Raw genomic sequence first — 50932 nt, forward strand, 5'->3', positions numbered from 1 at the left:
TGTGAGCAGTGCGGCGACGAGTTCGAAGTGCATCAGAACCGCGCCGACGAGCGTCGATTCTGTTCGCGTGAGTGCGATTTCGAGTTCCATCGCGTCGAGATCGAGTGTGGTCACTGTGAGGACACTTTCGTAGTCACGCGCAGCGAGGCCGATAGCCGGCTGTACTGCTCGGAAGAGTGCCACGCCGCCGCTGTCACCAACACCGACGTCGAGGGAACGTGTCGGCATTGTGGTGAGACCTTCGTCGGTCGCGAAGATCAGCAGTGGTGTTCACAGAATTGCTACGTTGAGGACGCTCGCGAACGGGTAACGCTCACCTGCGAGACTTGTGGTGTCGAATACGAGAAGCCACCCAACAAAGCGGAGCGATCTCGCTACTGCAGTTGGGAGTGTAAGACTCGCGGCCAGCGAAATTATATCGTTAAGGACTGCGAGTACTGCGGCGAGCAGTTCCAGACCGCCAGTTACAACGATAACCGGTTCTGTTCCGCCGACTGTTGGACTGCCCACATGGCGGCCGAGGCTGACGCCGTCGCCAGACGTGAGTGCAAAGGTTGTGGTGTCAAGTTCCAGCCACCGCGGTCCCATCGCGATCAGGAGTTCTGCACCTCGGACTGCTGGCACGAGTACATGCGCAGGGACGAGAGTCGTCCGGGCTCGGTCAGCGCACTGTTGGTGGAGCTCTACGACGAACGAGATCTCAATCACCAGCAGACGTACAAGCGCGTCAACGTCGCGCTGCAGCATGGTGACTACGACGTCCGGTATCTGACCAAAGACGACGTCCGCGAGCGACTCAGAGACCTCGGCGTCTGGCACGAACAGTCCCTGCACTACTACAGTGCTCTCGAAGCCGCGGAGTCAGAGCAAGATGGTCGCGATGAGGAAGAGGACGGCGCCGGCGACGATAGCTGGCGCGAATACTACTCGACCGAGGAGGTGCCGTCTGATGACTGATGGCTCCGTGTTTGGCGGTGACTGCCGGGAGCTCGAGAGATTACACGTGACTGGTCCACAAACCCTTATAACCCCGGCGACAGAAGCGTGGAAGCAAGTAGGACAGAAGCAACTCAGAACTCAACTGCGGAGTAACCCGCTCCGCGACGGGGAAAAGACTTGGCCGGTCGATCCCCGACGCGGAGCCCGTACAACTGGGTTGCTTCGCGGATGGCTTAAGCGTTTGGTCGTCAGCCCGGGCCTCGGGAGCGACCGCGCTATCACGAGCCACGGCGCCCTCGGGCGCCGCTGCAGGCGTGACACTACGAGAATGCAGGATACGCACCGTTCGACCGAGTCGCACAGGACGAGCCGACCAGCAACCCCGAGCATCCGACGCCGATTCAACGCTACCAGCTGTGGTAGCACCGACGATTCTGTTGAAGAAGAAAGGGTGCAGGAGTGTCCCCCCTCCAGCCAACGAACCTCCGGAATCACCGAAACCGCCGGACGTAGCGGGGATAAGGTGGGTGTGAAGACTTCTCTGTTTGCTAAGATGTCTTCAACAACCCCCTACTACCGCTACCACACTAGTGACACAACACACAACACACCACATGCAACTGCTACCAGCCATGTGGTAGCACTGCCAACTCCTGTTGAAAGCCGAGGTGGTCGCCGATGACGGATCGTGTCCAGCTCGGATGGCGCGTTCCCCGAAAATCCTGGGAACGGTTCGTCGAACATGTCGCCGAGAAACACGCCGACCAGTCGCTCTACCTCCGCGTCGAGGCCGAATCGGCCATGATGGAGTTCCTCGACGACGAGGGTCTCTTGACCGAAGCGCAGGATCTCCTTGAGGCCCATACGGACCTCTCTACGCTTTCTTCTTCAACGGACGCTGCTATCATCACCGACCGCTACCAGGGTGGGAACACGAAGCTCGTCACGCACCGCGTGCGTGCGGACCTCAAAGAGCGGTTCAAGAAGTTTGCCGACAAACACGATGCGGCGTCGTACGGCCGTCTCCTGGCCGCTGCGCTGGATACGTACGTCGACGGCGGCGCCGCTCGCCGCCTCCTAAACGACGTGGAGCGCCTCGTCGGCACTGCTACCACCACTGGTAGCACCGACGGTTCTGTTGAAAACGTCGCTTCAACGAGCGCGGATCCTGGTAGCACTGACGAATCTGTTGAAAACACTCTTTCAACGGAAACCAAGAGTGCTACCACGAGTGGTAGCAGGCCGGATCCGATGGTCGTCGCTGACGCCGCCGACGAGATCTGTGACGGCGACGGACCGGGCGATCTCCGGATGTTCCCCGAGGCCGCACTCGAGTCGGCTATCGCATCCGCTGCGGGATCTGACGACGAAGAAACCTACGACCGCTACCGCGACCCCGTCCTCGAGCAATTGAACGCCGGCGAGCATCCCCACACCGACGGCATGTACATCACCGAGTGGGCACGCGAAGAAGAGACGCTGTGGGCCGACCTCGACAAGGCAGAACGACTGATTCTTCTTCGACGGTGGGCCGTCAGAGAAGCGATCGACAACGGCGAACGCCAGAGCGGATTCACGTACACAGACGTCATCGAGCTCTTCGAGAAGTGGGCGAAGGCAGGCCCCTCGCACCAGTACGCCTACGATCTGATGGAGGCCGCAGCTGACGAACCGGGCTTTGAATACGGCAAGCACAGCGTGGGGACGCAGTCACCGAAACTGCTTCTCCGCGTGGACGTCTCGAAGGTAGACCAGTCGATACTGGACTGGATAGACGAGGAGACCGGCCTCGACCGTGACAAAATCGGCGTGGTCGCGGACGTCACCTCGTACAGTGCTGGTAGCAGCCCGCAACAGGAGGGTGCCGCGGATGACTGATCTGGGACTAACCAACACACCGACCGAATCAGCGGGGGTGTTGGTTAGTGGCGACTGACCATCGGTCCAACAGCGAGGGAGACGACGCCGGCGGCGACGCCGAAGGACGATACGACCGCGTCCTGTCGGTGGTCGAGCACAACTCCGGCGATCCGCAGTTACCCGGCTGTCTGCCGCGCGCGGTCTACAAGGTCCTCGTCGGTGACCCGATCGGGACTGGCGACTACAAGCGCGACGACGTCGACGACAGCATCCGCGCCGCCGTGAACGCCGGCGACCTGATCGTCTGGAGAGACCGCAACAGCCACACCCGACTCACCCGGACGCTCGACGATGATCTGCGCGAACTCATCGGCTACGAGAACGAACAGGAGCACTCGACGACAGAGTTGATCGAGCAAGCAGCGCGCCACATCGACGACAAGGAGGCCACAGATGAGTGACTCTTCACGAACCGACGCCGACCGCGTCGTCGAGCGCATCGGCGAGTCGTGCGAACACTGCAGCTGGACGCTGACGATTGAGGAGGTCATCCGTCGCGAGCAAGACCGCGTCGGCCGCAAGCCAACCCCCGAACGCATCCGGTCGAAACTCGGCAGTCTCGGCGAGGGGCACGCCTACTTCAACCGCGGCCATCGGGTCAAGCGACGCATCTCGCTCGAAGAGATCGAGGCCTACGTCGGCACGGAGGGACAGCGATGACGGAACGCTCACTCAGCCCCGGTGATGTCGTCATCGACCGCGAGCAGGCCGACCCCGACGAGGCCGTCGTCGTGAACACACCGCCGGTCGCGAGCAAAGACTGGCACGTCCAGGGGCACGACACGACAGTCGCGCGGGACAACCCCAACTACCCGGCCGACGAGACCGTCGCGATCGTCGTCTATCGCGACACGCTTCGACGCTGTCGGCCGAAGTACGCCGGCTACCAGCATCTCGAACTCGCGCAGCTGGATGCCGACGACGTCTCCTACTACGCGTTCCCGCAGTCCCGTCTCGAGCGCGTCGACACGATCGACCCGACGACCGTCGCTCTAGACGCCATCGACGCGGCGCCGTACCACTCGCGCAACTTCGACGTTGAGGCCAACCGGGCGTTCGTCGACGGCATACGACAGCGAGGCTACCCGCGCCCCATCCCAGTCGTTCGTGACGTCGACGACGGCTACGAGATCGTCAACGGCCACAAGCGCGTGTGGGCCAGTCACATCGCTGGCCTCGACCGCATCCGGGCGCACGTCATCCACATCGACGACTGGGACGCAGCCCAGCGGTTCGCCGCACACCACCTCGACGGCAGTTACAGTCTGGACGAGGGGCGGGTCGCACTCCGCCGGCTTCGCGAGCGCTGGGGTCCGCAGGTGAACGCATTGGACATCGACGACCGCTACCTCTCCGACCGACAGGAGCACTCGACACCAGCATGACCGAGTCCGCCGCGATCGACGACGTGTTGGAGGACCTCCCGCCGAGCGCGAAACTTGTGTACAAGGTCCTTGAAGAGGATGAGCCCCGGACTCAGCAGGAGATCCGGGACGAGTCGTGGCTGTGTGATCGGACTACCCGCTACGCCGTCGACCGCCTGGAGGCGGCCGGCCTGATCACGTCGCGGCCCAACCCCAGCGACGCTCGACAGGAGCTCTATCAGCGCACCGGCTAACCAACACAACCCGCATGACTTCGCCGGTGTTGGTTAGCTCGAAAGAACCGGTATTACTGCTGGTAGATAATCGTTCATCACTGCTGGCGCGCATACGTGCACACAGACTGAGCACTTCTGGTGTTCGCCAACAGACCGCCCGCGTGGGCCGTCTTTTTCCATAGATGAACGTATCAACAGACCGCTTCGACCTCGACCAGCAGGACCGTGACGGAATCGAGGCGTTCGAGGAGTACATCTGGTACAACAGTGAGGTGTGCAGCCACTGTTTCGCCCGGGTCCGAGACGTCGGCCCCGAGTACTCGAACGTTCTCCGGCGGACGAGTGGCACGGAACTGGACGTACCCGACCTCGAGATGACGACGAACGAGTGGTACGAGCGGACGGACCTCGGGTCCCAGGAGTACTGCCCGTGGGACAACACGCGCCGGTTCGGCACCTGCTTCTGTGAGAACTGCGGGAGCGACACGCAACCCGGCCACCACCAGCTGCCGTGGGAGAAGATGAAGGCGTTCGCCGTCAACCTCCACGCCTACATCCGCGACCACACGCCGCTGTCGCTGAGCAAACGTCGCTTCTGCACCGAACTGTCGAAACTGAAAGTCGGCCGTCGGGACACGCAGGGCAAGGAGTCCCAGATCTTCGCCGTGGCGTTCGCCCGTGCCCTGCAGACCACGCCGTCGACGAGCTCCGACGCTGCTGGCGGGAAGACAGCTGCGCTCACTGAGTGACGACACATGGCCACCGCCGACAACCCGCCCCGAGAGCCGTCGGCGTACCGACCGACCTTCCACTTCACGCAGCGCTTTCACGACCGCTACGAGGACGACCGGCCGCCCCGGCATCTGGACGACGAGATCGTTGCGACGTGTATCACTGACGGCGCTGTCACGAAGGCAGACCCCGGCACCGTCTGGTTCCGAGCGACGTTCGGCGGCGTCACCTACCGTCTCGTCGTCGACGTCGACGTCGGAGAAGTCGTGACGGGCTACCCGATCAGCATCAACACGGAGGCGGCACGAGACTCGGGGCGCTGGACGTCGGAGCAGATCGAGGACATCCGCGAGTTCATCGCGACGGATCCTCGTAGCGACGGCTCCCGATGACCCGCTGACTGCCACGTGGCAGCAGGCGAGGGATGGCTGTCTCGTTCTACATCTACCAAACCCCACCCCCAGCTCTTTCCATACCACCACACCCCGTTTCGGCACCAGCCGACAGCACGGTCACGCGTGACCGGGGACCTCACAAATGGCGTACAGACAACCTCATCGCTCGGTGCCTGCCGATGGCACGACGATCTCATGAATGTCCCATGAGTACGATAAACCCGCGGCCATGGTACTGTCCGGACGCGCTAGTCGACGACTACGTGGCCGCACTGCAGGAAGGCGGTGACTTCCGGATGCTCAAGGCCTTCAAAATCCTGCGTGCCACGGTCGTCAACCTCGGCACTGTCGCGATCACGCTGTACGCACTCAGTCTGGGGGCCGATCCGACGCTGGTCGGATCGCTTGGGCTGGCGTTGCTGATGCTCTACAACGGTATCGAGATCGGCGACTACGCGGCCCTCCTCCAGGCCCTCGCGGAAGTGAGCGCCCAGCAGTCTGACGACAACGACGACCCATGAACATGGACCAGGCCAAGCCCCCCAAACCGCCCTCGCTCGGCGAGGCCGTCGGGACGATCGTCATCGTCGGGGTCCTCCTCGTGTGGGGGCGCGCTCAGATCCTCGGGCAGTCACTCGATATGCTCTGGCAGGTCGCGATGCTCGCGATACTGCTGGCGAGCGGCTACGCCGTGTTCGGCCAGCGGGCCATGCAATCCGCCGTCGAGGACGCCCAGGAGATCACCGACAACGACTCCGACGACAGCAACGACGGCACAGACGAGAGTGAGTGATGCCCGGCCCCACCAACGAGAACCTCTACACGGACCGCGACCTCGACGAGGCACTGGACGCAGCTCGCGACCAGGCCGACGCGGCGCCGGACGAGGTGTTCTCCACGGGCTGGATAGAGGGCGTCGAGTTCTTCCACAGATACCTGCAGGAGCGCAACCGACTCGAACATGAGTGACCTACCTGACACCGACGAAGCCCCACGGCTGCGGGAGTTTCTCGAACTCCTCCCGACGTCGACGCCCGACGCCGCTTCCTCGATGGGCGTCCAACCGACGACGGTCGAGGGCTATCGCAACCGGCTAGAGAAACACCACGGCATCGTACTTGAGTACGATCAGGACGAGAACGTCTGGACGCGGGCCGGTGCCGACGTCGTCGACGAAGCTGCAGACGACGATGAGCGTGAGGAACTGTCGGAACGCGAGGCGTACATCTACCGCTCGCTCCCGTCGTCCATCGCCGCCCTCGCCGAAGACCTCGGCGTCGACGAACGCGTGGTCAGGGCACATCTGGACGTCATCGCCGAGAAGGGCTGGTCCCTCGATGGCGACGACGCCGGCAACTACCACGGTCCCGATCAGGACCACCTCCGGAGCAGCGAGCACAAGCAGACACGAACGCGGAAGGCCAACAAGTGGTGGCAGAAGCGCCACGACGAGCTCGTTCACGACTTCGCACAGCTGGAGTGGCCGACGTCGTCCCTCGACGCCTACGCTGGCAACGAGGACTGGGTCACGCACCTGACGGACCTCCACGCCGGCGACCGCATCCGTCGCGACGACGGCGAGGTCGTCTACGAGACCGACATGATCCCGGCGGTCATCGACCACATCACCGAGCGCTCCCTCTCGCTGGCGGACAAGCACGGCTCGTTCTACGACGCTGGCCACCTGCTCTGGGGTGGCGACTTCATCACCAACGAAGGCATCTACGAGGGGCAGTTCGAGCACCTCGACGCGTGGCTGGACGAGCAACACGACATCCTCGTCGCGCCACTCCTGCGGCAGATCAAGGCGTTCGCCGAGCGGTTCCCGACGCTGCAGGTCGTCTGTCAGGTCGGCAACCACGGCCAGCACCGGGCGTCGGGGACGTCCCGGCAGGCCAACGCCGACCTCATCCTCTACAAGCACATCCGCAACGCCGTCGCTGCTATCCGCGAGTACTCCGACGACGACACCCTCGAGAACGTGCAGTTTCTGATCGGCGAGGCGAAGGCGTACCGCAACTTCGACATGCGCGGCGGTGAGGTCCTCGGTCACCTGCGCCATGGCCAGGACCGTCGCCCCCAGGCCGAGACGTCGGCGCGGCAAAACGAGTGGCGTGGGACGCTGATGGACCACGATTTCGATATCGCGTACATGGGTCACCACCACATCTCCGGTCGCATCCCGTGGGATGGCCCGCCCGTTTTCTGTACTGGCAGTCCGAAACCCGCCGGCGAGTTCGTCGAACGACTAGGCGGCCGGCCGACGCGACGCTACCAGGACGTCGCGACGGCCCACGGCGTCTCCGACGAGGGCCTGACGTCGGCGTTCCCCATCGACACGCGAGACTTCGAGCCATGAGCAACTGCCCCAGCTGTGGTAAGGACGCCGTCCGTGTCTCTCCGCAGTCGGTCCCGAAGGCCGGACCACTGCAGTTGGACGGGGCGACGATCCATCGTCACGATGGCGCCGCGTACTACCACCTCTGACCATGACTGACGCCGATACACTCACCAAAGCCGCAGACGCTGCCCACCGACTCGTCGAGGCCGTCGACGAACCGTGGCTGCACCGGCACGCTGCTCGCGACGAGTCGCCACCGGAACTGCCGGGCCCGCGCGACTCCGTCGTCGCGACGACGCTCCAGCGGTTCGTCCCCGATCCCGAGATCTACATCCTGATCGAGGACCGCGAGGCAGAGCGCGAGTGGATCCTCTCCTCAGAGTTCGAACCCGTCCAACCATGACCCGCAGGAGCATCACCGTCGACGCAGAGACCAAAGCCCGTCACGAGGACCTCAAGCGTGAGGACGAGACGTGGGACGAGTTCGAGAACCGTCTGGCCGACGCGCTCGAAACGCTCGAATCGCAAGACGGCAGCGTGAATGCAGATTGTGGTCAGGTCCCCGACGACGTCCTGACCGAGGCCCACCTCTCGGACATCCAGACGCTGACCGAAACGGCCGTCGAGCAGGCGCTCGCCAACGCAACGCGCCGATGACATCAGATTGTGTTCATCCATGACCGACCACGACCTCTCGACAGTCCGCGTCCACGCTTCGGGGCCGACGGCGTCGGTCGAAGTTGACGTGCAGATTATGGACCACGACACGCTCGAGTCCTACCTGGACGGCAAACCCTGCCCGACACTGGATGAGGCGATCGACATGCTCGCCGACCACGTCGAGGGCTTCGACCGCGACGCACTGGGCGATCTACCGGTGCCGATCATCCAGGACCTGCTCGCCCACGTCACACCGGATCCACCGTGTGGGCCGCATCCCGACGACTTAGTCTCGCGCTGACTCATCGCCCCAGTGGCACACGTCACGCTACTGGGGAGCATCGCAACCCAAAACCCTACAACTCCAACCGATGTCTACCACCGCTGACGTCACGATCGCACCGAACGATAAGTATCGCCGCGTCATCGGCCTGTCCTTCGACCCCGAGATGGCTGACGACGTCGACCCCATCGAAGAGTGGACCGACGAGGAACGCGACGCCGCCGACGACTTCCAGGAGCTCGTCGACAATGCTCCCGAACCTGCTGAGTTCGGCGTCGACGAAGACGAGATGAAGACGCTGTCGTGGGACATGATCTCGCCGGCGTCGGACCCTGACCTGCTCGCGAAGATTGCGACGTACTTCGAGGGCATGGAGCCCGACGAGCCGGCCGACTTGCTGTCGGCGAAGTGCCGCCTGCTCGACGTCGACATCTACGTCGACGCACAGGTCGCAGCCCGCGAAGAGCTACGGGACAACTAAACTACATGCCCGACGTTGTCGTCGAACCAGATCCCACGGCCCAACGGCTCCGCGAGTACGTCCGTAACAACCCGGACATCCGCAAGGACGAGTACGATCACTACGACGACCCCATCGAGGGCGCGTGCTACGTGCTGGCCGAAGCGTACTTCCACGCCATGGGTGGCGACACGGACAGCGACCTCGACGTCTACCGGCTCGACTGGGGCGACGTCTACGACGACGCCGGCGGCGCCCACTGGTTCCTCCGTCGCGACGACACTATCGTCGATCTCTCGCTGCCGACGCCGGCGCACGGCGACGACGTCCCGTGGGATGTCGCCCAACATCGAGCGTTCATCACTGGCTACACACCCTCAAACAGGACTCAGCGCGTCCTCACAGCGCTGGAGCTTACGGACTAGAAACAAACAACCCCATGGACCAGACCGAAGACGACCTCGTTGGGCACCCCATCGACGACGTCCCAAAGCGCCAGCCGGGCGACGACTGCAACGCGAGGCGAACCGATGACGGCCGGTTTGTCGGCTACTGCAACCGGACGGCTGGCTGGGGGACCGACGGCGACGGCGGCCGCTGCTCAACTCACGGCGGCTCCGACGACTCCGGTGCTCCGGAGGGCAACGACAACGCCGAGGGTGACGGCGCTCCCGAGGACAACACGAACGCCGTCACGCACGCCCTGTACGTCGAACACAACCGCTTCTACCAGAAGGTCATCACCGACGGACTGCGCGACCTCTGTGACGATATCTTCGAGGGATACGTCCGGAAGTACCGCGAAGTCAACGGCGAGCCCGTCGCCGGTGAGAAGGCCCGCCTCTCAGAGATCGCCGTCAACCAGATCAAGATCATCCACTCGGACAACTGGGCGGTCGACAAACCCGATGATCTCGAGTCCGGTAACGCGTTCGTCGACAAAGAGACGCGCATCAAGACGACCGAACACGCGGCTCGCGAAGAGGACCGCTACACCGAGTCGGTCGTCGTGAAGACCCAGCAGCGACTCCGGAAGGAGGACCGGAAGTGGCTCAAGGAGATGGGGCTGCTCGGGCCGGACATCGACGTCGCCGTCGACGGCGAGGTTGACCACACCCACGAGCACGGCCTCGACGAAAGTACGCAAGAAGTCATCGAGGATCTCTCTGAGAACCTTCGCGCATGAACACACTCGGGTACCACATCCTCGCTCGGCTGACGGCGCCGGCGTCGACGTCGCCGGACCAGAAAGCGGAGTTCGGGCGCTACGAGAACCAGGCGCCCGACTACGCCCGATCGCAGTACATGCCCGACCTCGTCACCGACCACTTACCCGAGGTCGTCCGCCGTGAGTTCGCCCTCGACCCGCCGGCGACACCCGACGACGTCGACCGGATCACGCCCGACGACTACCGGGCGTTCTGGCTCGACCACGTCGAGCGCGAGCCGTGGGACATCTACACGATCGCCGAGGACATGGCGGCGCGGTTCGACATCAACCGCGGCTGGGCGTTCAAGACGGCGCGCCAACACCTCAACCAACTCGTCCTGCAGGCCCGGATGCGCGGCTATCGCGAGGAGCGCCTCGCCGGCCGACGCTTCCGCTGGGGTGGGCCCGAAGCGGACCACCCGGCCTGCCAGTGGATCCGGTCGCAGATCCCCGACGAGGGCGTGCCGTATCACGACCTCGTCGACCTGATGCAGACGGCCAAACACCGATTCGTCGAGGACCCGCCGTCGAGCGTCCACGTCGTCCACGACTGGTGCCGCCACGAGATACGGGAGGTGCAGTGACGATGCCGCTGTGTGCCCGATGCAAATCGGCGGCGCTACGAACAGTCAACGGCGAGTCACGTGGCGGCGAGCGCGACGAGTCGCTTGCACCTGGCCTTGACGCCGGCGAGACATGCGACGAATGCGGCCTGCAGGAGGACACGTAGATGTCGACCAGTACCGCCTCCAGTGACCCGACCGACAAGTGGACCCGCGTGCTCTCGGATCCGGCGGCGACGAAACAGTGGCTGCCGGCGTTCTCGATCGATCACCTCGGGACCGAGGGCATCCTCGCACCGCCCGAGCATCTGCTCGACTGGTACCAGTCCGTCCATGACGCCGTCACGGATGCGGAGACGCCGAAGAACCAGGCACTGTTCGCGCCACGCAACTACGGCAAGACCGTCAGCACTATCGAGGTCGTGCCGGCGTGGCTGGCGGTCAACTGGCCGGACGTCCGGATGGCCATCGTCTCGCACAAGAAAAAGCACGCCAACAAGCGGGCGAAGACGGCGGTCGCGGCCATCGAAGAGGCGTGCGAGCGCTACAACGTCCCAGTCTACGACGAGTCGAAGACGACGATCCAGCTCGAGGCCGGCCGGACCAACATCGAGCCGACGCTCGAACCCCTGTCCATCCGGACGTCGGACACGGGGTCGCACTTCGACGTCATCATCTACGACGACATCGCGACGCTGACCAACCAGACGACGGCACTCCGTGAGACGATCTCGGAGAACTTCGAGGAGTTCGTCGACAACGTCGCCGCCAAACGCGGTGCGACCTGCCTGCCGCACAAGAGCGTCAACATCGTTATCGGGACGCGCAAGACGCCGGAGGACGTCTACCGCGAGCAGATCCTCGCGACCAACACGCCCGAGTGGGACGGCCACATCGCCCGTGGCGTCTCCCAGCCGGGCTGGTCGGCGCGCGTCTGGCGAGCGACGCCGGACTGGCACGTCATCGAGAACGAGGAGTACGTCGTCCACGCGACCGACGGCAACGTCTACCCGACGCTCCGGGACGTCCCCGACGACGTCGACATCATCGACGACGGCATCCGGCCCGCTGACGACACGCAGTTCCGAACGCTATGGCCGGACTTCGAGCGGCCCGAGACGCTGCTCACGAAGGTCGTCTCGAAGGCTGGTGACACGGGGCTGTGGCAGGCCGAGAACCAGCAGAACCCCGAAGCCGCTGTCGGGCGCGTGCTGGATCTGGACTGGCTCCGCTTCGTCGACCCGATCCCGCGCGACGACTGGGACGCCTACGAGTGGTACGCGGGTCTGGACTTCGCGAACCCGGACAACCTCGCAGCGAGCGAGCGTGGGGAGTCGGACTACTGGGCGCTGGCGGTGTACGCCTACGACCGCGACCTCGACCAGGAGTACGCCATCGACGTCTGGCGCGATCGGGGCTACATGTGGGAGGAGGCGGCGACGGACTTCGTCGACGTCCACCTCGCAGACTACCCGGTCGGCGAGCTGCTTGTTGAGTCCAACTTCGAGGGCGACGAGATCGCCGAGGTCGTTGCCGACAACGTCGACGTCCACGTGACGCCGACGGCCTCGGACGGCGAGAAGGAGCAGCGTCTGCACCGGCTGGCCAACCGCTTCCAGCAGGGCAACATCAAGGTCGCGAGCGAGGAGAACGAGCGCTGGGAGTCGTTCATCCGCGAGGAGTGGCTGCCGTTCCCCGACGCCAGTCACGACGACCGCTTCGACGCGCTCGAAATCGCATCGCGTGGCCCGGACGGCTCGGTCGACCACGTCACGGACGACGAGTTCGAACATCTCGACTTTTAACACATGGCTGACAACACCCCACGCACGACGAAGCTCGGCGAGGATGAGGACGGAGAGTTGGTCGCGATCGACTGGCCAGACGGCAACGTCGACCAGTCACTCGCGGCCCAAATCGAGTCGACACCGCAGACGCAGGAGGGCCACTCCGGCGAACACGCCGGCGAGACGGGTCCTGTGCCACGGGCCGCCTCGCACTCTGGCGTGTTCGGTAGTGTCGACCTACGGAGCTTCTCGCTCAACTCGACGGAGCTGTCGACGACGATCAAGCGGTTCCGCGACGAGATGTACCGCAACCAGTTTCCGGCGCTGGTGCCGGCGTTCACCGACCGCTGTCTCGAGTGCGGGACCGAGTTCGACGAGGAGCGTGACACGTGTGCGGTCTGTGGCCACTCGGAGTTCGAGGGGCCGTCGCGTGAGCAAAAGCACTGGCTGGCGTCGTTCGTCGAGTCGGTCAACGCCGAGGGGCAGTCCCTCGCCGGCCTGATGAAGTACGAAGAGGACTTCCAGAGCTATCGCGGCGTCTCGACGATCCTCGTCCGTCTCAAGTACCAGCAAGTCACCGAGGACGTCGCCGTCGCCGACCGCACTATCCAGTCGACGACGCGCTGGGAGCCAACGGCGCTGAAAGAGCTCGTACACGCTAACCCAACGCGCATCTTGCCGGTCCTCGACGAACACAACCGCCACGGTGGCTGGTGGACGTGCCCCGCGCATCGCGACCAGTACTGGGAGGCCAAGGCGCTCACCTTCGAGGGCGACGCCAACCGCCCGACAGAGGTCTGCCCGCACTGCCAGTCCCAACTCGCAGAGGTCGGCTACGTCGAGACGGAACCGGGGTCGACGCGCGATATCCGCACGCTGTTTCTCACGCATGAGGTCATCGACTGGGCTCGACACTTCCCGATTCGCAACGGCCTCGACGGTCGGTCGCCGATACGACCTCTCGTCAAGCTGCAGGCCATTCTGCAGTGGTCGCGCAACTACGACCTGCAGTACCTCTCTCCGCAGAACGACCAGCAGTTGCCGGACAAGTTCCTCGTGGCCTACGGGAAGAACGTCACCTCAAGCTTGCGAGCCTCGCTCAAAGAGGAGGAGAGCAACAACCCCTGGGAGCAGGGACGCCTCATGTACGAAGGCAATCCGGACGACGTCGATATCGAGTTGCTGGACCTGTCGGCGTCGTCGGGACTGAACGGCCGCGAGCCGATGGTCGAGCGCCTCATGTCGCAGATCCGGGCGATGTTCGGGCTGACGGACGCCTTCGAAAACGAACTCTCCGACGCCGGCGGGCTCAACGCGGAGGGCACACAGGTCGAGATCACGAACTCGGCGGTCGCCGCCGCCCACCAGGACACGAAGGACAAGGCACTGGACAAGCTCTGCCGGATCATCGCGATGGTCCAGGGCCACTGCGACTGGGAGCTGGCCTACGTCGATCCCGAGAGCGAGGAGTCGGCACTCTCGCCGCTGGAGGTGCTGCAGGGCGTCGAACTGGCCCAGCAGACTGGTACGCGCGTCACCGTCGAGGACGGCCAACTCCATATCCCCGACCAGGAGATCGACCCGACGGAGATGGGCGCAGCGACACCCGACGACCCGGCGGCCGAGCCGCCACCCGAAGACGGACGCGAGCCAGCCGCCGGCAACCAGACCGCCGGCGCTGGCACACCCGACCGTACCGACGCCGCAACCACTCCCGATCCCGATTCGCAACCTGACCGATGACCATGTCACGCTCGAAACACACCGGCGCGCAGACGATCGACCCGACAACTACCGGTGCCATCACCGGCACGCAACTGGAGAAGCGCAAGCAGCGCCGCGTCACGCTTCGGACGACCGAGGCCGACGCGATCACCACCGACCCGACGATCACGCTCGAGGCGAGCGTCGACGGCGACACGTGGATAGCCGTCGACAGCGCGACTGGTACCGAGATCACGCTGACGAACCCGATCCCCGACGCCTACGTCCGGGCGAACGTCACGAGTGCCGCGGACGCCGGCACGCTCACGATGTGGATCGCCGCGCTGTAGGAACTCCTCCATGCCTATTCAAGTACTCAACCAGCCAGTCGGTGGTCAGCCGACCGCCAACGTCGGCGACACGGTCGACGCCAGCGGCCCGATCAAGGACCGCCGGCTGACTCGCGACGACGTCCCTGACGAGTGGGAGGAGCCGATCTTCGACGCCGAGAACTTCATCATCGAGGGTCCGGCATCGGTCGAGATCGTCGACCGAACGGGTCAGCAGGTCCAGATGGACGCCGTCTCGGACGCCCTCGAGCGCTACATGGAGTCCGAGCGCGAGCCAGGCATCATCTCCGACAAGCACGACGACGTCCCGATCGGCATCCCACTCTGGGAGTGGATCTCCGACGGCGGCACGATCTACGAAACAACCGTCACCGACAACGAGTTCGTTCTCGTCGCGAACATCGGCAACGAAACGACGATGAGCAAGCTGGCGCGGATGCGCTGCCTCAACGGCGACTACGGCGGGTACAGTGTGACAGTGTACTCCAACCAGGAGCACACGAAACCCGACGGGACACGCGTCACGGTCAACTGTGACCTGCACGCAGTCACGCTCGGCGACGAAGAACTCGTCGTCAACCCGGCGGCCGACTTCGACGTCGTGGACTTCAAACTTGGCAGCCAACTGGAGGCGGCGATTCATCGGCGGCTGCGCCGGCGTCAGAGTCTCGTCGGGCAGGTCGAACAGAAGCTCGCGACCGACGACGGCAGCGACGCTGAGTCTTCGTCGCTGTCGGACTGCGTGCTCGCGAAGCTACAGAACGACTAGGACTGATCCCCGATGACGGGACGGTAGGCCACCGTCCGAGAGGGACCATGGCCATGCATCCACACTATGGAGTTTTTCGGTTCGACCGACACGGTCGACCAGAAAGCCCGTGCGGTGCTGGACGACCTGTCTGAGGACCCCTCGCCGTTTGAGATCCTCCAGACAGCCGACCAGCAGGCGGGCGACGACGTCGACCCCGATACCGTAGTAACGACGATGCGCGATCTGGACGAGGAGGTCGACGCCAAACTCGGCGCCGTCGAAGGCTCCGATGTCGACCAGAAGGCGATGCGGGACGCGGCCAGCGCGGTCGCGGACCGGACGCCACTGCAGGAAAGCGACGCGCTGGACCTCCTCTCGGCGGCTGCTGACAGTGCTGAACAGGAGGACGCGTCGACGTTCCTCGAGGCGTTCAGCGATGTCGCCGGTGTCGACCAGAACGCGCTGACAGACAACCTCTCGACTGACATGACTGATCCAACCAACCCCGACAGTACCGACCCCGACGCCACGCCCGATGATGACGGCGGCGTCGACCAGAAGCAGGACGGCGACGGCGACTCGATGGACCCGATCGACCTCGTCGAAGAGATCGGCGGGTCCGACGCCGCCGACACCGTCAAGAACTACGCCGAGTCCGTCGGCAAGGACGTCCAGGAGGCCGCTGCCGAATGGGTCTCCGAGAACGTTCCCGGTGTGACCGTCGAAGGTCACGGCGACAGCGGCGGCAGTCCGGATGCCGGCTCGCCGACGCCGGACCAGCCGGACATGAACGGCGACGGCCACGACCGCGACCCCGAGCCCGACCAGATGCTCGACGACGTCAACATCAACGAGCGCGTCGCCGATGCCGTCACCAGCGACGAAGTGCTGGACGAGATGGCCGGCGCGGTCGCCCAGAAGCTCGCGACCGATGACGACCTCGCCGACGAACTGGTCGGCACGGTCGAGCAGAAGGGCGACTTCGCGACGACCGACCAGACGGTGGCGACGGCGCCCGAGAACAACTCGCAGACAGTCGGTGATGCGAGCCCGGTTACTGGAGGTGATGACGAATGAGTATGAGCCCGCACCCGATGCACGGATACGCCGGCGGGAGCAGTCCCGCCCGGTTCCTTGAGTCGAACATGGTCAGCGACGTCCCGATGGACTGGGACGAGGGGCTGCTGCAGAAGGCACAGTACGACTCTTCGACCGCTGCCCACGTGAACGCCATCTTCACGGCGACGCTGTACGCCCAGTACAACCAGGAACACTCGTGGTACAACGCCCTCTCGCAGGTCGACCGCTTCAACGCCTCGCTTGAGGGCCCGGTCACCGCGAAGGCCTTCCGCGCTGCGACGAACCCCGTCGACTTGCAGACCCACAGCGAGGGTGGCAACGTCTCTTCGGGGACCACCTTCGGCGTCGAGGAGGTCGAGTACGACCCCAAGCGATCCGAGACGGTCGCCGAGGTGTCGGACCTGCAGGAGATCTACGCCGCCATCGAGGACGCCGTCGGCTTCGAAGAGTTCTGGCAGCTCCAGCAGGAGCAGCTGGATCTCGCGATCGACCGGGACGGCATCGCCGACGGCGTCCTCCAGGGCGACACCGCCTACAGCAGCACGGACACGATCACGTCGCTCGACCGCGCCATCGCGGCCAGCGACGAGGAGGGCAACGCGACGGACCCGAACGGGAACGCCTACAACGACGGCGACCTCGACTACGGGAACATTGACCGGTCTGCGGACACGTGGGCAGACTCTTACGTCGACCACAACGGCGCGTCTGGCGCTCGCCAGCTCACCAACGACCTGATGACCTCGTTCCTCAACTCGATGAACGAGTTCGCCGACGTCGACGTCTACAACGACTGTGCGATCCTCACGGGGCACGACACGGCCGGCGTCCTGTCGGACCTCGCCGCGCAGCGGAACAACGTCCGCAACATGATCTCGATGTCGGAGAACGGGACCGAGGGCGTCGGCGACGCGTCGACGATCCGCGGCGTCTCCGGGACGGCCCGCCATCGCGACTACGACGGCATCCCGATCGTCGCCAACCAGCACGCCATCAAGCACGGCAACATCTCGTCGATCTTCGTCGTGCCGACGGACACGATCCGCGGGCAGCCGCGCCTCGCCGTCGAGCAGTTCGCTCAGCCCTACACCGAGACGGCCGGTCGCGGCCAGACGCAGGGCTACCTCGCCACCGGCGAGTACCGCGAACAGGCACTCATGCTGATGCACCACGAGGTCGTCAACCGCGACTTCGCCAGCTGTGGGAAGCTCCGCGACCTCGCTGAGTAACGCTTCATGACTGACACTACTACCATCACCACCACCGTCGCTATCGGCGGCCGTGTGTACGTGCGACAGGTCCAGGGCACCCACTGGGCCCGCGACGACGATGGTCGCCTGTACGTCTACGACGACGACACGACTGTTCTCGATGTCGGCGCCGACAACGTCGTCGAGATACTCCGCGAGGACGACGTCGAGACCGTCGCCACGATAGACTCCGACAACACCACCAACGCCACCGCCACCACTGACTCATGCCAGTAATCACGCTCAACAGCGCCGAAGAGTTCGAAGACAAGGGCCACGCCGACGTCGAGTTCGTCGGCTTCCGCTACACGGGCGACCGCTCGGTCAAGACCGATCAGGACATCCGCCAGCGGGCAGGCTACGACGGCCCGCCGAAGTTCCAGCAGGGTCGCGTCTACTTCGGCATCCTGCCGACGAACCTCGACCCCGAACACGTCGACAACGCGTCGATGGGCGTCCACGCCCTCGAGGCGCGGTCGGACTTCGAGGTTCTGTACGACCCCGAGCGCCTGTCCGAGGCACTGCTCGAACGCAACTACCTGCCGCCGGACGTCTTCTACGAAGGGTTCGACCGCTGGAAGCGTGCCAAAGTGATGGCAAAGCTCGACCTCGACGACGCCGGCCGCGTCTACGACAAGGACGACGAGGCGCCGTATCGCGAGCAACTCCGCGCCATTTCTGGTGTCGAGGCCGACGACGAAGCATCCGTCTCCCAGCAGCGCTCTGACGAGTACGTCGACCGCTTCTCGCGTGCCGAAGCGTCCGACATCGTCAAGGTAGTCCGCCAGGACCCCGACGAGATCGACCTTCGGACGGCCGGCCTCACGGACATGGCAGAGTACCTCACCCGGTTCACGCCTGACACCGTCGAGGACGCCATCGACGCCGCGCTCGGTGAGGATGATCCCGACGACGTGACGATCACGCGCGTCGACGACACGACGGACGACGGGTCCGACGACAGCGACACGGACAGCGACGAGGAGTAACCCATGGCCGACGTCCGTTACGCGACCACTGACGCCGTGATCCGGGCCCTCGATCTGGACCCGAACACGGTGCAGGACTCGCTCAAGACGCGGGCCGAGTCGCGTGTCGAATCGGCGACACAGAAGTGGATCAATCGCACCAACCAGCCGTTCCACCCCAAACGGGTCGGCGACCAGTCGGACCCGCGAACGTGGGAAGTCTACGACGTCCAGGACGCGCTGTCGTGGCATCCGGCGACGATCATCCTCGACAACGCCAACCCGCTGCCGATCGACCCCACAGAAGGCGACACCATCGAGGTGCGCACCGGTCGCGACGAGTGGGAGGACGTCACCGACGAAGAGGGCGATGCCTGGACGCTGGACCCCCGACGCCGGCGCCTCCGTATCTTCGAGCGGCGGTTCGCCCACACGCCGTGGGATAACCCCAACACGCGGTTCTGTCGGCTGACGTACCGCCACGGCCCGCTCGACGCCGACGTGACGGTCAAAGACTCTGGACTCGTCGAGGGCGTGCCGCCAGACGTCGCCGAAGCGGTCGCAGCGAAGGCGGCGACGATGCTCGCTCTCGACGACGACAAGAAGACGAGCGCGCCCGACAACGGCCAGCTGACCAACCGCTCGACGAAAGAACAGGCACTCGAGGACACCTGGACAAGTACCACCGCCAGCTACAGCGGCTTCTCGAAGCTATGACATGGTCGTTGACATACCTGTCCCGCTGGCAATCGCGGTCGAGCTACGGACGAACCCACTCGGAGGGCGCGTGACCGTGACTGTCGTCGACGCGCCCGCCGAGAGCGCTCGCGAGGCGATCCTCGACGATATCGAGCGCAAGCTCGTCGGCGAGCAGGAGAATCTCGTGTTCCAGACCGTCCAGCGAGCCCACCAGCAACTGCAGAGCTATGCCGATCGGAACGGCTACACTGAGGGGCCGCTGCTCGACAGCTTCGCCGGCGTCGACGCGTCGCGTGGCCGACGCTCGGTCCAGGCCGAGTGGTCGTGGGATCACAAAGTGATGCAGTTCTGGGAGTTCGGCGTCGCGCCCCACACCATCGAGGGCAACCCCCTGCTGCACTTCTACTGGGAGGCCGCCGACCAGTGGGTAAAGACCGAGTCCGTCGAGTGGGGCAGCGAGACGGGCGGCATCCCGCCGTCGCGAGCGGTACGGGACTCGCTCAACTGGCTCCGGAGGGAGCTCTCGTGACTCATCCAACTGTCGAGTGGGTGCTTGAGCAAGTCGCCAGCGTCGTCGACAGCGTCGCCGCCGACTACTCGCAGGCCGACGATAGTGACGTCGTCGTCCGGCGCATCGATCGGACCAACAACCGGTTCTACGACGGTAGCGGGACGCTCGACATGTCGACGCCAATCCGCCAGCGTGCCGGTGCCCTCGAGCGTGGCGTCTACATCGGCGCCGCCTACGCCGACCGCAACAGCGACCCCATCGGCACCGAGTACGATCTCGACGTCGACGAGGTCGTCGGCGTCCAGCTGGAAGGGCTGACGGCTCGCGATGGCTACGGCGGGCATGTCGATCCCGATGGCGAGTGGGGCATCCCGTGGAGTGAGTTCGTCCGTCGGGTGCGGGCCGCCATCTACGACGGGCGCGAGTACCCGGCCGCCGGCGGCCCCAACATCTCGTTTACGCATCTGTCGATCGCGAACGAGGCACCGCGCTCAGACAACTTCTCGCAGTACTACGCACACGACTTCGACGTCGTCTTCGACGGCTTCGAAGACCTTAGCTGACGCTGAGCCGGCTCCTTCATACCAGTCACCCATGCCAGATCCATATCCAATCGATCCAAACACCGACGGCAACAGCATCGACTTCGCCACGATCGTGGCGGCGCTCGCTGACGACCTCGAAATCGTCGGCGACCGTGCAGACTACCACCCCACCGAAGGACGAGTCGTTGAAGAAACACCCAGCGGGAATCGCTGGGTCGGCACCGGCGACCAGTGGCTCAGCCTCGACACCACTGTCGGGCTAGCCGCGACGCTCTTCACCGGCGGCTCGACAGTCCACGTACAGCGCGGTGCCCCGACAACAGACGACCTCGCCGCCGGCGAGCGCATGGTCTACACTTCGGATGGTTCGGACGGCAACGCTGCCGGCGACCTCGTATCAGCACGCAACGATAGCGGAGCGATCGTCTCGCAGGTCATCGCCGCTGCGGCCGACGACGCCTAACACTGACCGATGGTTTTCATGATCATGAGACACGCGTATAGCGGAGGTACAGCATGACTGGCGCGGGGACCGGCACCCTCGTTGCCTGCGGCGAGCAGTCCTTCATGGGCTCGCTCGTCGACGCCGACAGCGACGGCACGCCCGACCTCTTCCACCTCGGGCGCAACCCCACACTGAGCGAGGGCCCATCGCTGGAGAACCAACTGCAAGAGCTGCGCGAAGCGGATGCGGCCTGGAGCGTCGAGTCGGTCAAGCAAAACTTCGAGGGCGCGATCACCATCGAGGCGATCGTCAGCGCCGACGTCCACACGAAGATCGAGGATAACCTCGTGCTGAACGCCGCCGACACGATCCAACCGGGACTGTCGACGTCGGGGCGAGTCTTCTCCGGCGTACAGTATCCCAGCGGCACCGCCACCGAGGAGTACCTCGGGTGCATCCCGCTGGAGTACTCGATCAACTACCAGCAAGGCGGCGAGGTCCAGTACACGCTGTCGCTGGCCTACGCCGACCAGAAGCCCGATCCGTCGACGGATCTCACGACGGCGACGCCAGTCACCGACGGCTCCTCTGTCGCGTGGCACGGCACGGACCTGTCCATCGATGGCACCAGCGTCTCGGACATGCAGTCGGCGACGCTGACGCTATCAGACCTCGCACGGTTCCAGCGCGGCGGGACGCCGACGCCGAACCGCGGCGTCACGGCTGCCCCGTCGGCGACGCTCGACGTCGAAGCGACGTTCGTCGAGGAGACGCGGATGGATCTGGCCCGTGGGTCGTCGACCAGCGCACCGCCAGACACGCTCGACAGCGTCGCCGGCACGCTGGTGCTGAACGCACCCGACGGGACGACGCTGCGGACGTACAACCTCGCGAAGCTGAAGCCCGACAGCCACCAGTGGAACGAGATCATCAGTACCGAGGACGCGACCGACGCGACGACGTTCAACGTCAACGGTGACCCGGCGGTGACTTTCGCATGACTGGCACGTTCAACGAGACGCACTTCGACTTCGCCGAGGAAATCGACCGACTGGACGACCGCATCGCCGACCTGCAGGCCGAGGCCGACGAGACAGAAGACGGCAGCGACCAGGAGGCGGCGCTCCTCGAGACGATCCAGACGCTGCAGACCCAGCGCAAGGGCGCCATCTGGGCCTGCCCCGGCCGCGGCGGTGGCGAAGACGCCCACGAAGACGACGACTTCCCGATGTGGGACGAGCCCGTCGACGGCGTCACGCTCGGCGCCGTGCGGGCGCGGACCTTCGCCAACATGGAGAACGACCTCGAGTCCGACCCCAACGCTGGCAGCGGCACGTCCAGCATCCTGCTCATCGCCGACGGGACCGTCGAGGCCCCCTACGTCGGCGAGGACATGCGCGACGCGGAGATCGCCGGCGCCGTCGGGAAGCTCCATCCGTGGTACCTCAAGTGGGCCGAGGGTCGGATCACGGCGCTGATGGATCCCGAGGGAAACGCGACGTCCTCCGGGACCTCGCCCGGGGACAAGCCGACGAAGACGACGTCGACCGAGGAGTGATCTATCGGTATGCCCGGAGCATGTACATCGACCGCGGCGGCGACCCGCGCGTCTTCGACGAGCTCTCCTGGGGCGAGATCGAGGACTGGCTCGCCATCCACGACGTCCTCGAGGCCCGGCAGTCGTTGGGTGGGCTTCCGGAGGGATAGCTCGTGAGCGAGTTCAGCGCCGCCGGCGTGCTGGAGATCACCAGCGTCAACGGCGCGAGTGCCGCCCTCAAGAGCGAGATTGAGGGCGTCTCCGTCGACGTCAACGCGTCGCCGAGTCCGAGTCGGCAGGCCGCGTCGGGCAACCGGCGCATCGCCGGTCGCGAGCGCGCCATGTCCCGGAAGTTGCTCGACCAGTCGAACACCTATCTGGAGACCGCGACCGACCATCTCGACGAGAACCTCGACCTGAATCGTGAGCGTAACGACCTGCTGCGCCAGCAGCTGGACCTGCAGGAGATGACCGCCCGCGGCGGTGGCGACGGTCTCGACCTGCCACGGCCCCGTCGTGGGCGGAACGGCGGCGGCGGTGGCGGCGGTCTCGGCGGCGTCGCTGCGGCCGCAGTGCTGGCGAGTGCGATCAGCCAGACGCTCCCGACGCCAGCCCCCAGCGAAGAGCCGGCGCCTGGTGAGGGCGACGGCACATCGGTGACGGGGTCGGTGCCGGCGTCGGAGCTGGTCGTCGGCTCGGTCGCGCTGTCGACGGTCCTGACTGGCGCGGTACCAGCGTCGTCGGTCCTGTCGAGCGTTGCCGCGTCGAAAGTCCTGGACAGTTCCGACGCATCCGACATCCTGAACAGTACGGATGTGACGGACGTGCTGAACAGCAAGGACGTGACGGCGGTGCTGAACAGCAAGGACGCGAGCAAGGTGTTGAACAGCGTCGCCGCGTCGTCGGTCCTCACGAAAGTGGCTGTCTCATCGGTACTGAACAGCAAGGATGCGACATCGGTGCTGAACAGCGTCGCCACCGCCAAGGTACTGGACAGCGTTGAGCTGTCGGCGCTCGTAAAGAAGGTGCCCGCCTCCGAGTTGGTGAGTGATGAGGGCGGGAGTGGCAGTGGTGGCGGTGGAGGTGGTGGTGTCATAGATCTAATCAAAGGAGCTGTTGCTGGTGGATCTATCGCCGCACTTCTGGCTGGCGCGGGTAAAGCCAGCCAAGGCGCCCCATCAACTGCTGCTGGGACACTTGGGCCACTTGCCGGTATCGCGCCGGGCCTTATTGGGGCCGCCGCAACAGGGTCTGGAAGCGTCGGCGAGTTCTACACTGATGAGTTGGGGATGTCGATGAACGCCAACGGCCAGGAAACCGACCCCATCTCCGGATTTCTGACCAAACTGTACAAACCACTCTTTGATTCGCTCGGCACCAACTCTCAGTCGAACACGCGACGTGTCACGCCCGATGAGTTAGAGTCGACGAGCACCAGAAACGCGACGTCCAGCAACGAGACTACAGTCGAGGTGACGAACGAGGTCACAATCGAAGAAAGCCAGGACACGCGCGAGACTGAGCGGATCGTCGACAGACGTCTTGACGAGTTCGAGCGCGATCTGAAGCGTGACCTCAATCGTCAGTAGAGAGCTGCTCCCGCAGATCCAGAATCGTCCGCTTTTGTCGGATAATGATGGCGACCAGCGCAAGGACAGTAACGCCAAAGATCGAATTGTCGAAACCACCGACGTACATCCCGTAAATCATCACAATGAACGCCAGCGCCCCGAGGGCGTACATCGGCCAGAACTCGCGGATTTGCATATTTTGACATACTGACACAGGCACAAAAAGGATTCACCCATCATGACAACGATACGATTCGAGTTGCCGCCGTTCGACATCGACGGCGACGGCAACACAGAGACACTGGCGTTCGAGCTATCGCACAATCTCTCGGTCGAGCATACCGTCCGCACGGGCTGGCTCACTGAGGGCAGCCAGTCGAGTGTCATCGACCTGCTATCGGACGTCGCCGCCGAACTGGACCTGAACGAGGACTTCTCCGGCAAGCGGAAAGGGCTCTACACCGACCTCGGCGGCGGCGTCGCGGTCGTGCAGGTCGACGCCGAAATCACGACCGGCGACGGCACCAACCAGTGGGGGACCGGCAACGGCGGGACGTGGGACGCCGCCGGCGGGACGGTCCTCGAGAAGATGGCCGTCTTGAACGAGGCCCTCATCCGCGCCGAGATCGACTCCCGGCCGTCGGACGTCCTCAGCGGCGACTACCCGCAAGGCCACCTCGCAACGCTCCACGTCGGCGAGTACAGCTCCAGCGGCCGGTTCGACCCGATAGACGTCGTCCCTGAGGAACCGAAGATCGTCCACGATACCGAACGGGAGTCCTCGACCGCAACGGTCAGTATCAACTTCGCCAGCGCGGCGTCGCTGGAAGCGCCGTGGGACGCGCAAGAACAGTCCAAATCCTAACGCATGACAGCACCACAAGCCTACGTCCTCCCACTCCCGCGAGTGGGGCAGCGACCACCATCGGACACGACCCAGAAGAACCTCAGCGCGCTCGGTGTGCTCGACTCGGACAGTGGGGCAGTCGAGTCCATCAGCGTCGAGCCCGGCACACAGGAGATCCGGGGCTACTACCGCGGGCGGTACGCCTGGAAGCTCGCCAGAGAGCTGAAAGAACTGGCCTCGCTCGATGGCGCCATCCCGATCTACGGCGCTCGCGACGCCGACGCCGATGGCTACTACGCCATCGATCGCGTCGAGGCCGACGCCGTCGAGGCACAGACCGCCGACTGGCTCCAGCAGTACACGCTTGCCATCACTCGTGAGGGCAGTCGCGCCAACAAACGGCGAGCGATGCGGACGAATCGGGGGCAGGTCGACCACCCGTTCGGGAACGCCACGACGGCCGAAGTCGCCGCCCCAGCAGCGGCCACACAGGTGCAGTGGCTGGACCGCGAGACCGAGTCGACGTCGGACCCATCGCTGGTCACGACCCGCAGCGCCGAACTGGGCGACGTCGAGATCTACGACCTGCAGGCGGCGCCGTACGCCAACGCCACACTCACGTACGATCTCGACTATGCCAGCATGGGCGATGCCGACGTCCGCGTCTGGGACTACAGGGGCGTCGGGTCGCGAACCGACAGCGATGGCGTGATCGCCGCTGCGAAGTGCTTCTCCACCGCCCACGAGTACGCCGGCGAGCGCGTCATCTCGAACGGACTGGTCCGCCTGCGCGTCGACCAGTCGCCGGCGCTCTCGATCGAGCGCTGGGACGACGCCAACAGCACGTGGACCACGCAGTCGCTCGGGACATCCTCCTGGAGCGTCACGGATATCGACATCCGCCACATCGGGATGGCCCGCGCCGACGCTCGTGTGGTCTTCAGCGACGGCAGTAGCGAGTACCCGCTGGACGTCTCGATCAAACGGGGCTGGACAGATCCGTTGTGGATGGAGATCGACGGCGAGGGTGGGACGCCGGCGGGACTGGTAGACCTGCTCGACCCGGCGGCGAGCGCGCAGATCTACGACCCCGGCGCTGATCAGGGCCTCGTCGCTCGGGAGGTCGTGCAGTAATGGCTTCGTGGCAACTCCGGAGCGACTGGGAGAGCAGTGACAGTGACTGGGGCGACTGGGTCCAGAGCGGCGCTATCCAGCTGATCAACGACGACACGAACGGTACTGGTGACTGGGTCCTCGACGGCGCAGATACACAGGGGAAGGCCCGAACCGGCCTCGAAGATACGTCCCAGAAGATCACCGGCTGGCGGTTCGATGTCGAGATTACCGATGGGAACGGCAACGACTCGGACAGCCGATACGGCCCCGGTTTTGAGGTCCTCGATGAACAGGGGAACGCGCTGCTGCACATCCAGTTCGAAGGTAACAACATCGCCGCCGTGGACGTGGGGGCTGTCGACAACAACACTGCGGACCGTGTGGAATTTACAGGCTCGTGGTCCTTCGACACGCTCTACACCGACGTTACGATCATCCACACGGGCGGAGGGTCCTACGACATCACCTTCAACGGCGAAACGATCACGTTCACGGCGGCATCGGCGCCGGCGACCAGCGTCGGGTTGCAGGAGGCGGGCTGGCACGTCTACGAGGAGCGGTCGCAGCGCTGGGCCGGGTACATCGACAACGTCGAGTACCGCATCCCGGACCCGCCGGCGGCGCCGAACAACGTCGACGCGACCTACGTCGACGACGATCAGGTCGACCTCAGCTTCGATGCCGACACGAGCGGCGGCCCGATCAACAGCTACGATGTCGAACTCTCTCGTGATGGCGGGTCGTGGGTGTCGCCGGCCGGCGGCCCCTCGTCGCCCGGCAGCGCCGGCACCTACTCCTACGGACCGGCCAGCGATGCCGCCTACGGCAAGCAGGTCGGCGCCGACTCCTCGATCCAGTACCGCGTCCGGGCGGTCAACACGACTGGCACCAGCAGCTGGGTGACGAGCGACACGGTCTATACGACGCCAGTCCCACCCGCGACGCCCTCGGTCAACCGCCCCGATGCGTCGACGGTCGAGCTGACGGTGACATGGCGGACTGATCTTGTCGGCGACGACGGCCAGTACTTCGACGTCTACTACCGCGAGGACACGGGCTCGGGATACGGCACGTGGACGTTCTTCGACGCGTTCACCGCCGCCGATGCGAACGCATCAGGCACCGACGCGAAAGGCAGCAGTGTCACCGCCACTTACGCCGTCGGGACGACCTACGACGGCGGCGCGCTACAGAACGACGCCCGGTACCAGTTCAAGGTCAGGCACTTCAACGACTCGTCACGCGGCAGCGAGTACGTCATCGCCGACTACGGCAACGAGGGCAACGTCTACTTCTCTGACGGGTTCGAGAGTGGCGACACGTCGGCGTGGGACTCGGTGAATCTCCCTGACGGGGCCGGCGAAACCTCTGGCGTTGTTCAGGCGCTGGACAGTCGCTTTGCCGATACGTCGCCGGCGGAGGGCAGCCACGCCGTCGAGATGTTCGACGGCGGGTACCTCCGCAAGCAACTGGGCGACCTCTCGGGTGAGTCCGATGTCCACGTGCGCCTGCGGTGGCAGGCGGCGTCGTGGGAGGCCGACGCCGTCGACGCACTCCGAGTGCGGTGGTACGACGGGAGTGCGTGGCAGACCCTACAGACCGACGACTGGGCGTACAATCAGCAGGGCTGGGTGTTCATCACGGTCTCGGTACCCGACAGCTATCTCTCGACGGATGCCCGCCTCGAGGTCGCCCAAGGGTTTCAGGGCAACTACTCGTTCACGGCCTTCGACAGCATCGTTGTCTCAGACATCTTGCATGAGTACACCAGCCCTGCCGCGCCGTCGGGGCTCTCGACAGACACGACCATAGAGGATGAGATTGGTCTCTCGTGGACGACGAACGCATCACTCATGGGCCTCGGAAGCACGAACGAGACGCGCAACGAGGTCCGGATCAAGGCAACGTCCGCCGGGTCCTACACGTGGCCAGCCAGTCTACAGGGCGATGCGTACACGTTTACGGGCCTCAGCGACGGCGAGCGCTACGATATGTTCGTCCGGTCGACCTACGTGCAGGACCGTCACGGGTCAGAGTCGAGCTACTGGCTAACCGACTCACCGACTGTGGAGGCCACGACACTCCTTCCGGCCCCCACGAATCTCTCGACGGCAAACGTCACTGCCGACTCGGTCGACCTCTCGTGGACGGCCAACCACGACTACGGCGACACGCTCGTCCAGTACAAGCCGACGTCGGCGTCGTCATGGACGACGTTCTCCACACTCTCTCGCACGACGGAGACCGAGGCGGTCACCGGCCTGCGGAACGGCGAGCAGTACGACGCACGCGTCGTCGCGAACACTGAGCACACCCAAACGGAGGACGTCTAATGCCGGTCCAGTTCACCACCAGCCTTCCGGACGTCGCCCAGCCGTCGCTCGGCAACGGCGTCGAGGACGAGATCGCTGTCGACTGGACGGACGTCATCAACTACGGCGAGTACGACGTCCAGTATCGCGAGACCTCTTCGTCGACGTGGCTTGCCGGCCCGACCGTCGACGACACGGCGTCGTCGGCGACCATCACCGGCCTCGAGGACGGCGAGGCCTACGAGGTCCGCATCCGCACGCAGACCGAGCACGTCACTGGGGCGTGGACCGACCCCGTCCCGATCACGACGAAGTTCCCCGGCGCCGCCAGTCTGAGCGTCGACGCCGTCACGACGACGTCGGTCGACCTCTCGTGGGCCGACAACGCCGACAACGAGGACGGCTTCCGAGTCGAGCGCGCGAAACAGTACGACACTGGCTGGGGGCCGTGGCGGACGCTGGCCGACCTCGCGCCCAACACGACGTCCTACACCGACAGCACGGCTCAACCCGAGCGGGAGTACCGCTATCGCATCTACGCCTACACGGAGGACGCCGACGCCTACTCCAACACAGTCAGCACGACCACGACCAGCGCCGGCGTCCAACAGCGGCGAGTCCCCGCCACCGGCTGGCACGTCGAGATCGACCACCCCAACGCGACGGCGCCGCTCACGCCCCAGGTCTTGGCCGACGGCGTCGAGTTCCCGCACAAGGTCAACGCCTTGCCGAAGGTCCGCATCCCGGTCCCGAAGGCCGATCACTGGCTGCGCTCCGACCAGCTGGAAGAGCAGCCGATGCGCGTCTGGTACGAAGGCAAGCGCCTGCCGATCACCAAACTCCAGAACGTTCGCGAGCGACCCGACCGCGTCATCCTCGAGGGCAACGGCGGCGACGAGCTCAAACAACGGGTGCAGGCAGAGTACGTCGAGGAAGAGGTCCCCGTTGCGGTGCGCTCGCTCGTCGACCAGACCGGACTGGCTCGCAACGTCGACGATCCGCAGTCGACCACGACGACGGACAACCGGATGCAATCGGCCGACTCGACCAGCGAGTGGGAGGATCGCCTGGCGAGCGCCCCGGCGACGGATCCGACGATGGTCCAGAGTGGCAAGTTCACCTCGGACCAGACGGCGTGGTTCGTCGAGGCCGAGCACGCCGACCAGCAGGTCGGGATCAACTCGGAGCTGTCGACCGCCGGCGACGTCGCCTCGAACGAACGGATACTCAACATCACCCGGTCCGACGACGTCCAGGGGCTCAACCCCGGCATATACAACACGTTCACGACCGAGCATGACATCCCGGCCGACAAGGTGGGCATCGCGATGCGCGTCGACTTCTACGGCGATCTCGACAGCAACAACCTCTCGCATCAGGTCAAGCTCTTCGTCGATGGCAACGAGGTCGGAGGCTACCCCCGCAACGTCGAGACCATCGGGCTGGAGTGGTTCACGACGGCCGGCGCGAACAACATCAGCACGCTCTCGGCCGGCGAGCACGAGATATCCATCGAGGTGACAGAGGCGGGGACGGCCGACGAGCCCGGCTTCAACATCGACTGTGTGGCGTTCTACGACAACCGCTACCCACCCGGACTGACCGAAAACGTCACCGACGGCGTCATCGAGGGGCCGGATCTGCACCCCGACGGCGTCGAGCGCCAGACACAGGATGCCACCACGTTCCTGTCGGTCGTCGCCGGCGAGCTGCAGTCGGCGTGGAACGACATCACCAACGGCGACCAGCAGGTCGCGATCAGCAACGACCAGGGCAGCAACTGGCTCACCGCCGCGAACTCTTCATCCGTCGAGGGGTCGTTCGCCAGCGGGTCGGCCCAGATCCGCGCTCGCTTCCGTCTCTCGGGCTTCGATACGGATCCGAACACGTCGCCGGCCGGTCGCAAGCAAGCCCACGAGGTCGACCTCTACGACCTCTACGCCGACCTCGACGATACGCCGTTGCTCATCAACAAGACTATCGACGCGCAGGGCCTCGCAGCGCTGCAGAACATCGCCGAGTTCTCCGACTCGATCTTCGCGCTGACGTGGGACGAGTCCATCGACGACCTGCGCGTCCAGTGGACCCAGCCCGGCCAGCGGGTGCAAGATACGGATGCGGACCTCATCGACTACGAGACGGCGAAGATCAACAGCGGCAGCTACGACAAGGTCGTCATCAAGGGCCAGTCCAAGTCTGCCCAGGAGGAGTCAGTCACGGCGGACGTCGGGAACGCGGTGTCGCTCGATCACGCCAACGTCGTCGAGGGATCGGGCCGCGTCGCCGCGACCGACGGCACGGTCTACGAGGAGGACGTCGACTACGAGCTCAACCGTCTGCCCGGCGAGTTGGTTGCGCTCTCCGGCGGGTCGATCAGCGACGGCGAGTCGCTGGTCGTCGACTACAGCTGGAAGGTCAGTGGGTCGTACACCGCACCGGACGCGCCGGCGTCGCCGAAGACGCTGGTCCGGGACGTCCCCTCGCTACCCTCGAGTCGGGGGTGTGAACAGGCGGCGCTGTACCTCTATCGCGTCGTCGACGAGCCACTGATCGAGGCCGAAGCGACGCTCGACGAGTTGCCGCCGACGGTGAGCATCGTCGAGACGCTGACCATCCCGGACCTGCCGACGGCCGGCGAGGCCGTCGAGTTGCGGGACATCAACCAGTCCGAGAGCTCGCCAACCGTGTTGCTGGGGAGTCGGTCGACCATCGGCGACGCGCTCCAGGACATCCGGTCGCAGCTGCAGGCCGTCAGCAAGATCGTCTGACCGGCGACGGCACGCGGGTCGTGTGGCGTCGCACCCCCCGTTTTCGAGTTGTAACCATGATCTGGCCAGACCTCATCACGTTGAGACGCATCGTTCTCCCGCCGCTGGAGCGCAACGAGCGCCGCCTCTTCGGCCGGGACGTCATGTTCTCGAAGCCCCTGCAGACTCGGTGTTTCGCCGGCGTCGTTCGCGACGCCGACGTCGACGACGTCCGGTACGAGTTGCTCGCGATGGACACCGTGTTTCCGGTGAACACGGCGACGCTGAAGTACCACGAGACGCCCGAGGGCCGAGCCTACGAGTGTGGGTCGTATGCGCTGCGGCCCGACGGGTTCTTCGGCGAGTATCAGTATCACTTCAGACTGTGGAACCACGGGGAGGGTGTCGGCGTGTCCGCTCACTACGAACTCAACCCGTGGGTGCGGCCGCGTGATCACTACGCCGGCGTCGACTGGCAGCCCCAGCCCGGCATCGAGAAGGCATGGGCGCTGCTCGATATCGACTCGTCGGCTGACGTCGACGGCATCCGGCCACGGTAACGCGAGTGGCTAACCAACACCGGCGCCGCATCGGCGGTCGTGTTGGTTAGCGGACCCCAGTAGTTCCGCTGTTTCTTAACCTACATCGAGACTACTGGCGGTCGTGTGTTGGTTAAGACTCGTCGACGACCAGCGGCAGCGCTGATGGGGCCATCCCCACCTATCCGGATAGGATGTTGTATGCGTGAATCTGACACCACGCTTCCGCTGAAACCCGACGTTGTCCGGTGGCTTTCGGGCCCAAAGTGTAGGGGTTACGCCGCGAGAGAAACACTCGAAACGCCGGGGTGTCGCGTTCGATATAGCGTATAGTGCTATATCGATTTGGAAAGCTCCTGAGGTTTAAATGAAACCGCGCCGCACTTCTAACCATGAAAGTCACACTCTCGCGCGACTTGTACCACGACCCTGATGGCGACTGTCCCATTCTCCAGATGGTTGGCCACAAGTCTCCAAACGAGTATTTGGACGAAGACGAGCTTGCACAGTCCGACCACGAGCCCTGCGAAGGCTGTTTCCCGAACCGAGTCGAGTAATCAATCACTCGGCGTCGTAGCCCCACTCCCGAAGCTGGTCGGCGACGTCGTCGAGGTGCTGCTCAAGTGCGACCTGGTAGGCAGCCTCGCGGATGTCCAGCACCAGTGGTTCCTCGCCAAGCATCGACTCGAGGTCGGCCTGTGCCTGACTCTCCAGCTGCTGGGTCTCCTGCTGGAGGAAGAACTGCACCATCTCGCGGCCGTCCTTCGCGTTGTTCCGCGTGAACAGCCACGGGTAGCCCGATGACACACCACCGTTTCCGCTGTTCTCATCACCCTCGTCGACCTCGACCTCGTCGCCAGTCGCACTCTTCACTGCGTCGACCTCGTCTTCGGTCTCGTCATCGCCGTCGCCGCCGTCGACGTCGGCGAACGGATCCTCGCCAGAGCCCGACTTCATGCCGTTGCCCATCTCATGCCACCTCCTCGATGTGCGTCGCGAGGTCATCCAGTTCGGCGAGCGTCGCCTCCTCGTAGTCGTAGGCCGCCCGCACTTCCTGCGTGTAGTACGCCGGCGGGTACTGCTGGTCCCAGCAGCCCTCGAACAGCGACGAGCGGTCAGCGATGGCGACCGGGGCGTCGAAGCCGAGGTCGCGGATGCGTTCGAGGTACTTCTGCTGGTCGCTCGTCGAGCCGATGCCGTTCGGGATCACCGACAACACGCCGACGTCGATATCGAGGGAGTCGCTCAGGTTGAGGACGACGTCCTCGAGGCCTTCGACGGACTGCATCCCCTTGCCCGTCGGTTCGACCGGCACGACTAGCGACCGCGTCGCGTGGATCGCGTTGTAGAGATGGGGGCCCGCGGTCGCTGGCGGGTCGACGATGAGCGTGTCGTAGTCAGTCATCACGTCGGCGTCGATGAGAACTTCCAGGAGACGTTCGTTCGGGCTAAAGTACTCGCCGAGGTCCTCGGCCATCTCCTCCGCTCGGGAGAGCAGGCTGGGCAGGTTCTCCAGCATGTCGTGGTTGGGTATGAGGCCGAAGCCGTAGCCCGTGTCGTGGACGAGCTCGTCGAACTCGCCGAGCGGTCGGTCGATGAGGTGCCGACCGATGTTGTCGGCGTCGCCGTCGTTGCGCGGCGCGTCGACGCCCAGCAGGTACGTCAGCGAGCCCTGCTGTGGGTCGAGGTCGATGGTGAGGACGTCGCGACCGTGATCGGCGTGGGCCGTCGCGAGCGACGCGGCGAGCGTCGTCTTCCCGACGCCGCCAGCCTCGGAGTAGACCGTGTATGCGAGCATGTCTCACTGGTGAGTCTAACCCGTCATAAACACCCGTCAGACGTACGTGACACACTAACCAGTTAGACTGGTCAGTTAGACTTGTAGGTTAGACTGAGGGGTTAGTCTGGATAGTTAGACTGGTGAGTTAGACTAACTACAGCTGCTAACCAACACCGGGGTAGAAAGTCAGGTCGTGTTGGTTAGTCGTCGGAGAACTGCGCGAGCCCGGCCTGCCTCGACGACACGGCGTCGGCCGGTCCGCTTTCGGTACCGTCCGACCGGAACTTGAAGAACGCGTCGCAGTTCCAGTTCGGGCAGGAGTCGAACGAGGGAGACGTTCGAGGCTCGCTCGCGATGATCGTCTCGAAGGCCTGACCGCACTCGGGACACTCGAGGGTAACGCGCTCGCCGAACGGGAGCTTGAGGACGGCGTCGGTGCGTTGCTCGCGGCGCCGGCGGGTCTCGTGGCGGGCGTCGGCGGCGGTCCGGCCAGCGTCGGAGACCATACTACGCGAACCTCCCCGGATACAGATACCGAGTTTTGGCGTCGTTTTGATCATCACCGTCATCATCATCGTCGAGCGGCGCGGGCCAATCGAACGTATAGCCGCCGACGCGCTCGGACCAGATCGTCGACCAGCCCGTCGCGCCGCAGTGGCAGCGCACGACCTCGTGCCGGACCCACCCTTCGTCGCCGCCGCTGGTCTCGAACGTCAACTGCTCCCGGTAAAATGGGAGCCCCATCTCCTCACCAACAGCCTCAGCTTCAAACGGGTAGGTCGCGTCGATAGTGTGGTACGCCTCGACGCGGAAGTCGCCATCATCCCATAGCGTGAGATCGAGCGTGACGGAGCCCGACAGCCGGACATCCGCCAGCCCGCGTAGCTCGCCGACCACGTTCTCGTGGTCGTAGTCGTAGTCGCTCACTGGAGCTCCTCCTGTTCAGTACCCGTGTCTACGCGTTGGAGGTAACTCTCCAACGCCGTTTTGAGTTTAACCTGTGTCTCATCGTAACCATCTCCGTAGCAGAGGACAATCCCTTCGTAGTAGGTCCCGTGGTTCTTGGTCGTATCCAACGCCGCTTTCACGTCGTTGTAATCGTCCACAGGGACGACAATCATCCAATCATCAGGATTGTCGACGTGTTTAGCAAACTCTCGGATGCGGCTGGCGATGTGGTCAACACCGGACATCTACCGATACACCTCCGAGAGTGCGCGTCGCGTCATCTGACCGTTTATCTGGAGGTACTTCGTTGGCGTCTTGTCGTCTCTCCAGCCCATCATCTGTTTGAGTGCCTCCTTGTTGAGTCCGTTTCCGGCGTGATACGACGCCGCCGTCGCCCGGAGCCCGTGCGTCGACGTCGCGCCCTCAGCGAGCGAGGGTGCAGCCTCAATCGCGTTCCCGATTCGCCGCTGAATCGTGCTGAACGAGTACGGCCACCCGCCGTGGAGCTCAACAAGCGTGGAGACTGCCTCTTGCGCCCGTGGCGACCACTCGTACGGAATCGAGCGAACAGCCGCGGCGGTTTTGGGCATCCAGTACTGCTCCGCAATCTCTTCGACCGACCGCTCGTCGCCGTGGCCCTTCCGTTGCTGAATCGCCTGCTTGCAACTCCCGCAGACACTGCCGTCCCGACCCGACGTGCAGGGGTCGTGGCCCGGTATCTCGATGACGCCTTCGTAGTGGTCTACCCACGACGAATCGAAGTGCGTCAACTCTCCACCGCGGAGACCCAGTCGACCGAGAATGACGATAGCGGACCACGCTTCGAGGCCACGCTCGCCACCGAGTCGGGATGCACCGATGAGCAGTCGTTCGAACTCCCCGCCGTTGAGCGCCCGCTCTCGCGTGGCCGTGGACTCATCGGCATCTGGGTACTTCTCCACTGGTTCGGCACCAGCATCACTCGGCGCTCTGACCGGCGTCGTGAACTCCCCATTTGGGAGAAGTTCGTCAGGGTTGCCTGAGATGGCGGCCGCCTTCATCTTCTGTCGGTCCTCGTCACTGAGGCCGACGTCAGGTTGCGAGCTCACGCCGACTCACCTCCTTCGACGTGGGCGACGTGACCAGTCACATCGTTGTGCGCGAGACCGCGGCCGATGGCGATGTCCTTGGTGCTGTATGGTTCGTCCAGATCGCATTCGTGGCAGACGACTCGGTACTGCTCACTACCGCACGTCATCGCCTCACCTCCGGCACCTCGTAACCTCTGGCCACACAGCGCAGACACGGGCCTTTGGACTCGATGATGCTGCCACCGTACTCCCGACCGCAGTTGTCGCAGGTCGGGGACAGCGTTTGCTCAGTCCCGCCCGCGGACTGATCACTCGCCATCCAGCATCGCCTCCTTGAGCTCTCGGAGAGCGTTGGCGATCAGGTCGGTGAGCAAACCGTCCGTCGGACTGTGCTTGAGCCGGCAGCCGTTGAAGCCGTTCGTATCCGTGTTTTCAGTCATTTTTGTCCCACTCTGTTTTCGTGATATCGATACCTTTCTCGGCGAGATACTGGGTACTCTCGCGGCCCCAGTCCTCCTCGCCCGACCCCTTCGTCAGCAGGACGTAGACCTGTGAGTCGCCCATCGGCCGCATGGTCCGGCCGGCGCGCTGGCCAGTCTGCGACCTGGACGACCCCATCGTCGATGCGAGGATAGCGACCTCGGCGTCCGGCAGATCGATACCCTCGTCGCCCACACGGGAGATGATGAGCGCTTCGAGGGCGCCGTCGCGGAACTGCTGATAGAGTTCGTCGCGACGGTCGTGGCTGGTTTCGCCGTAGATGAACGGCAGGTCCAGCGTATCGGCGAGCTGCTTGCCCTGCTTGATCCAGTCGACGAAGATGATCGTCTTCGCGTCGTGGCGCTCTAGGAGCTCGTCGACGACGTCGGTCTTCGCCGAGTTGCGGGCCGCCTCGATGAGTTGCTTCGAGCCAGAGGCGCGCTCGTAGGCATCCCGCTCGTCATCCGAGCCCCACGGGACCGTGACGATCTCGACATTGGGGCGCTCGACCCAACCGTCGGCGAACAGCGCGCCCCAGTCGGACCCGACCGGCGGCCCGATCAGCGTGTAGATCTCCTTCGCGTCGCCACTCTCGCGGACCGGCGTCGCCGACAGGCCCAACCTTGCCGTCGACTGGATGGACCGGAACCGCTTCCAGGTGTCGGCGACGGCGTGGTGGCACTCGTCGGCGATGACGAGCCCCCACTCGCGCTCGTTGAAGAGCTCGCGATGGCGACTCATCGCGGCCGTGTCGTACGTGGCGATGGTCACCGGACGGATGCGCTTCTCGCCGCCGTGGTATTGGCCGATTTTGCCACGACGCAGATTCGTCGTCTCGAGGATTTCGTCCTCCCACTGGTTGGCGAGTTCGCGGTTCGGCACGAGGATCAGCGTCTCACCGCCGATGGCTTCCATCGCACCGATGGCGGCGATGGTCTTGCCCGCACCGCTGGGGCCGACGAACACGCCGGCCTTCCGGGCCGCGAAGTGGTCGACCCAGTCCTGCTGATAGTCGCGCAGGTCGATATCGTCGACGAGCTGGACGTCCAGGTCGGCACCCTCCTCGAGGCGACGCTCGTCGATCGGCGGGTAGCCCTCGTCGTAGAGGTGCTCTTTGACGCTGCCTTCGGACCCGCGCTTGAGTCGGAGGCGGAGGTCGTCGCCGTCGACGCGCGTGTAGTGGGTGTTGTGTTCCAGCCGCCGCTTGACGTCCTGGAACGCGTCGCGGTCCTCGGCATGGAGCCACGTCAGACTGTCCTCGCCAGTCCGAAGTCGGAACTGGTGGGCGCGGTCCCAGTCGTCCTGCAGGCGGCTCTCGAAGCCGGCGTCCCACTGGTCCTCGCCGACGACCGATCGTAGGTCCGCACGCAGCGCGTCGAACTCGTCGTAAGGGGCGTTCCAGACGTCGGCCTCGCTGATCTTGTAGAGGTAGCCGTCGCCGGTCGAGTCGATCACGTGCGAGGTCTTCGACAGCGTCGCACGCGTCTCGGGCGTCGGGTCGTCGACGACAATCTCCCGCCGGCTGGGGAAGAACATGACGCGCTCGGCATCTGATTGTGCCGGCGCATCACCATCTTGTGCTGGCGCAACCTCACCACTGCCGCCTTGCGATTGTGCCGGCGCAACATCGGTTTGTGCCGACGCAGACCGGTACTGGTGAACGTTGTCGAGTTCGCGACTCGGTGGGAGGTAGACCACGGCACCGCCGCCGACGCGGTCGCGGTCGAGGTTGTCCTGGTCGTGCTGCTCGACAAGATACTGGCGGGCCCGCTCTCGCGAACAGCCAACGTGATCGGCTACGCGTCGCGACGTCACGAGTTTGCCTTCGGCGATGACCTCCTCAATGGCGGCCTCGAAGTCCTCGGTGACGTAGTCAGGTTCGACCGTAATGTCAGGCATCACCACCCTCCCGCGGGTCTGACTTGAACTCGTAGAGCCCTTTTGCGACTTTCTTGACCCACCCAGCCGTTTCGAGCCGGCCGAGTGCGCGGGATGCGTACTGCCGACGCATCCCAGTCTGGTCCACAACATAATTCGGCGTCACGCGACCCCACGGCGCGCCAGTATCGCGACCCTGCTTGAGAAGGGAAAGGCACTGCTCCTGGCGGTCCGTAGGTTCGTGATCTTCGTTCGGCATACTGTTCTGAGGTATCTGCATCGCTCCAATAGTTATTTCGACTGCACGTCCAATAAGTGTTCCGTCCGTTGAGTCGTAGTATGTGACTAATTCTGTTCCAACGTAACAACTAAGTGCATGGCGATACACTGTATAGATATGAAGCGCGGTAGCTCGCCGGTGCAGAATCCGGACGGTGCTTCAGACACCGCCCGCGCTTCGAGCAACCGAAGCATGAGCATACACACGCGCACCGGACTTAACTCGTCCGGCACGACCCGAGTTTGGAAGTGGCAAGACACGGCGAAAGACCCCATGATCATCCCCGACTCGTGGGCCCAGGCGGGCGGTCACGAGTCGGCCGACGACGGCGAGGAGCAGTTCTTTGCGGTTGAGGTCCGGTTCGGGCTGCTACTCGAGTACGACACCAACGCCGCCGGCGAAGCGACCGGCGTCGCGAACCGCGAACGGCCGGGTATCCGGACGCTCTACGTCTCCGAGGATGGCGGCCGCGCCATCGTCGTCGAGTCTCAGGCTGAGCGGTCGGGCAGCAGCGTGACGCCCCGCGAGGACTGGTCGAGCATCATCGCCCGACCCGCCGGCGCCGGCGACGAAGTCGACGCTGAACGTCGCGACGCGTACCGCTCGCTGATCCGCGACCTCTACGGCGAGGAGGACATCTGATGGTCGAACAGAAGACGGTCCGGAACGAGGCCAGCACCATCGCCGCCGGTGCCCGCAGGACTCGCGACCTGACCGACGCCGAGTCGGAGTGTGTGCGGGGCCTACTCGCGAGCGACGAGGCGTTCGGCGCGCTGGTCACCGCCCAGCAGAACGCGATCCTCGTCGACGCCGACGATCACGGCCTCGACGAAGAGACCGAGCGCCTCGCGACCGACGCCGCCGGCAAGCTCGCCGACGCCATCGACCGGCGCATCGACGTCCAGGTCGCAGTGGCGAAGGACGTCGTCGCGTTTGCCGACGAAGTCGACGCGCTGTCGTGGGGCGTCGCCATCGACCCGTATCAGGCTGGGTTCACGACGGTCACCGACCTGCAGCGGGCGACGCGGCCGGAGCTGGTCAACGCCGGCATGAACCCAAAGCTGGTCGACCGAGTGAAAGACGAGGTCGGCGACTTCGTGGAGGGCGAGGCATGACAGGCGAGACGCTCGAGCGCGTCACGGCACTCGACGAGGACCCGCTGTACCGCTGCACCGAGTGCGGTGGGGAGAGTGCGACGCGCATGCCGAACCACGACGAAGACTGTCCGGTCATCGCCGACGGCGGCGAAGCCGACGCCTACGAGTTCCCGCCGCTGCACGTCGGCGATCACGTCGAAGACCGCGGCGACAACGGAGCCACGATGGTCGTGGTCGGCAAGCAACTCGGCGCCGCCGACGAGTACGATGTCGACGGCTGGGGCACCGTCGCCGACTACAACCAGGACTACCCCAGCGACGACGATGTCATCGAAGTCGTCTTTCCCGAGCGGACCACCGCCGACGTTGACCGTTTAGAGCGTTACGCCTACCCGCGCTCGCGGCTGGCGCTCGTCGAGCCCATCCACGATTGCGACGGCGGCGAGGAGGGCGAGGACTGATGGCGGCCACTGCCGACGCCGGCGACGTCGACCTGGCGGCGCTGGCCCAGCTGGACGACCGGGACGTCAAGGCGTTGACCGAGCCGATGGACATCTACGCCGACGACCCGGCCACTCGTGACGAGCAGGTCGCGGTCTACAACCACGGAACTCGGTACGTCATCGACCTCGTCGCCGAGACCTGCACGTGTCCGGACATGCTGCACCGCCGGCCCGACGGCGGGTGCAAGCACTGCCGCCGTATCCAGTTCCTGCGCGGCGAGCGGGAGATCCCCGCCGGCGTCGACCCTGACGCACTGGACGAGACGCTGCGCGAACACATCGATGACGAGGGGTCCAGATGACCGACGACAGCGACGAGCCCGAGACTGGCAGTCCCGAACAGCGTCTGCGCGAGGCGCGCAAGCAGGCCCGGCTCGCTCGCGAGGACCTCACGCCGAACACGCCGGCGTGGCACCAGGCACAGGCCACCGTCGAGCACGCCGAGGAGGCCATCCGGGCCATCGACGGCGGGCCGCAACCTGACGGCGGCGCGGTCCTCGGGGACGCCGACGCGTCGGCAGCTGTCCACGACCGGCTATCTGTCACGTACCAACCGGCGACGGGGCCGCACCGTCGGCTGCGGCTTGAGCCGAGAGCCGCCGACGGCGGGATGTGGCGCTACACCGAGGTCTGGACTGGCTGTCGGTGGCGGGCTGAGGGTCGTGAGCCCGTGGACGTCCTCGCGATCGAGCACGGGGGAGAGGTGGCCGATGTCTAAGATGCAGTACGGGCAGGGACTCGTCGACTGGGGTCACCTCGAGGTGACGCCGTTGTCGCGTGCGGCCGTCGGGGTCTACATCCCATCTCCGTTCAGCGACCACACGCTTTTGCTCGCGTACCGCCGCGGCTCGGGTCCGGAGGTGGACATCCGATGAGCAAGCTCAGCAAGCGGTCGTTCGCCGATCCCGACACGCTGTTCGAGCTCGTCCGCAGCGACACGCCCGTCGACGTCGACGGCTACAAACTCGGCGAACCAACAGGTAAAATAAAATGTGATGAGTGTGGAGCAGTCGCCAAAAATATCGACGAAATCCCCCACACTCAAGGCTGTAGCCAGCGGTTTGTGCTATCAGTGTGGTTCGTGGAGCAGGTGACTGACCGATGACATACATATGCACCCATGCCGGATGCAAAGCAGAGTTCGATAGCGAACGGGCTCGAAAGATCCACATCAGCAAGGGCCATAGCTCGAATAAGCCGTGGACCGACGCGGATCGGCTTGAACACCTCTATCACGAAGAGGGGCTGAGCGCAGTTGATATTGCCGAGGGGGAAGACATCACCCCGTCGGGCGTTCGGCACTGGATGGACAAGCACGGGATCGAGCGCCGGACTCACACGAACGACAAACATGTTGAAACGCCGTGGCAGGACAAGAACACTCTCAAGACAGAACATCACGAAAAGGAAAAAACGACCAGCGAAATAGCTGAGGAGATGGGCTGTGCCGAGTCTACAATCAAGACGTGGCTTCGCCGACACGGCATCGAAAACCGATCGCGCGAAATTAAACGCTCGCGCTCCCTTTCCGCTGAGCCCAAAGAGCTGCGCCGCCTTTATCACGACGAGGGGTTGAGCCTCCAAGGCGTTGCCGATGAAATTGGCGTATCCCGAGGGAAGGTCCGGTCGGACATGCAATTCGCCGATATTCCCCGACGCACCCGGCTTGATGTTATCAGGGCTAATTGCGCATCGTTCGGCATGGATATGTCAGGATACGAATGCTGGAGAGGGGCCACCAACGACCGCTACGAGTTTCTTCGAGTACACCGGTTGCTTGCAATCGCGTGCGGAGAAAGCCCACACAAAGTATTCAGCGGGAATTACCACGTTCACCACAAGAACGGACTCAAATGGGGGAACTGGCACTCCAATATCGAGCTCCTCTCCCCTGCTGAGCACCGTTCAAAACACCCGTCCATCGACGAGAAAACTCGTGAACGAATCGCCGACGAGTACGATCAAGGAACCTCGGGCTACGAACTTGCGAAGCGGTTTGACGTTGCCCGCCGCACGGTGAGCAAGATACACTCTGAACATTACGATGAACGGTCAATCTCGCCAAAACGAGCAAGCGAATAGCGTCGCTGGCGCTCCCGAGTACATCAACCACCTGCCGGGCTGCTCACAATCGGACGTGACGAGTCACTGGTACGACCAGACACACTGACTACGTACTGACGTTCACTGGCATCGTCGCGTCTTTTTCGAACTGTACCGTGGTGTTCGTTTGGTAGTAGGCGTCTTGGTGGACGATGAGTTCTGCCGACGTCGTCGAGTCGGGGATCGAGAAGGCGACCCAACCGTCGTAGGTCGCTCCCGAGCGCAGCGTGACGCCGCTGAGCTCTCCGGAGGTCGATCCGAACAGCGCTTGGTACTCGTACTCGACGCCATTCCCGAGCACCCGGAACAGCGCCGGCGTCATCTCGATCGAGCTCGAGCCGGTGTTCGTCAGCTGCATCCGGACGACCAGATACTTCTGTCCCTCCTCGGCGCTGTACCCCGTCATGTCGTTCGGGTCAGGATCGACGGCGGACTGTGCGCGAGCGTTCCAGACGACATCGAGACTCTGGCCAGAGTCGGGCGGCGAAGCATCCTGCGCAGTCATCGAGACGTTCGAGACCTCACTACCCGGACCAGTCGGGCCCGACTGACCCGAACCATCCAGCACTGAGGCCACGAGCATACCCATCGAGGCCACGGTCAGCAGCGCGACCAGGCCGACGACGGCCGCCGTCGAGAAGCTCACGTCGAGACGGCTGTCGAGCCCTCGACGGACGACCGGTAAAGCCAGTACGCCGGCGATGATCAGCACCAGTCCCGAACCAACGCTCACAAGCGCAAAGACGAGACCTGCGAGGATAGCAGCAAGGCCGAAGAGGTAGCCAACTACGTTCCGGAGGGTGATTTCTACCATACGGGATACGTGTCACGCTCGTACAAACAGTCTTTCCCCATGCTGACAGGACCTACTAACCAACATCGCGGCCGAGAAACCTCCAATGTTGGTTAGCTCTGTGAGGCTATTAACCAACACTCACCGAGTGCGCGCCGGCGATGTTGGTTAACACTCTCGACGGCGTCGCTTCCGGAATTAATACCACATTTTATGTACACCTTTGCTAAACTCTGCGTTTACTTTCACTTCCACACAGGTGTTCGAGACGCCTGTGTGCCCGCCAGAAACCCGCCGCAAACGCCGTAATCCATCCAGTTTCACTTACACTGCGGTCCCCAGAAAAAGGACTATACCCCCACCTCTCGTCATCCTGAGATGTACCGTGTCAGCAATCATGGCCGACGGGTCGGCGGTGGCCGACGCGCACGACGAAGTGGTGATCGACCGCGAAGACGAGCCCTACCGGTGGCGGTGTCCGAACGGGCACACGACGTGGGACCGGACCAACTCACATCTGTGGTGTCCGAGCTGCCGGCGGGCGATGGAGCAGCAAGGACAGTGGAGCATCATGCACGTTCAAAGCGCCGAGCACTGGGAGATCGTCGACGAGAAAACGGGCGAGACGATTCCCTACTCGGCAGTCAGATTCGCGGAGGACCAGTGATGTCAGTCAGCCCTTACGGCTCGGGCGTTGTTTGCATTTCCCGAGAGGTACTCCCTCAGTGCCGTCCTGACAATATCGGACTCGCTGGGTTCGTAGGGGTGTGCCTCAACCTCCTCCTTGATCATTTCCTCCAACTCGTCGTCGATTCTGACACTGAGCTGCTTCGACATACTGCTGTGTTGCCCAGCAACACACATAAACATAAGGCCATGCGCGCATCAAGTGTAATGCACTGCATTACTTCCACCACAAACACTAAGTCGCAACACATGCAACACGTAGACAATGCCGGAAGATGATGACCCGCGAATCCACATTCGTGTGGATTCCGAACTTAAGAGAAAAGTCGGCGTCGCCGCCGAATTAGAGGGTCTGTCGACGAGTGAGTTTGTCCGCGAACAACTCCGTGGCGCCACGGAGCACATCGACGTCGATCAGCTCTCCCCGGCAGAGTAGCAGCGCCCACGAACAAACGAACCCGGGCTGCCCAAACAGCCCGAGAAAACCGAGACCACATGTTCCAGATACACACCACCCGGGGTTACTATACACCCGCTAAATCGGGTAAGACGGTCCTACTGGCACGTAACTGGCTGTGGTCTCACGCGAGCGCTCGCCTGTCTGCACACCCGAGCCAACTGGTACCAACAACTCGCTCGGGCATGCAGGGCCAGGTCCCGCACCGCCCGCTAACCAGCAGACGATACGAGACCACACATGCAACACGCGGACGATACTCAAAACGATACCGAACAGCGTACCGATCCCGAACCACACCAGCAGCTTGCCAGCGCGCTCCGCTGTCTGGCTGACGAGGTCGAGCGCGCCGGCCGCCAGCTTGCGACCGACGACGTCGACATCGTCGTCGAGGACGGCGAAGCCACGCTCGTCCACACGTTCGACCTGGACGTCGGCTACGACTTCGAGGCCGATCCCGAAGGGCTGTGCGAGCCGGAGACGGTGACCGACGGCGGCGGCGAGCAACCAGACACAGACATCTACGAGTTGGACGTCCAGCTCCGTCAGTCCGCGACGATAGCCATCGAAGCAACATCACGCGAAGAGGCCTGGGACGCACTGGAGCATCCGCACGAGCGCGACGTACAGGAGTTCCTCGCGACGAACGGGTCGCTGTTCACTGGCGCACTGTACGAACCGCAGGACGTCATCAGCGTTGGCGACGTCGAAGAACCAGACATCTCGCTGGCCGCCGAGGGAGGTGATGCGTGATGGCGGCCAGCGACCAGAAGGGCGATCGCGTCAAGGACATCGAGCCCGCCGTCGACGACGGCGAACTCACCCGCTTCCAGTGGGAAATACTCTACCTCCTCGCTCGCGAGGACGGGCAGAGTGAGTACGGCCTCGGCATCAAGCGCGCGCTCGAGGCGTACTACGGTGAGGAAGTCAACCACGGCCGACTGTATCCGAACCTCGACCAGCTCGTCGACGCCGGCTACCTAAAAAAGAGGAGTCTCGACAAGCGGACCAACCTCTACGAGCTGACCGACGAAGGCAAGCAGCTGATCCACGCCGACGCCCAGCGCCGCTCTACCATCGTCGACGGCCTGCTCTGGGGTGATGCATGATGCAAGATGCGCAAGCCGCCAGCGGCGAGGGCCGTGACGCCGAGATGGCTGCCTACGAGCGCGACCCGCACGATCACGACGTGCTCGCGGTCGAGACGGACCACCGCCGAGTCAGGATCGGCGAGTTCGGTAGCGACGAGGAGTACATCGAGGCCGACCAGTCCGCGATGGTCAAGCGCTGGAGGTGGGAGTGATGGCTGACGCTATCGACGTCTCGGCGAACTTCTGCCCGGAGTGTGGCCAGCCTGTCGAGTCGGCACAGTCGTTCGCTGTCGACGAGGACATCATCGAGCAGGGCGCCTTCGAGAAGGTCGGCGCACACGCCGTCGTCGAGTCGGGACAGATCAGCATCTACTCCCACGGGGAGGGATCGGCATGAGCGCCGCGACCAACCCCGAAGACGCTCGCGATGAGCTGGCACCCAACGACGTCGTCGGCAACATGCTCTGCGACGAGCTGCTGGAGATGCCCGACGACGCTGTCATCCGCGTCCTCAACTACTACGGCGACTGGTGCGAGAGTGCGCCGGCGTGGACGGACTTCCGCCGAACGCTCGATCGCTGCCGGGGTGTCGTCGCGCACTGGCCGGCCGGCGAGGACCACGACACTGCGATCTACGTGCGGGCGACGATGGATGTCGGCCTCTACGAGCGTGCGACCGTCGTCGACGACGCTGACCTCGATCCGATCACGGTCTCGGGCGACTACGTCCAGCAGATGATCGAGTCACGCGGCGTTCCCGAACTCGTGCCGCTCGAGGCAGTCGCCGACCAGTTCGAGCGAGGTGGTCGGGAATGAGCTCCGAGACCGACGGCTTCGAGGTCGTCCGGAAGCAGTCGACGCGGCGGGCCGACCCGCGCCTGACCATCTACCAGGACGGCAACGGCTACCTCAACGCCAGCGCCATCGACCGGCACTTCGAGGACGTCGACGGCGTGCAAGTGCTCATCGACCAGGACGCCGGCCGCATCGCGTTCCGGCCGGCCGACGAGGTGAACAACGTCGACACGTACTCGCTGACTCACACCGACGCCGGCGCAGACATCCGACTCCGGACGCCGCTGCGGGCGCTCGGCGTTGACCTCGACGCGATCGAGGAGACGCGCTACTTCGACCTCAACGACGCGGACGAGTTGGTCGTCGCCGATGTGTCCGCGTTGCTCGTGGTGAGCGATGTGGCCGGCGACGACGATGCCGACGCCGACGACAGCAAGGGCGACGGCGCCACCACCGACGCCACCGACAGCAAGGGCGACGGCGCCACCACCGACGCCACCGACGCCACCGACGAGGACGAGCCAACTACCGTCGACGAAACCACGCCGGACACCGAGGACGACTCGGACGGCGGGACTCAGTCGACCAGTCCTGCGGACGTGCCCGTGCTTGAGGACGCTGACGACCCGACGACCGAAGAGAAGGTCGCGGCGTACCTGCACCGAGAGATCGAGGGCGACGGCGGAACACTCGAAACAACGTGTGGGGAGATCGGCGACGCCGTCGACGAAGACGGCCGCGCCATCCCGCACGCGCTGAAAAGCCTTGACGACTACGAGGCCGAGAAGACCGACAAGGCCGACGACGGCGAGGCCGCGGTCTGGGCTGTCCGGCCCGCCGTCGCCGACGAATCCGAGGACCCCGCGGCGGCCGGCACCGCGGCTGACGAAACGGACGCCGGCGACGAGCCAGACGACGAGTTGGACGAAGCAATCAACGACGTCCTCGGTGACGGTGAGTCCGGGCTCGAAGAACCCGATGAGGAGGACGTCCGCTTCTGGTGTGGCTTCTGCGGTCAGGGACCGTTCCGGCGCGAAAGTCAGGTCGAGGGTCACCACAACCGCAACGATCACCCCGGCGAGTACGTCCCGCGGACGACGGACCCTGCCGAAGAGCAGTTGCTTGACGGCGACGGGCCCGAACTAACCACTGACACCAGCCTGACCGCCTACCAGCGCGTCGCCGAGTGGTTCGAGCAGAACGTGCCGGAGTACAGATACTGGAAGACCGAGGACGTCGCCATCGAGTGCGACATCACGGGCAACGAGGCCCGCGAGGCGCTGGAGACGCTGTCGGAGGACCTTGAGGACTACGTCATCGAACACGACGGTCGGCTCTGGCGCGTGCGGGCCCCAACGGGAGGTGACGCGTGATGGGACACAGTGTCGAGTGTCCTGCGTGCGGGCACCACAGTTCGTGCATCTTCCGGTGCGACGAGTGTGGCCACGACCTCGTCGGCGTCGAGGAGACTGCTGGCGACCGAGCGGCTATCGGAGGTGGTCAGTGATGCAAGCCGGGAAGCTCGGCCTCGTCACCGAGGGTTGGATCGAAGACGTCGCCGGCGCCGCGTACCGGTCCGCGAAAGAAGACTACGTCGACGGCGGCATGGAGGAGTTCGTCCGGATGCTATCCGTCGACGATTCCTCGCAGGCGACGCTCTCGACCATCGGTGACGTCGATGTCTACGAGGGGGCCGCCATCTGGGACGAGAAGCGAGAGCCCGAGCAGTGGTTCGACGCTGGCGCCACCATCAACAAGAAGCAGGTGGAGACGCGCGTTCGAGCCGGCACCCGCTGGGCGGCCGTGCCGGCCGAGAACGGCCACGACGGCTTCGCGATGACGGCGACCAGTGCCGGGACGTTCGCGTTCGATCAGCTCGCCAGCCACCAGACGGTGTGTCAGATCGAGCCCGCCTACCTCGACCTGCGGTCGTGGCTGGAGGACAAGCGCGACCGCCTCGATGTGTGGGAGATCGGTCGCGACCAGCCGGCCGGCCAGACGACGATGTCGTGGTCCGGTCGCGAGGCCATGACGGACTCGCAGATCGACGAGGCCATCGACCGCCACGCCGTGCTGACGCTCGACGTCGACTACGACGACGAGTACCGCCGCGTCTCGCTCGCGCAGTCGGGCTGGGTCGAAGTGTTCGAACCCGACATGGAGACCGCGGAGTTCCTCGAGTTCGTCTCCGAGGAAGTCCTGCCCTACGCGTTCGTCGCTGAGAGTGACGACGAAGCCGTGGACAACATCGTCCACGAGCGGCTCGACGTCGGCGATGTCGAGCTGACCGACGAGGACCAGCAGACGTTCGACAACTTGGACACGGTCCACATGGCCGACGGAGGTGGTGACGGTGAGTGACGCCCTACAAGAGGTGCTGACCGGCGCCGTCCCGCTGTTCGAAGACGACATGGACCGGCTCGTGGAGTGGGCCGAAGCCGTCCAGGACGCCGACGGCAAGCTGCAGTCTGGCGCCGGGTTCGGCATGGACACGACCGGCCGCACCACCGAGATCCACGCCACAGTCGGCGACACTGCTACCGAAGCCGACCCTGGTTCGTTCGACGAGGGGTGGATCGCGACGCCAGGGCTGTCGAGTGAGTGCGACTGCACCGACGACGAGCAGCCCATCGTGGCGCTCAGCCATCGCGACCGCGAGATTGTCCTCATCGACTGCATCAACTGCGGTGTTCGCTACGACGTCGACGCACTGGACGGTGATCGCGATGACTGACGACGCCCTACTCGACCGGGACGAACTCGGCTTCGAGGAGTGGGCCGTCACGCCCGACCCCGATCACCTCGTGCCTGACTCACTCGAACGCGAGCGGGCCCGCGAGGCATTCCGGTCGAAGCTCCGCAGCGACCCGCCGGCGGTCTGCATCACGCACACCGACGCCGACGGGCTGTCGAGCGCCGCGCTAGTTGTCGACAAATACGGGCTCGAGACGGTCGTCCAGCCGGTCGACTACCATGGTGCGTACCGCTTCGAGCACGTGCTGGAGGACCTCATCGACTGTGCGGACCTGCCCAGCACGACTATCGTGGTCTGTGACTTCGCGCTCGACGAGCCCGTCGACGATCTGGACATCGTCGGGAGTCGGGCACAGACCGCCGAGTGGTTCGACCACCACCAGTGGGACGGCGAAACTGCGCAGGCCGTCGTGGACGCAGGGTTCCGCCTCTCCGTCGACGAGGACGAGTGTACCGCGTCGTTGTTGGCCCGCTTCCGCAGCATCGACGCCGACCTGCAGGAGCTGGCGGAGGTCACGAAGGACATCGACCTGTGGATTCGAGATGACCCGCGGTCGGGCCGTCTCAACACGTTCGCGAGCATCGCCGACCCCGAGGACTACGTCGCGACCGTCCTCGAGTGCGGCGTCGACCTGCCCGACGACGTCGAGCAGCGCATCGACGAACGGCAGGCGCTCGACGAACAGCTCGAAGACCTCGCTGTCGAGCGAGCCGTTCGCTTTTGGGTCGGTGACCACGATGTCGCCGTCACCTACTGCAGCGGCGGCCGGTCCAGTGTGATCGGGAACCGCCTCGCAGAGGAGCACGAAGACGACTGCGATGTCGCAGTCGTGATGAAGTCCCACGGCGGCATCGGGATCTACTCGCACAGTGATCGCGAGGGCTTCGCCCGATGCCACGAGGTCGCCAGCGAGCTCGGCGGCGGTGGACATCCGACCGCCGCGGGGTGTGAGGTGCCGGTCGACACGTTCCGAGACCTTGCACACTACTGGGCCTCGGAAGGCTCGAGTTCCTACGACGACATCAGGCGTGCTATCCGAGCCGTCGTGAAGGGGGGTGGGTCCGGTGCCGAGTGATCAGTCTTCCGACGGTACTGACTGGAAGTTCGAGAAGGGCGAAACGCTGATAGAACAGCAAGAGACGCCCCAGATGGACGACCTCGACAACTTCCGAGACGTGCCGAGGGAATACACGGTGAAACGCCGTCTCTACGACGCTGACGCGGATAAGCGGCTGTACTACCTCGAATGGGAGCGAGAAACGGCAGGCGGCCCGTCCACCGAGAATCAACTGTACGACGCGGGACTCGTTCGGATGCAGTATCGTTCCATAGACACGGACACTAACTCGGAAGGAGGTGAGTCCGGTGGCGAGTGAACAGTCATCAGACGAGGGTGACCATGTCAACTTCGGCGTCGACGTCGAGACACTCAGCCTCGATACGCTCCAGCGAGAGTACCAGGAGCTGACCGAGCGCCGCTTCTCGAGTACGCTCGATGAGCAAGAGCGCCAGCGCCGCGCAACAGTCTGGCACGAACTCTGTGGTCGGATGGACGTTCAACAGCCAGCATGTCCAGAGTGTGGCACTCGCAGTTGGGGATTCTCCGACCACACGGAATGTACCGGGTGCAGTCACGCTCCGGCTGACCGTAAGCTCCTGACCGAGATACAGCGCAGTTGGGAGCAGATCATCCACGGAGGTGTGACCGATGCCGAGTGAGACTGATCGCGAACAACCCGACTGCCAGAACTGCGGGAATCCGGTTGATACGACCGAGCCCGGCGTCTGGAAGGCGGCCAACGACGAGCAATGGTGGCACGAAGGCTGCTACGACAAGGTTGAGAAGGCCGAGGAACTCGCTGAGCGGATTCGGGGGCTGATGGTTCCCGAGACTGAGTTCGACGGTCTCAGTGACGAGTTTCACGACCAGCTTGACGCTGCCCAAGGCCTCCTCGAAAACGCGGCCAAGAAGGAACGGCTGAAACAGGAACAGGAGATCGGACACTACGGCACGACCACTAACTCGGAAGGAGGTGTGACCGATGCCGAGTGAGGACAGCGGTATCGGCTGGACTGACTCGACGTGGAACCCCGTCCACGGCTGCTTCAAGACCAGCGAAGGTTGCGCGAACTGCTACGCTGCCGTCCAGTCCCAGCGCTGGGACCACACCGAACACGCCTGGACGGTCGACAACGCCGAGGAGAACGTCCAACTGCAGCGCGACCACCTCGGCTGGCCCCGCAACCGCGACCCAAAACGCATCTTCGTCAACAGTATGTCGGACCTGTTCCTGCCCGAAGACCTCGTCCCCGACGACTACCTGCACGACGTCTTCGACGTCATCGAAGCGTG

Annotated in this window: 80 protein-coding genes (1 of these 80 cut by a window edge); 66 read left to right on the forward strand and 14 right to left on the reverse strand. The window is 64.4% G+C overall.

The features are described from left to right. Positions 1 to 228, reverse strand: a 228-nt coding sequence (locus NDI85_RS21080) for a hypothetical protein (RefSeq protein ID WP_310916923.1), incomplete at its 3' end; no start/stop codon positions are given. Between the two features lie 282 nt (positions 229 to 510). On the opposite strand from NDI85_RS21080, the gene NDI85_RS21085 reads away from it, so the two are divergent. The 36 genes from NDI85_RS21085 (at position 511) to NDI85_RS21260 (ending at position 24319) form a co-directional block, all read left to right on the forward strand. Continuing rightward, positions 511 to 957, forward strand: a complete 447-nt coding sequence (locus NDI85_RS21085) for a hypothetical protein (protein WP_310916924.1) — start codon at positions 511 to 513, stop codon at positions 955 to 957. Between the two features lie 786 nt (positions 958 to 1743). After that, on the forward strand, positions 1744 to 2817 hold the full coding sequence (locus NDI85_RS21090) for a hypothetical protein (protein WP_310916925.1): 1074 nt from the start codon (positions 1744 to 1746) through the stop codon (positions 2815 to 2817). A 47-nt stretch (positions 2818 to 2864) separates the two neighbouring features. After that, positions 2865 to 3260 (forward strand): hypothetical protein, encoded by a 396-nt coding sequence (locus tag NDI85_RS21095; protein WP_310916926.1) that lies wholly within the window; start codon positions 2865 to 2867, stop codon positions 3258 to 3260. Further along, positions 3253 to 3519, forward strand: coding sequence for a hypothetical protein (locus tag NDI85_RS21100; protein ID WP_310916927.1), 267 nt, complete (start codon positions 3253 to 3255; stop codon positions 3517 to 3519). Before NDI85_RS21095 ends, NDI85_RS21100 begins: the two co-directional genes overlap by 8 nt. Then, on the forward strand, positions 3516 to 4244 hold the full coding sequence (locus NDI85_RS21105; RefSeq protein ID WP_310916928.1) for a ParB N-terminal domain-containing protein: 729 nt from the start codon (positions 3516 to 3518) through the stop codon (positions 4242 to 4244). The genes NDI85_RS21100 and NDI85_RS21105 overlap by 4 nt, the downstream gene beginning before the upstream one ends. Further along, entirely contained in the window at positions 4241 to 4477 is a 237-nt protein-coding gene (locus NDI85_RS21110) for a helix-turn-helix domain-containing protein (RefSeq protein WP_189002057.1), read from the forward strand. Before NDI85_RS21105 ends, NDI85_RS21110 begins: the two co-directional genes overlap by 4 nt. A 164-nt stretch (positions 4478 to 4641) precedes the next feature. Beyond that, positions 4642 to 5208: a hypothetical protein gene (locus NDI85_RS21115; RefSeq protein ID WP_310916929.1), complete on the forward strand. Its 567-nt coding sequence runs from the start codon at positions 4642 to 4644 to the stop codon at positions 5206 to 5208. Between the two features lie 6 nt (positions 5209 to 5214). Beyond that, entirely contained in the window at positions 5215 to 5583 is a 369-nt protein-coding gene (locus NDI85_RS21120; protein ID WP_310916930.1) for a hypothetical protein, read from the forward strand. Positions 5584 to 5792: 209 nt separating this feature from the next. Beyond that, positions 5793 to 6107 carry a hypothetical protein gene (locus NDI85_RS21125; RefSeq protein WP_189002053.1) on the forward strand — a complete coding sequence of 105 codons (315 nt, stop codon included), beginning with the start codon at positions 5793 to 5795 and terminating at the stop codon, positions 6105 to 6107. Further along, complete coding sequence (locus NDI85_RS21130; RefSeq protein WP_310916931.1) at positions 6104 to 6379, forward strand: hypothetical protein; 276 nt, start codon at positions 6104 to 6106, stop codon at positions 6377 to 6379. The genes NDI85_RS21125 and NDI85_RS21130 overlap by 4 nt, the downstream gene beginning before the upstream one ends. Beyond that, the gene (locus tag NDI85_RS21135) at positions 6379 to 6555 is read left to right on the forward strand and encodes a hypothetical protein (protein ID WP_310916932.1); all 177 of its coding nucleotides are present in this window, start codon (positions 6379 to 6381) and stop codon (positions 6553 to 6555) included. The genes NDI85_RS21130 and NDI85_RS21135 overlap by 1 nt, the downstream gene beginning before the upstream one ends. Further along, positions 6548 to 7945: a hypothetical protein gene (locus NDI85_RS21140; RefSeq protein WP_310916933.1), complete on the forward strand. Its 1398-nt coding sequence runs from the start codon at positions 6548 to 6550 to the stop codon at positions 7943 to 7945. Before NDI85_RS21135 ends, NDI85_RS21140 begins: the two co-directional genes overlap by 8 nt. Further along, entirely contained in the window at positions 7942 to 8073 is a 132-nt protein-coding gene (locus NDI85_RS21145; RefSeq protein WP_310916934.1) for a hypothetical protein, read from the forward strand. Before NDI85_RS21140 ends, NDI85_RS21145 begins: the two co-directional genes overlap by 4 nt. Positions 8074 to 8075: 2 nt before the next feature. Then, positions 8076 to 8330, forward strand: a complete 255-nt coding sequence (locus tag NDI85_RS21150; RefSeq protein WP_310916935.1) for a hypothetical protein — start codon at positions 8076 to 8078, stop codon at positions 8328 to 8330. Next, the gene (locus tag NDI85_RS21155; RefSeq protein WP_310916936.1) at positions 8327 to 8584 is read left to right on the forward strand and encodes a hypothetical protein; all 258 of its coding nucleotides are present in this window, start codon (positions 8327 to 8329) and stop codon (positions 8582 to 8584) included. The genes NDI85_RS21150 and NDI85_RS21155 overlap by 4 nt, the downstream gene beginning before the upstream one ends. Before the next feature lie 19 nt (positions 8585 to 8603). Continuing rightward, a complete protein-coding gene (locus NDI85_RS21160; RefSeq protein ID WP_310916937.1) occupies positions 8604 to 8888 on the forward strand; it encodes a hypothetical protein in 285 nt (94 codons plus the stop codon). A 70-nt stretch (positions 8889 to 8958) separates the two neighbouring features. After that, complete coding sequence (locus NDI85_RS21165) at positions 8959 to 9351, forward strand: hypothetical protein (RefSeq protein WP_310916938.1); 393 nt, start codon at positions 8959 to 8961, stop codon at positions 9349 to 9351. Positions 9352 to 9356: 5 nt separating this feature from the next. After that, the gene (locus NDI85_RS21170; RefSeq protein ID WP_310916939.1) at positions 9357 to 9755 is read left to right on the forward strand and encodes a hypothetical protein; all 399 of its coding nucleotides are present in this window, start codon (positions 9357 to 9359) and stop codon (positions 9753 to 9755) included. Positions 9756 to 9769: 14 nt separating this feature from the next. Next, complete coding sequence (locus NDI85_RS21175) at positions 9770 to 10516, forward strand: hypothetical protein (RefSeq protein ID WP_310916940.1); 747 nt, start codon at positions 9770 to 9772, stop codon at positions 10514 to 10516. Next, positions 10513 to 11124: a hypothetical protein gene (locus NDI85_RS21180; RefSeq protein ID WP_310916941.1), complete on the forward strand. Its 612-nt coding sequence runs from the start codon at positions 10513 to 10515 to the stop codon at positions 11122 to 11124. Before NDI85_RS21175 ends, NDI85_RS21180 begins: the two co-directional genes overlap by 4 nt. A 146-nt stretch (positions 11125 to 11270) precedes the next feature. Continuing rightward, positions 11271 to 12908 (forward strand): hypothetical protein, encoded by a 1638-nt coding sequence (locus NDI85_RS21185; RefSeq protein WP_310916942.1) that lies wholly within the window; start codon positions 11271 to 11273, stop codon positions 12906 to 12908. A gap of 3 nt (positions 12909 to 12911) precedes the next feature. Then, positions 12912 to 14633 carry a hypothetical protein gene (locus NDI85_RS21190; protein WP_310916943.1) on the forward strand — a complete coding sequence of 574 codons (1722 nt, stop codon included), beginning with the start codon at positions 12912 to 12914 and terminating at the stop codon, positions 14631 to 14633. Positions 14634 to 14635: 2 nt separating this feature from the next. After that, a complete protein-coding gene (locus tag NDI85_RS21195; protein ID WP_310916944.1) occupies positions 14636 to 14944 on the forward strand; it encodes a hypothetical protein in 309 nt (102 codons plus the stop codon). Positions 14945 to 14954: 10 nt separating this feature from the next. After that, positions 14955 to 15713, forward strand: coding sequence for a hypothetical protein (locus tag NDI85_RS21200; RefSeq protein ID WP_310916945.1), 759 nt, complete (start codon positions 14955 to 14957; stop codon positions 15711 to 15713). Positions 15714 to 15779: 66 nt separating this feature from the next. Next, the gene (locus tag NDI85_RS21205; protein ID WP_310916946.1) at positions 15780 to 16772 is read left to right on the forward strand and encodes a hypothetical protein; all 993 of its coding nucleotides are present in this window, start codon (positions 15780 to 15782) and stop codon (positions 16770 to 16772) included. Beyond that, positions 16769 to 18004, forward strand: coding sequence for a hypothetical protein (locus tag NDI85_RS21210; RefSeq protein ID WP_310916947.1), 1236 nt, complete (start codon positions 16769 to 16771; stop codon positions 18002 to 18004). Before NDI85_RS21205 ends, NDI85_RS21210 begins: the two co-directional genes overlap by 4 nt. 6 nt (positions 18005 to 18010) lie before the next feature. Next, on the forward strand, positions 18011 to 18262 hold the full coding sequence (locus NDI85_RS21215; RefSeq protein ID WP_310916948.1) for a hypothetical protein: 252 nt from the start codon (positions 18011 to 18013) through the stop codon (positions 18260 to 18262). Next, positions 18253 to 19014: a hypothetical protein gene (locus tag NDI85_RS21220; protein ID WP_310916949.1), complete on the forward strand. Its 762-nt coding sequence runs from the start codon at positions 18253 to 18255 to the stop codon at positions 19012 to 19014. The genes NDI85_RS21215 and NDI85_RS21220 overlap by 10 nt, the downstream gene beginning before the upstream one ends. Positions 19015 to 19017: 3 nt before the next feature. Then, positions 19018 to 19710 carry a hypothetical protein gene (locus tag NDI85_RS21225; RefSeq protein ID WP_310916950.1) on the forward strand — a complete coding sequence of 231 codons (693 nt, stop codon included), beginning with the start codon at positions 19018 to 19020 and terminating at the stop codon, positions 19708 to 19710. A 1-nt stretch (position 19711) separates the two neighbouring features. Beyond that, a complete protein-coding gene (locus NDI85_RS21230; protein ID WP_310916951.1) occupies positions 19712 to 20221 on the forward strand; it encodes a hypothetical protein in 510 nt (169 codons plus the stop codon). Continuing rightward, positions 20218 to 20766, forward strand: a complete 549-nt coding sequence (locus tag NDI85_RS21235) for a hypothetical protein (RefSeq protein ID WP_310916952.1) — start codon at positions 20218 to 20220, stop codon at positions 20764 to 20766. Before NDI85_RS21230 ends, NDI85_RS21235 begins: the two co-directional genes overlap by 4 nt. A 31-nt stretch (positions 20767 to 20797) precedes the next feature. Then, positions 20798 to 21211, forward strand: a complete 414-nt coding sequence (locus tag NDI85_RS21240) for a hypothetical protein (protein ID WP_310916953.1) — start codon at positions 20798 to 20800, stop codon at positions 21209 to 21211. A 53-nt stretch (positions 21212 to 21264) separates the two neighbouring features. After that, on the forward strand, positions 21265 to 22194 hold the full coding sequence (locus tag NDI85_RS21245; RefSeq protein ID WP_310916954.1) for a phage tail tube protein: 930 nt from the start codon (positions 21265 to 21267) through the stop codon (positions 22192 to 22194). Beyond that, positions 22191 to 22751, forward strand: a complete 561-nt coding sequence (locus NDI85_RS21250) for a hypothetical protein (protein ID WP_310916955.1) — start codon at positions 22191 to 22193, stop codon at positions 22749 to 22751. The genes NDI85_RS21245 and NDI85_RS21250 overlap by 4 nt, the downstream gene beginning before the upstream one ends. After that, entirely contained in the window at positions 22748 to 22900 is a 153-nt protein-coding gene (locus NDI85_RS21255; RefSeq protein ID WP_310916956.1) for a hypothetical protein, read from the forward strand. The genes NDI85_RS21250 and NDI85_RS21255 overlap by 4 nt, the downstream gene beginning before the upstream one ends. Before the next feature lie 3 nt (positions 22901 to 22903). Then, on the forward strand, positions 22904 to 24319 hold the full coding sequence (locus tag NDI85_RS21260) for a hypothetical protein (RefSeq protein ID WP_310916957.1): 1416 nt from the start codon (positions 22904 to 22906) through the stop codon (positions 24317 to 24319). Here the strand turns inward: NDI85_RS21260 and NDI85_RS21265 are convergent. Then, positions 24306 to 24497 carry a hypothetical protein gene (locus tag NDI85_RS21265; RefSeq protein WP_310916958.1) on the reverse strand — a complete coding sequence of 64 codons (192 nt, stop codon included), beginning with the start codon at positions 24495 to 24497 and terminating at the stop codon, positions 24306 to 24308. The genes NDI85_RS21260 and NDI85_RS21265 overlap by 14 nt on opposite strands. Before the next feature lie 42 nt (positions 24498 to 24539). On the opposite strand from NDI85_RS21265, the gene NDI85_RS21270 reads away from it, so the two are divergent. From NDI85_RS21270 to NDI85_RS21295, 6 genes are all read left to right on the forward strand, one after another. Further along, positions 24540 to 25166 carry a hypothetical protein gene (locus NDI85_RS21270; RefSeq protein ID WP_310916959.1) on the forward strand — a complete coding sequence of 209 codons (627 nt, stop codon included), beginning with the start codon at positions 24540 to 24542 and terminating at the stop codon, positions 25164 to 25166. A 3-nt stretch (positions 25167 to 25169) separates the two neighbouring features. Beyond that, positions 25170 to 26282 (forward strand): hypothetical protein, encoded by a 1113-nt coding sequence (locus NDI85_RS21275; protein ID WP_310916960.1) that lies wholly within the window; start codon positions 25170 to 25172, stop codon positions 26280 to 26282. Beyond that, positions 26282 to 28597: a fibronectin type III domain-containing protein gene (locus tag NDI85_RS21280; protein ID WP_310916961.1), complete on the forward strand. Its 2316-nt coding sequence runs from the start codon at positions 26282 to 26284 to the stop codon at positions 28595 to 28597. The genes NDI85_RS21275 and NDI85_RS21280 overlap by 1 nt, the downstream gene beginning before the upstream one ends. Further along, entirely contained in the window at positions 28597 to 31344 is a 2748-nt protein-coding gene (locus NDI85_RS21285; RefSeq protein WP_310916962.1) for a fibronectin type III domain-containing protein, read from the forward strand. Before NDI85_RS21280 ends, NDI85_RS21285 begins: the two co-directional genes overlap by 1 nt. Positions 31345 to 31400: 56 nt before the next feature. Continuing rightward, positions 31401 to 31883, forward strand: a complete 483-nt coding sequence (locus tag NDI85_RS21290) for a hypothetical protein (protein ID WP_310916963.1) — start codon at positions 31401 to 31403, stop codon at positions 31881 to 31883. Between the two features lie 371 nt (positions 31884 to 32254). Continuing rightward, the gene (locus NDI85_RS21295) at positions 32255 to 32419 is read left to right on the forward strand and encodes a hypothetical protein (RefSeq protein WP_189002132.1); all 165 of its coding nucleotides are present in this window, start codon (positions 32255 to 32257) and stop codon (positions 32417 to 32419) included. 4 nt (positions 32420 to 32423) lie between these two features. Here the strand turns inward: NDI85_RS21295 and NDI85_RS21300 are convergent, their stop codons facing one another. The 10 genes from NDI85_RS21300 to NDI85_RS22425 form a co-directional block, all read right to left on the reverse strand. Then, entirely contained in the window at positions 32424 to 32831 is a 408-nt protein-coding gene (locus tag NDI85_RS21300; protein ID WP_189002130.1) for a hypothetical protein, read from the reverse strand. Position 32832: 1 nt separating this feature from the next. Next, a complete protein-coding gene (locus tag NDI85_RS21305; protein WP_310916964.1) occupies positions 32833 to 33660 on the reverse strand; it encodes a ParA family protein in 828 nt (275 codons plus the stop codon). Positions 33661 to 33842: 182 nt separating this feature from the next. Beyond that, positions 33843 to 34148: a hypothetical protein gene (locus NDI85_RS21310; protein WP_310916965.1), complete on the reverse strand. Its 306-nt coding sequence runs from the start codon at positions 34146 to 34148 to the stop codon at positions 33843 to 33845. A 1-nt stretch (position 34149) separates the two neighbouring features. Then, entirely contained in the window at positions 34150 to 34569 is a 420-nt protein-coding gene (locus NDI85_RS21315) for a hypothetical protein (RefSeq protein ID WP_310916966.1), read from the reverse strand. Continuing rightward, the gene (locus NDI85_RS21320) at positions 34566 to 34835 is read right to left on the reverse strand and encodes a hypothetical protein (RefSeq protein WP_310916967.1); all 270 of its coding nucleotides are present in this window, start codon (positions 34833 to 34835) and stop codon (positions 34566 to 34568) included. Before NDI85_RS21320 ends, NDI85_RS21315 begins: the two co-directional genes overlap by 4 nt. Continuing rightward, on the reverse strand, positions 34836 to 35678 hold the full coding sequence (locus NDI85_RS21325; protein ID WP_310916968.1) for a site-specific integrase: 843 nt from the start codon (positions 35676 to 35678) through the stop codon (positions 34836 to 34838). Next, positions 35675 to 35827: a hypothetical protein gene (locus NDI85_RS21330; protein WP_310916969.1), complete on the reverse strand. Its 153-nt coding sequence runs from the start codon at positions 35825 to 35827 to the stop codon at positions 35675 to 35677. The genes NDI85_RS21325 and NDI85_RS21330 overlap by 4 nt, the downstream gene beginning before the upstream one ends. A gap of 141 nt (positions 35828 to 35968) precedes the next feature. Further along, positions 35969 to 36100: a hypothetical protein gene (locus tag NDI85_RS21335; RefSeq protein ID WP_310916970.1), complete on the reverse strand. Its 132-nt coding sequence runs from the start codon at positions 36098 to 36100 to the stop codon at positions 35969 to 35971. Further along, entirely contained in the window at positions 36093 to 38039 is a 1947-nt protein-coding gene (locus NDI85_RS21340; protein ID WP_310916971.1) for a DEAD/DEAH box helicase, read from the reverse strand. The genes NDI85_RS21335 and NDI85_RS21340 overlap by 8 nt, the downstream gene beginning before the upstream one ends. After that, the gene (locus NDI85_RS22425; protein WP_396275608.1) at positions 38032 to 38298 is read right to left on the reverse strand and encodes a MarR family transcriptional regulator; all 267 of its coding nucleotides are present in this window, start codon (positions 38296 to 38298) and stop codon (positions 38032 to 38034) included. Before NDI85_RS22425 ends, NDI85_RS21340 begins: the two co-directional genes overlap by 8 nt. A 273-nt stretch (positions 38299 to 38571) precedes the next feature. Between NDI85_RS22425 and NDI85_RS21345 the strand changes: the two genes are divergently transcribed. Genes NDI85_RS21345 through NDI85_RS21380 form a run of 8 tightly spaced genes read left to right on the forward strand, consistent with a single transcriptional unit; the run spans position 38572 to position 41980 of the window. After that, positions 38572 to 38940, forward strand: coding sequence for a hypothetical protein (locus NDI85_RS21345; protein ID WP_310916972.1), 369 nt, complete (start codon positions 38572 to 38574; stop codon positions 38938 to 38940). Continuing rightward, positions 38940 to 39413 (forward strand): hypothetical protein, encoded by a 474-nt coding sequence (locus tag NDI85_RS21350; protein ID WP_310916973.1) that lies wholly within the window; start codon positions 38940 to 38942, stop codon positions 39411 to 39413. The genes NDI85_RS21345 and NDI85_RS21350 overlap by 1 nt, the downstream gene beginning before the upstream one ends. Then, a complete protein-coding gene (locus tag NDI85_RS21355) occupies positions 39410 to 39856 on the forward strand; it encodes a hypothetical protein (protein WP_310916974.1) in 447 nt (148 codons plus the stop codon). The genes NDI85_RS21350 and NDI85_RS21355 overlap by 4 nt, the downstream gene beginning before the upstream one ends. Beyond that, positions 39856 to 40200: a hypothetical protein gene (locus tag NDI85_RS21360; RefSeq protein WP_310916975.1), complete on the forward strand. Its 345-nt coding sequence runs from the start codon at positions 39856 to 39858 to the stop codon at positions 40198 to 40200. The genes NDI85_RS21355 and NDI85_RS21360 overlap by 1 nt, the downstream gene beginning before the upstream one ends. Beyond that, positions 40197 to 40616: a hypothetical protein gene (locus tag NDI85_RS21365; protein WP_310916976.1), complete on the forward strand. Its 420-nt coding sequence runs from the start codon at positions 40197 to 40199 to the stop codon at positions 40614 to 40616. Before NDI85_RS21360 ends, NDI85_RS21365 begins: the two co-directional genes overlap by 4 nt. Then, entirely contained in the window at positions 40609 to 40773 is a 165-nt protein-coding gene (locus NDI85_RS21370; protein WP_310916977.1) for a hypothetical protein, read from the forward strand. The genes NDI85_RS21365 and NDI85_RS21370 overlap by 8 nt, the downstream gene beginning before the upstream one ends. Continuing rightward, complete coding sequence (locus NDI85_RS21375; protein ID WP_310916978.1) at positions 40770 to 41003, forward strand: hypothetical protein; 234 nt, start codon at positions 40770 to 40772, stop codon at positions 41001 to 41003. Before NDI85_RS21370 ends, NDI85_RS21375 begins: the two co-directional genes overlap by 4 nt. Continuing rightward, the gene (locus NDI85_RS21380; RefSeq protein WP_310916979.1) at positions 41000 to 41980 is read left to right on the forward strand and encodes a hypothetical protein; all 981 of its coding nucleotides are present in this window, start codon (positions 41000 to 41002) and stop codon (positions 41978 to 41980) included. Before NDI85_RS21375 ends, NDI85_RS21380 begins: the two co-directional genes overlap by 4 nt. An 88-nt stretch (positions 41981 to 42068) precedes the next feature. Here NDI85_RS21380 and NDI85_RS21385 read toward each other — a convergent pair whose 3' ends face one another. After that, positions 42069 to 42815, reverse strand: coding sequence for a DUF4352 domain-containing protein (locus NDI85_RS21385; protein WP_310916980.1), 747 nt, complete (start codon positions 42813 to 42815; stop codon positions 42069 to 42071). A 376-nt stretch (positions 42816 to 43191) separates the two neighbouring features. On the opposite strand from NDI85_RS21385, the gene NDI85_RS21390 reads away from it, so the two are divergent. Next, complete coding sequence (locus NDI85_RS21390; protein WP_310916981.1) at positions 43192 to 43461, forward strand: hypothetical protein; 270 nt, start codon at positions 43192 to 43194, stop codon at positions 43459 to 43461. A gap of 2 nt (positions 43462 to 43463) precedes the next feature. Here NDI85_RS21390 and NDI85_RS21395 read toward each other — a convergent pair whose 3' ends face one another. Beyond that, positions 43464 to 43631 (reverse strand): ribbon-helix-helix domain-containing protein, encoded by a 168-nt coding sequence (locus tag NDI85_RS21395; protein WP_310916982.1) that lies wholly within the window; start codon positions 43629 to 43631, stop codon positions 43464 to 43466. Between the two features lie 115 nt (positions 43632 to 43746). Between NDI85_RS21395 and NDI85_RS21400 the strand changes: the two genes are divergently transcribed. From NDI85_RS21400 to NDI85_RS21470, 15 genes are all read left to right on the forward strand, one after another. Then, positions 43747 to 43917, forward strand: coding sequence for a ribbon-helix-helix protein, CopG family (locus NDI85_RS21400; RefSeq protein ID WP_310916983.1), 171 nt, complete (start codon positions 43747 to 43749; stop codon positions 43915 to 43917). Positions 43918 to 44178: 261 nt separating this feature from the next. Continuing rightward, positions 44179 to 44691 carry a hypothetical protein gene (locus NDI85_RS21405; RefSeq protein WP_310916984.1) on the forward strand — a complete coding sequence of 171 codons (513 nt, stop codon included), beginning with the start codon at positions 44179 to 44181 and terminating at the stop codon, positions 44689 to 44691. Continuing rightward, positions 44691 to 45047, forward strand: a complete 357-nt coding sequence (locus NDI85_RS21410) for a PadR family transcriptional regulator (protein ID WP_310916985.1) — start codon at positions 44691 to 44693, stop codon at positions 45045 to 45047. The genes NDI85_RS21405 and NDI85_RS21410 overlap by 1 nt, the downstream gene beginning before the upstream one ends. Next, a complete protein-coding gene (locus NDI85_RS21415; RefSeq protein WP_310916986.1) occupies positions 45047 to 45241 on the forward strand; it encodes a hypothetical protein in 195 nt (64 codons plus the stop codon). The genes NDI85_RS21410 and NDI85_RS21415 overlap by 1 nt, the downstream gene beginning before the upstream one ends. Then, on the forward strand, positions 45241 to 45426 hold the full coding sequence (locus NDI85_RS21420) for a hypothetical protein (RefSeq protein WP_310916987.1): 186 nt from the start codon (positions 45241 to 45243) through the stop codon (positions 45424 to 45426). The genes NDI85_RS21415 and NDI85_RS21420 overlap by 1 nt, the downstream gene beginning before the upstream one ends. Continuing rightward, positions 45423 to 45845 carry a hypothetical protein gene (locus NDI85_RS21425; RefSeq protein WP_310916988.1) on the forward strand — a complete coding sequence of 141 codons (423 nt, stop codon included), beginning with the start codon at positions 45423 to 45425 and terminating at the stop codon, positions 45843 to 45845. The genes NDI85_RS21420 and NDI85_RS21425 overlap by 4 nt, the downstream gene beginning before the upstream one ends. Next, the gene (locus NDI85_RS21430; protein WP_310916989.1) at positions 45842 to 47197 is read left to right on the forward strand and encodes a hypothetical protein; all 1356 of its coding nucleotides are present in this window, start codon (positions 45842 to 45844) and stop codon (positions 47195 to 47197) included. Before NDI85_RS21425 ends, NDI85_RS21430 begins: the two co-directional genes overlap by 4 nt. After that, positions 47197 to 47331: a hypothetical protein gene (locus tag NDI85_RS21435; protein WP_310916990.1), complete on the forward strand. Its 135-nt coding sequence runs from the start codon at positions 47197 to 47199 to the stop codon at positions 47329 to 47331. Before NDI85_RS21430 ends, NDI85_RS21435 begins: the two co-directional genes overlap by 1 nt. Then, on the forward strand, positions 47331 to 48185 hold the full coding sequence (locus NDI85_RS21440; protein ID WP_310916991.1) for a hypothetical protein: 855 nt from the start codon (positions 47331 to 47333) through the stop codon (positions 48183 to 48185). Before NDI85_RS21435 ends, NDI85_RS21440 begins: the two co-directional genes overlap by 1 nt. Continuing rightward, positions 48178 to 48558 carry a hypothetical protein gene (locus NDI85_RS21445; protein ID WP_310916992.1) on the forward strand — a complete coding sequence of 127 codons (381 nt, stop codon included), beginning with the start codon at positions 48178 to 48180 and terminating at the stop codon, positions 48556 to 48558. Before NDI85_RS21440 ends, NDI85_RS21445 begins: the two co-directional genes overlap by 8 nt. Continuing rightward, positions 48551 to 49654: a recombinase RecJ gene (locus NDI85_RS21450; RefSeq protein ID WP_310916993.1), complete on the forward strand. Its 1104-nt coding sequence runs from the start codon at positions 48551 to 48553 to the stop codon at positions 49652 to 49654. The genes NDI85_RS21445 and NDI85_RS21450 overlap by 8 nt, the downstream gene beginning before the upstream one ends. Further along, positions 49644 to 49955, forward strand: coding sequence for a hypothetical protein (locus NDI85_RS21455; RefSeq protein ID WP_310916994.1), 312 nt, complete (start codon positions 49644 to 49646; stop codon positions 49953 to 49955). Before NDI85_RS21450 ends, NDI85_RS21455 begins: the two co-directional genes overlap by 11 nt. Beyond that, complete coding sequence (locus NDI85_RS21460; protein ID WP_310916995.1) at positions 49945 to 50298, forward strand: hypothetical protein; 354 nt, start codon at positions 49945 to 49947, stop codon at positions 50296 to 50298. Before NDI85_RS21455 ends, NDI85_RS21460 begins: the two co-directional genes overlap by 11 nt. Next, the gene (locus NDI85_RS21465) at positions 50288 to 50632 is read left to right on the forward strand and encodes a hypothetical protein (RefSeq protein ID WP_189002070.1); all 345 of its coding nucleotides are present in this window, start codon (positions 50288 to 50290) and stop codon (positions 50630 to 50632) included. Before NDI85_RS21460 ends, NDI85_RS21465 begins: the two co-directional genes overlap by 11 nt. Further along, a protein-coding gene (locus tag NDI85_RS21470) for a DUF5131 family protein (RefSeq protein WP_310916996.1) crosses the window boundary here: on the forward strand, positions 50622 to 50932 show its 5' end (the start). It continues 541 nt past the right edge of the window; the window shows 311 of its 852 coding nt (coding positions 1-311); its start codon is at positions 50622 to 50624; the stop codon falls past the right edge of the window. The genes NDI85_RS21465 and NDI85_RS21470 overlap by 11 nt, the downstream gene beginning before the upstream one ends.

Origin of the sequence: Haloarcula sp. S1AR25-4 (assembly GCF_031624555.1) — an archaeon.
GTDB classification, from domain to species: Archaea; Halobacteriota; Halobacteria; order Halobacteriales; family Haloarculaceae; genus Haloarcula; species Haloarcula pellucida.

What these genes read in the sequence shown, in the direction of transcription:
- NDI85_RS21210 (WP_310916947.1), top strand. Translation starts at nt 16,769, where the DNA reads ATGAGTATGAGCCCGCACCCGATGCACGGATACGCCGGCGGGAGCAGT.
- NDI85_RS21375 (WP_310916978.1), top strand. Translation starts at nt 40,770, where the DNA reads ATGAGCAAGCTCAGCAAGCGGTCGTTCGCCGATCCCGACACGCTGTTC.
- NDI85_RS21105 (WP_310916928.1), top strand. Translation starts at nt 3,516, where the DNA reads ATGACGGAACGCTCACTCAGCCCCGGTGATGTCGTCATCGACCGCGAG.
- NDI85_RS21245 (WP_310916954.1), top strand. Translation starts at nt 21,265, where the DNA reads ATGACTGGCGCGGGGACCGGCACCCTCGTTGCCTGCGGCGAGCAGTCC.
- NDI85_RS21240 (WP_310916953.1), top strand. Translation starts at nt 20,798, where the DNA reads ATGCCAGATCCATATCCAATCGATCCAAACACCGACGGCAACAGCATC.
- NDI85_RS21365 (WP_310916976.1), top strand. Translation starts at nt 40,197, where the DNA reads ATGACCGACGACAGCGACGAGCCCGAGACTGGCAGTCCCGAACAGCGT.
- NDI85_RS21180 (WP_310916941.1), top strand. Translation starts at nt 10,513, where the DNA reads ATGAACACACTCGGGTACCACATCCTCGCTCGGCTGACGGCGCCGGCG.
- NDI85_RS21175 (WP_310916940.1), top strand. Translation starts at nt 9,770, where the DNA reads ATGGACCAGACCGAAGACGACCTCGTTGGGCACCCCATCGACGACGTC.
- NDI85_RS21120 (WP_310916930.1), top strand. Translation starts at nt 5,215, where the DNA reads ATGGCCACCGCCGACAACCCGCCCCGAGAGCCGTCGGCGTACCGACCG.
- NDI85_RS21275 (WP_310916960.1), top strand. Translation starts at nt 25,170, where the DNA reads ATGACAGCACCACAAGCCTACGTCCTCCCACTCCCGCGAGTGGGGCAG.
- NDI85_RS21205 (WP_310916946.1), top strand. Translation starts at nt 15,780, where the DNA reads ATGGAGTTTTTCGGTTCGACCGACACGGTCGACCAGAAAGCCCGTGCG.
- NDI85_RS21160 (WP_310916937.1), top strand. Translation starts at nt 8,604, where the DNA reads ATGACCGACCACGACCTCTCGACAGTCCGCGTCCACGCTTCGGGGCCG.
- NDI85_RS21085 (WP_310916924.1), top strand. Translation starts at nt 511, where the DNA reads ATGGCGGCCGAGGCTGACGCCGTCGCCAGACGTGAGTGCAAAGGTTGT.
- NDI85_RS21140 (WP_310916933.1), top strand. Translation starts at nt 6,548, where the DNA reads ATGAGTGACCTACCTGACACCGACGAAGCCCCACGGCTGCGGGAGTTT.
- NDI85_RS21150 (WP_310916935.1), top strand. Translation starts at nt 8,076, where the DNA reads ATGACTGACGCCGATACACTCACCAAAGCCGCAGACGCTGCCCACCGA.
- NDI85_RS21265 (WP_310916958.1), bottom strand. Translation starts at nt 24,497, where the DNA reads ATGCAAATCCGCGAGTTCTGGCCGATGTACGCCCTCGGGGCGCTGGCG.
- NDI85_RS21215 (WP_310916948.1), top strand. Translation starts at nt 18,011, where the DNA reads ATGACTGACACTACTACCATCACCACCACCGTCGCTATCGGCGGCCGT.
- NDI85_RS21125 (WP_189002053.1), top strand. Translation starts at nt 5,793, where the DNA reads ATGAGTACGATAAACCCGCGGCCATGGTACTGTCCGGACGCGCTAGTC.
- NDI85_RS21450 (WP_310916993.1), top strand. Translation starts at nt 48,551, where the DNA reads ATGACTGACGACGCCCTACTCGACCGGGACGAACTCGGCTTCGAGGAG.
- NDI85_RS21115 (WP_310916929.1), top strand. Translation starts at nt 4,642, where the DNA reads ATGAACGTATCAACAGACCGCTTCGACCTCGACCAGCAGGACCGTGAC.
- NDI85_RS21135 (WP_310916932.1), top strand. Translation starts at nt 6,379, where the DNA reads ATGCCCGGCCCCACCAACGAGAACCTCTACACGGACCGCGACCTCGAC.
- NDI85_RS21350 (WP_310916973.1), top strand. Translation starts at nt 38,940, where the DNA reads ATGGTCGAACAGAAGACGGTCCGGAACGAGGCCAGCACCATCGCCGCC.
- NDI85_RS21285 (WP_310916962.1), top strand. Translation starts at nt 28,597, where the DNA reads ATGCCGGTCCAGTTCACCACCAGCCTTCCGGACGTCGCCCAGCCGTCG.
- NDI85_RS21220 (WP_310916949.1), top strand. Translation starts at nt 18,253, where the DNA reads ATGCCAGTAATCACGCTCAACAGCGCCGAAGAGTTCGAAGACAAGGGC.
- NDI85_RS21435 (WP_310916990.1), top strand. Translation starts at nt 47,197, where the DNA reads ATGGGACACAGTGTCGAGTGTCCTGCGTGCGGGCACCACAGTTCGTGC.
- NDI85_RS21145 (WP_310916934.1), top strand. Translation starts at nt 7,942, where the DNA reads ATGAGCAACTGCCCCAGCTGTGGTAAGGACGCCGTCCGTGTCTCTCCG.
- NDI85_RS21340 (WP_310916971.1), bottom strand. Translation starts at nt 38,039, where the DNA reads ATGCCTGACATTACGGTCGAACCTGACTACGTCACCGAGGACTTCGAG.
- NDI85_RS21290 (WP_310916963.1), top strand. Translation starts at nt 31,401, where the DNA reads ATGATCTGGCCAGACCTCATCACGTTGAGACGCATCGTTCTCCCGCCG.
- NDI85_RS21280 (WP_310916961.1), top strand. Translation starts at nt 26,282, where the DNA reads ATGGCTTCGTGGCAACTCCGGAGCGACTGGGAGAGCAGTGACAGTGAC.
- NDI85_RS21310 (WP_310916965.1), bottom strand. Translation starts at nt 34,148, where the DNA reads ATGGTCTCCGACGCTGGCCGGACCGCCGCCGACGCCCGCCACGAGACC.
- NDI85_RS21230 (WP_310916951.1), top strand. Translation starts at nt 19,712, where the DNA reads ATGGTCGTTGACATACCTGTCCCGCTGGCAATCGCGGTCGAGCTACGG.
- NDI85_RS21110 (WP_189002057.1), top strand. Translation starts at nt 4,241, where the DNA reads ATGACCGAGTCCGCCGCGATCGACGACGTGTTGGAGGACCTCCCGCCG.
- NDI85_RS21320 (WP_310916967.1), bottom strand. Translation starts at nt 34,835, where the DNA reads ATGTCCGGTGTTGACCACATCGCCAGCCGCATCCGAGAGTTTGCTAAA.
- NDI85_RS21330 (WP_310916969.1), bottom strand. Translation starts at nt 35,827, where the DNA reads ATGACGTGCGGTAGTGAGCAGTACCGAGTCGTCTGCCACGAATGCGAT.
- NDI85_RS21100 (WP_310916927.1), top strand. Translation starts at nt 3,253, where the DNA reads ATGAGTGACTCTTCACGAACCGACGCCGACCGCGTCGTCGAGCGCATC.
- NDI85_RS21395 (WP_310916982.1), bottom strand. Translation starts at nt 43,631, where the DNA reads ATGTCGAAGCAGCTCAGTGTCAGAATCGACGACGAGTTGGAGGAAATG.
- NDI85_RS21200 (WP_310916945.1), top strand. Translation starts at nt 14,955, where the DNA reads ATGCCTATTCAAGTACTCAACCAGCCAGTCGGTGGTCAGCCGACCGCC.
- NDI85_RS21355 (WP_310916974.1), top strand. Translation starts at nt 39,410, where the DNA reads ATGACAGGCGAGACGCTCGAGCGCGTCACGGCACTCGACGAGGACCCG.
- NDI85_RS21225 (WP_310916950.1), top strand. Translation starts at nt 19,018, where the DNA reads ATGGCCGACGTCCGTTACGCGACCACTGACGCCGTGATCCGGGCCCTC.
- NDI85_RS21440 (WP_310916991.1), top strand. Translation starts at nt 47,331, where the DNA reads ATGCAAGCCGGGAAGCTCGGCCTCGTCACCGAGGGTTGGATCGAAGAC.
- NDI85_RS21410 (WP_310916985.1), top strand. Translation starts at nt 44,691, where the DNA reads ATGGCGGCCAGCGACCAGAAGGGCGATCGCGTCAAGGACATCGAGCCC.
- NDI85_RS21155 (WP_310916936.1), top strand. Translation starts at nt 8,327, where the DNA reads ATGACCCGCAGGAGCATCACCGTCGACGCAGAGACCAAAGCCCGTCAC.
- NDI85_RS21430 (WP_310916989.1), top strand. Translation starts at nt 45,842, where the DNA reads ATGAGCTCCGAGACCGACGGCTTCGAGGTCGTCCGGAAGCAGTCGACG.
- NDI85_RS21270 (WP_310916959.1), top strand. Translation starts at nt 24,540, where the DNA reads ATGACAACGATACGATTCGAGTTGCCGCCGTTCGACATCGACGGCGAC.
- NDI85_RS21170 (WP_310916939.1), top strand. Translation starts at nt 9,357, where the DNA reads ATGCCCGACGTTGTCGTCGAACCAGATCCCACGGCCCAACGGCTCCGC.
- NDI85_RS21165 (WP_310916938.1), top strand. Translation starts at nt 8,959, where the DNA reads ATGTCTACCACCGCTGACGTCACGATCGCACCGAACGATAAGTATCGC.
- NDI85_RS21300 (WP_189002130.1), bottom strand. Translation starts at nt 32,831, where the DNA reads ATGGGCAACGGCATGAAGTCGGGCTCTGGCGAGGATCCGTTCGCCGAC.
- NDI85_RS21415 (WP_310916986.1), top strand. Translation starts at nt 45,047, where the DNA reads ATGCAAGATGCGCAAGCCGCCAGCGGCGAGGGCCGTGACGCCGAGATG.
- NDI85_RS21405 (WP_310916984.1), top strand. Translation starts at nt 44,179, where the DNA reads ATGCAACACGCGGACGATACTCAAAACGATACCGAACAGCGTACCGAT.
- NDI85_RS21465 (WP_189002070.1), top strand. Translation starts at nt 50,288, where the DNA reads ATGCCGAGTGAGACTGATCGCGAACAACCCGACTGCCAGAACTGCGGG.
- NDI85_RS21425 (WP_310916988.1), top strand. Translation starts at nt 45,423, where the DNA reads ATGAGCGCCGCGACCAACCCCGAAGACGCTCGCGATGAGCTGGCACCC.
- NDI85_RS21195 (WP_310916944.1), top strand. Translation starts at nt 14,636, where the DNA reads ATGTCACGCTCGAAACACACCGGCGCGCAGACGATCGACCCGACAACT.
- NDI85_RS21335 (WP_310916970.1), bottom strand. Translation starts at nt 36,100, where the DNA reads ATGACTGAAAACACGGATACGAACGGCTTCAACGGCTGCCGGCTCAAG.
- NDI85_RS21345 (WP_310916972.1), top strand. Translation starts at nt 38,572, where the DNA reads ATGATCATCCCCGACTCGTGGGCCCAGGCGGGCGGTCACGAGTCGGCC.
- NDI85_RS21400 (WP_310916983.1), top strand. Translation starts at nt 43,747, where the DNA reads ATGCCGGAAGATGATGACCCGCGAATCCACATTCGTGTGGATTCCGAA.
- NDI85_RS21185 (WP_310916942.1), top strand. Translation starts at nt 11,271, where the DNA reads ATGTCGACCAGTACCGCCTCCAGTGACCCGACCGACAAGTGGACCCGC.
- NDI85_RS21190 (WP_310916943.1), top strand. Translation starts at nt 12,912, where the DNA reads ATGGCTGACAACACCCCACGCACGACGAAGCTCGGCGAGGATGAGGAC.
- NDI85_RS21130 (WP_310916931.1), top strand. Translation starts at nt 6,104, where the DNA reads ATGAACATGGACCAGGCCAAGCCCCCCAAACCGCCCTCGCTCGGCGAG.
- NDI85_RS21390 (WP_310916981.1), top strand. Translation starts at nt 43,192, where the DNA reads ATGGCCGACGGGTCGGCGGTGGCCGACGCGCACGACGAAGTGGTGATC.
- NDI85_RS21420 (WP_310916987.1), top strand. Translation starts at nt 45,241, where the DNA reads ATGGCTGACGCTATCGACGTCTCGGCGAACTTCTGCCCGGAGTGTGGC.
- NDI85_RS21305 (WP_310916964.1), bottom strand. Translation starts at nt 33,660, where the DNA reads ATGCTCGCATACACGGTCTACTCCGAGGCTGGCGGCGTCGGGAAGACG.
- NDI85_RS21385 (WP_310916980.1), bottom strand. Translation starts at nt 42,815, where the DNA reads ATGGTAGAAATCACCCTCCGGAACGTAGTTGGCTACCTCTTCGGCCTT.
- NDI85_RS21360 (WP_310916975.1), top strand. Translation starts at nt 39,856, where the DNA reads ATGGCGGCCACTGCCGACGCCGGCGACGTCGACCTGGCGGCGCTGGCC.
- NDI85_RS21380 (WP_310916979.1), top strand. Translation starts at nt 41,000, where the DNA reads ATGACATACATATGCACCCATGCCGGATGCAAAGCAGAGTTCGATAGC.
- NDI85_RS21295 (WP_189002132.1), top strand. Translation starts at nt 32,255, where the DNA reads ATGAAAGTCACACTCTCGCGCGACTTGTACCACGACCCTGATGGCGAC.
- NDI85_RS21250 (WP_310916955.1), top strand. Translation starts at nt 22,191, where the DNA reads ATGACTGGCACGTTCAACGAGACGCACTTCGACTTCGCCGAGGAAATC.
- NDI85_RS21090 (WP_310916925.1), top strand. Translation starts at nt 1,744, where the DNA reads ATGGAGTTCCTCGACGACGAGGGTCTCTTGACCGAAGCGCAGGATCTC.
- NDI85_RS22425 (WP_396275608.1), bottom strand. Translation starts at nt 38,298, where the DNA reads ATGCAGATACCTCAGAACAGTATGCCGAACGAAGATCACGAACCTACG.
- NDI85_RS21370 (WP_310916977.1), top strand. Translation starts at nt 40,609, where the DNA reads ATGTCTAAGATGCAGTACGGGCAGGGACTCGTCGACTGGGGTCACCTC.